General features: G+C 37.0%; 46 protein-coding genes and 2 pseudogenes (1 of these 48 only partly in view). 25 read left to right on the forward strand and 23 right to left on the reverse strand.

What is annotated here, in order from left to right; genetic code table 11:
- Positions 1-382: 382 nt before the first annotated feature.
- The 3 genes from ispE (at position 383) to DSM106972_RS08830 (ending at position 4,189) form a co-directional block, all read left to right on the forward strand.
- A complete protein-coding gene (gene ispE / locus DSM106972_RS08820) occupies positions 383-1,324 on the forward strand; it encodes a 4-(cytidine 5'-diphospho)-2-C-methyl-D-erythritol kinase (protein ID WP_127080338.1) in 942 nt (313 codons plus the stop codon).
- A 92-nt stretch (positions 1,325-1,416) separates the two neighbouring features.
- Positions 1,417-1,746: a DUF3082 domain-containing protein gene (locus tag DSM106972_RS08825; protein ID WP_127080339.1), complete on the forward strand. Its 330-nt coding sequence runs from the start codon at positions 1,417-1,419 to the stop codon at positions 1,744-1,746.
- Between the two features lie 358 nt (positions 1,747-2,104).
- Positions 2,105-4,189: a potassium channel family protein gene (locus DSM106972_RS08830; RefSeq protein WP_127080340.1), complete on the forward strand. Its 2,085-nt coding sequence runs from the start codon at positions 2,105-2,107 to the stop codon at positions 4,187-4,189.
- A gap of 257 nt (positions 4,190-4,446) precedes the next feature.
- On the opposite strand, the gene DSM106972_RS08835 is transcribed toward DSM106972_RS08830, so the two are convergent.
- The 3 genes from DSM106972_RS08835 to DSM106972_RS08845 all read right to left on the reverse strand — a co-directional run bounded on the left by DSM106972_RS08835 (position 4,447) and on the right by DSM106972_RS08845 (position 8,334).
- The gene (locus DSM106972_RS08835; RefSeq protein ID WP_127080341.1) at positions 4,447-6,024 is read right to left on the reverse strand and encodes an ammonium transporter; all 1,578 of its coding nucleotides are present in this window, start codon (positions 6,022-6,024) and stop codon (positions 4,447-4,449) included.
- A 904-nt stretch (positions 6,025-6,928) separates the two neighbouring features.
- Positions 6,929-7,153 carry a hypothetical protein gene (locus tag DSM106972_RS08840; protein WP_186538773.1) on the reverse strand — a complete coding sequence of 75 codons (225 nt, stop codon included), beginning with the start codon at positions 7,151-7,153 and terminating at the stop codon, positions 6,929-6,931.
- A gap of 236 nt (positions 7,154-7,389) precedes the next feature.
- The gene (locus DSM106972_RS08845) at positions 7,390-8,334 is read right to left on the reverse strand and encodes a fatty acid desaturase (protein ID WP_127080342.1); all 945 of its coding nucleotides are present in this window, start codon (positions 8,332-8,334) and stop codon (positions 7,390-7,392) included.
- Between the two features lie 331 nt (positions 8,335-8,665).
- Here DSM106972_RS08845 and DSM106972_RS08850 point away from each other — a divergent pair, with 331 nt between their 5' ends.
- The 4 genes from DSM106972_RS08850 (at position 8,666) to DSM106972_RS08865 (ending at position 18,840) form a co-directional block, all read left to right on the forward strand.
- On the forward strand, positions 8,666-9,094 hold the full coding sequence (locus tag DSM106972_RS08850) for a hypothetical protein (RefSeq protein ID WP_127080343.1): 429 nt from the start codon (positions 8,666-8,668) through the stop codon (positions 9,092-9,094).
- Positions 9,095-9,375: 281 nt separating this feature from the next.
- Positions 9,376-14,742, forward strand: a complete 5,367-nt coding sequence (locus tag DSM106972_RS08855) for an ATP-binding sensor histidine kinase (protein WP_127080344.1) — start codon at positions 9,376-9,378, stop codon at positions 14,740-14,742.
- Positions 14,743-14,838: 96 nt separating this feature from the next.
- Positions 14,839-17,553 (forward strand): hybrid sensor histidine kinase/response regulator, encoded by a 2,715-nt coding sequence (locus tag DSM106972_RS08860; RefSeq protein WP_127080345.1) that lies wholly within the window; start codon positions 14,839-14,841, stop codon positions 17,551-17,553.
- Positions 17,554-17,574: 21 nt separating this feature from the next.
- Complete coding sequence (locus tag DSM106972_RS08865; RefSeq protein ID WP_127080346.1) at positions 17,575-18,840, forward strand: sensor histidine kinase; 1,266 nt, start codon at positions 17,575-17,577, stop codon at positions 18,838-18,840.
- A gap of 48 nt (positions 18,841-18,888) precedes the next feature.
- On the opposite strand, the gene DSM106972_RS08870 is transcribed toward DSM106972_RS08865, so the two are convergent.
- A complete protein-coding gene (locus tag DSM106972_RS08870; protein WP_127080347.1) occupies positions 18,889-19,752 on the reverse strand; it encodes an SDR family oxidoreductase in 864 nt (287 codons plus the stop codon).
- Positions 19,753-19,785: 33 nt separating this feature from the next.
- Here DSM106972_RS08870 and hpxZ point away from each other — a divergent pair, with 33 nt between their 5' ends.
- A complete protein-coding gene (hpxZ, locus tag DSM106972_RS08875) occupies positions 19,786-20,172 on the forward strand; it encodes an oxalurate catabolism protein HpxZ (RefSeq protein WP_127080348.1) in 387 nt (128 codons plus the stop codon).
- Positions 20,173-20,266: 94 nt separating this feature from the next.
- On the opposite strand, the gene DSM106972_RS08880 is transcribed toward hpxZ, so the two are convergent.
- The 6 genes from DSM106972_RS08880 to DSM106972_RS08900 form a co-directional block, all read right to left on the reverse strand.
- Positions 20,267-20,659, reverse strand: coding sequence for a VanZ family protein (locus DSM106972_RS08880; protein ID WP_127080349.1), 393 nt, complete (start codon positions 20,657-20,659; stop codon positions 20,267-20,269).
- 91 nt (positions 20,660-20,750) lie between these two features.
- On the reverse strand, positions 20,751-21,896 hold the full coding sequence (locus tag DSM106972_RS08885; protein ID WP_127080350.1) for an ARPP-2 domain-containing protein: 1,146 nt from the start codon (positions 21,894-21,896) through the stop codon (positions 20,751-20,753).
- Between the two features lie 6 nt (positions 21,897-21,902).
- Complete coding sequence (locus DSM106972_RS08890) at positions 21,903-23,321, reverse strand: hypothetical protein (protein WP_127080351.1); 1,419 nt, start codon at positions 23,319-23,321, stop codon at positions 21,903-21,905.
- Between the two features lie 312 nt (positions 23,322-23,633).
- Positions 23,634-23,807, reverse strand: coding sequence for an Rpn/YhgA-type helix-turn-helix domain-containing protein (locus DSM106972_RS51295; protein WP_158632790.1), 174 nt, complete (start codon positions 23,805-23,807; stop codon positions 23,634-23,636).
- 322 nt (positions 23,808-24,129) lie between these two features.
- Complete coding sequence (locus DSM106972_RS08895) at positions 24,130-24,393, reverse strand: hypothetical protein (RefSeq protein ID WP_073622120.1); 264 nt, start codon at positions 24,391-24,393, stop codon at positions 24,130-24,132.
- Between the two features lie 166 nt (positions 24,394-24,559).
- Positions 24,560-25,603 carry a S1C family serine protease gene (locus DSM106972_RS08900; protein WP_127080352.1) on the reverse strand — a complete coding sequence of 348 codons (1,044 nt, stop codon included), beginning with the start codon at positions 25,601-25,603 and terminating at the stop codon, positions 24,560-24,562.
- 256 nt (positions 25,604-25,859) lie between these two features.
- Between DSM106972_RS08900 and DSM106972_RS08905 the strand changes: the two genes are divergently transcribed.
- Positions 25,860-26,255: a DUF4112 domain-containing protein gene (locus DSM106972_RS08905; RefSeq protein ID WP_127080353.1), complete on the forward strand. Its 396-nt coding sequence runs from the start codon at positions 25,860-25,862 to the stop codon at positions 26,253-26,255.
- 112 nt (positions 26,256-26,367) lie between these two features.
- Here DSM106972_RS08905 and DSM106972_RS08910 read toward each other — a convergent pair whose 3' ends face one another.
- The gene (locus DSM106972_RS08910; protein WP_127080354.1) at positions 26,368-27,075 is read right to left on the reverse strand and encodes an ROK family protein; all 708 of its coding nucleotides are present in this window, start codon (positions 27,073-27,075) and stop codon (positions 26,368-26,370) included.
- A gap of 86 nt (positions 27,076-27,161) precedes the next feature.
- Here DSM106972_RS08910 and DSM106972_RS08915 point away from each other — a divergent pair, with 86 nt between their 5' ends.
- Positions 27,162-27,965, forward strand: coding sequence for a creatininase family protein (locus DSM106972_RS08915; RefSeq protein WP_127080355.1), 804 nt, complete (start codon positions 27,162-27,164; stop codon positions 27,963-27,965).
- Positions 27,966-28,018: 53 nt separating this feature from the next.
- Here the strand turns inward: DSM106972_RS08915 and DSM106972_RS08920 are convergent, their stop codons facing one another.
- Together DSM106972_RS08920 and DSM106972_RS08925 are read right to left on the reverse strand one after the other, a co-directional pair.
- A complete protein-coding gene (locus tag DSM106972_RS08920; protein ID WP_127080356.1) occupies positions 28,019-28,762 on the reverse strand; it encodes a dienelactone hydrolase family protein in 744 nt (247 codons plus the stop codon).
- A 53-nt stretch (positions 28,763-28,815) separates the two neighbouring features.
- Complete coding sequence (locus tag DSM106972_RS08925) at positions 28,816-29,127, reverse strand: hypothetical protein (protein ID WP_127080357.1); 312 nt, start codon at positions 29,125-29,127, stop codon at positions 28,816-28,818.
- A 279-nt stretch (positions 29,128-29,406) separates the two neighbouring features.
- Between DSM106972_RS08925 and DSM106972_RS08930 the strand changes: the two genes are divergently transcribed.
- Complete coding sequence (locus DSM106972_RS08930) at positions 29,407-29,943, forward strand: hypothetical protein (protein ID WP_127080358.1); 537 nt, start codon at positions 29,407-29,409, stop codon at positions 29,941-29,943.
- A gap of 101 nt (positions 29,944-30,044) precedes the next feature.
- Here DSM106972_RS08930 and DSM106972_RS08935 read toward each other — a convergent pair whose 3' ends face one another.
- A complete protein-coding gene (locus DSM106972_RS08935; protein WP_127080359.1) occupies positions 30,045-30,284 on the reverse strand; it encodes a hypothetical protein in 240 nt (79 codons plus the stop codon).
- Between the two features lie 231 nt (positions 30,285-30,515).
- Here DSM106972_RS08935 and DSM106972_RS08940 point away from each other — a divergent pair, with 231 nt between their 5' ends.
- From DSM106972_RS08940 to DSM106972_RS08950, 3 genes are all read left to right on the forward strand, one after another.
- A complete protein-coding gene (locus DSM106972_RS08940) occupies positions 30,516-30,818 on the forward strand; it encodes a hypothetical protein (protein WP_019497357.1) in 303 nt (100 codons plus the stop codon).
- A gap of 214 nt (positions 30,819-31,032) precedes the next feature.
- A complete protein-coding gene (locus DSM106972_RS08945; RefSeq protein WP_127080421.1) occupies positions 31,033-32,079 on the forward strand; it encodes a 3-deoxy-7-phosphoheptulonate synthase in 1,047 nt (348 codons plus the stop codon).
- Between the two features lie 61 nt (positions 32,080-32,140).
- Positions 32,141-32,413 (forward strand): hypothetical protein, encoded by a 273-nt coding sequence (locus DSM106972_RS08950; RefSeq protein ID WP_127080360.1) that lies wholly within the window; start codon positions 32,141-32,143, stop codon positions 32,411-32,413.
- Positions 32,414-32,455: 42 nt separating this feature from the next.
- Here the strand turns inward: DSM106972_RS08950 and nifJ are convergent.
- A pseudogene (gene nifJ, locus DSM106972_RS08955) lies at positions 32,456-34,867 on the reverse strand (pyruvate:ferredoxin (flavodoxin) oxidoreductase); the annotation flags it as partial.
- A 28-nt stretch (positions 34,868-34,895) separates the two neighbouring features.
- On the reverse strand, positions 34,896-35,057 hold the full coding sequence (locus tag DSM106972_RS51300) for a hypothetical protein (protein ID WP_158632791.1): 162 nt from the start codon (positions 35,055-35,057) through the stop codon (positions 34,896-34,898).
- A gap of 289 nt (positions 35,058-35,346) precedes the next feature.
- Between DSM106972_RS51300 and DSM106972_RS08960 the strand changes: the two genes are divergently transcribed.
- From DSM106972_RS08960 to DSM106972_RS08975, 4 genes are all read left to right on the forward strand, one after another.
- A complete protein-coding gene (locus DSM106972_RS08960) occupies positions 35,347-35,550 on the forward strand; it encodes a hypothetical protein (RefSeq protein ID WP_127080362.1) in 204 nt (67 codons plus the stop codon).
- Positions 35,525-35,869, forward strand: coding sequence for a hypothetical protein (locus DSM106972_RS08965; protein ID WP_127080363.1), 345 nt, complete (start codon positions 35,525-35,527; stop codon positions 35,867-35,869). Before DSM106972_RS08960 ends, DSM106972_RS08965 begins: the two co-directional genes overlap by 26 nt.
- Positions 35,870-35,953: 84 nt before the next feature.
- Entirely contained in the window at positions 35,954-36,238 is a 285-nt protein-coding gene (locus DSM106972_RS08970) for a hypothetical protein (protein WP_127080364.1), read from the forward strand.
- A 109-nt stretch (positions 36,239-36,347) separates the two neighbouring features.
- Complete coding sequence (locus DSM106972_RS08975; protein WP_127080365.1) at positions 36,348-36,950, forward strand: thiamine phosphate synthase; 603 nt, start codon at positions 36,348-36,350, stop codon at positions 36,948-36,950.
- A 263-nt stretch (positions 36,951-37,213) separates the two neighbouring features.
- On the opposite strand, the gene DSM106972_RS08980 is transcribed toward DSM106972_RS08975, so the two are convergent.
- Both DSM106972_RS08980 and DSM106972_RS08990 read right to left on the reverse strand, forming a co-directional pair.
- A complete protein-coding gene (locus tag DSM106972_RS08980; RefSeq protein ID WP_233787649.1) occupies positions 37,214-37,639 on the reverse strand; it encodes an AbrB/MazE/SpoVT family DNA-binding domain-containing protein in 426 nt (141 codons plus the stop codon).
- A gap of 1,018 nt (positions 37,640-38,657) precedes the next feature.
- Positions 38,658-39,263 (reverse strand): type 1 glutamine amidotransferase domain-containing protein, encoded by a 606-nt coding sequence (locus DSM106972_RS08990; protein ID WP_127080367.1) that lies wholly within the window; start codon positions 39,261-39,263, stop codon positions 38,658-38,660.
- Here DSM106972_RS08990 and DSM106972_RS55720 point away from each other — a divergent pair.
- The gene (locus DSM106972_RS55720) at positions 39,166-39,399 is read left to right on the forward strand and encodes an alpha/beta fold hydrolase (protein WP_127080422.1); all 234 of its coding nucleotides are present in this window, start codon (positions 39,166-39,168) and stop codon (positions 39,397-39,399) included. The genes DSM106972_RS08990 and DSM106972_RS55720 overlap by 98 nt on opposite strands.
- Positions 39,400-39,581: 182 nt before the next feature.
- Here DSM106972_RS55720 and xisF read toward each other — a convergent pair whose 3' ends face one another.
- Complete coding sequence (gene xisF / locus DSM106972_RS09000) at positions 39,582-41,036, reverse strand: fdxN element excision recombinase XisF (protein WP_127080368.1); 1,455 nt, start codon at positions 41,034-41,036, stop codon at positions 39,582-39,584.
- Positions 41,037-41,063: 27 nt separating this feature from the next.
- A pseudogene (locus tag DSM106972_RS09005) lies at positions 41,064-42,194 on the reverse strand (pyruvate synthase); the annotation flags it as partial.
- Positions 42,195-42,897: 703 nt separating this feature from the next.
- Between DSM106972_RS09005 and DSM106972_RS09010 the strand changes: the two are divergent.
- Together DSM106972_RS09010 and DSM106972_RS09015 are read left to right on the forward strand one after the other, a co-directional pair.
- A complete protein-coding gene (locus DSM106972_RS09010; RefSeq protein WP_325052169.1) occupies positions 42,898-44,544 on the forward strand; it encodes an alpha/beta hydrolase in 1,647 nt (548 codons plus the stop codon).
- 241 nt (positions 44,545-44,785) lie between these two features.
- Entirely contained in the window at positions 44,786-45,025 is a 240-nt protein-coding gene (locus tag DSM106972_RS09015; protein ID WP_127080370.1) for a hypothetical protein, read from the forward strand.
- A 7-nt stretch (positions 45,026-45,032) separates the two neighbouring features.
- On the opposite strand, the gene DSM106972_RS09020 is transcribed toward DSM106972_RS09015, so the two are convergent.
- Entirely contained in the window at positions 45,033-47,768 is a 2,736-nt protein-coding gene (locus DSM106972_RS09020) for a CHASE2 domain-containing protein (RefSeq protein WP_127080371.1), read from the reverse strand.
- A 350-nt stretch (positions 47,769-48,118) separates the two neighbouring features.
- Between DSM106972_RS09020 and DSM106972_RS09025 the strand changes: the two genes are divergently transcribed.
- Complete coding sequence (locus DSM106972_RS09025) at positions 48,119-48,844, forward strand: diguanylate cyclase domain-containing protein (RefSeq protein WP_127080372.1); 726 nt, start codon at positions 48,119-48,121, stop codon at positions 48,842-48,844.
- A 17-nt stretch (positions 48,845-48,861) separates the two neighbouring features.
- Here DSM106972_RS09025 and DSM106972_RS09030 read toward each other — a convergent pair whose 3' ends face one another.
- Positions 48,862-50,718, reverse strand: coding sequence for an AAA-like domain-containing protein (locus DSM106972_RS09030; RefSeq protein WP_127080373.1), 1,857 nt, complete (start codon positions 50,716-50,718; stop codon positions 48,862-48,864).
- Positions 50,719-51,118: 400 nt separating this feature from the next.
- On the opposite strand from DSM106972_RS09030, the gene DSM106972_RS09035 reads away from it, so the two are divergent.
- Positions 51,119-52,744, forward strand: coding sequence for an AAA-like domain-containing protein (locus DSM106972_RS09035; protein ID WP_127080374.1), 1,626 nt, complete (start codon positions 51,119-51,121; stop codon positions 52,742-52,744).
- 152 nt (positions 52,745-52,896) lie between these two features.
- On the opposite strand, the gene dinB is transcribed toward DSM106972_RS09035, so the two are convergent.
- The gene (gene dinB, locus DSM106972_RS09040) at positions 52,897-53,988 is read right to left on the reverse strand and encodes a DNA polymerase IV (RefSeq protein WP_127080375.1); all 1,092 of its coding nucleotides are present in this window, start codon (positions 53,986-53,988) and stop codon (positions 52,897-52,899) included.
- A gap of 367 nt (positions 53,989-54,355) precedes the next feature.
- Here dinB and DSM106972_RS09045 point away from each other — a divergent pair, with 367 nt between their 5' ends.
- On the forward strand, positions 54,356-55,297 hold the full coding sequence (locus tag DSM106972_RS09045; protein ID WP_127080376.1) for a hypothetical protein: 942 nt from the start codon (positions 54,356-54,358) through the stop codon (positions 55,295-55,297).
- A gap of 327 nt (positions 55,298-55,624) precedes the next feature.
- Positions 55,625-57,671, forward strand: partial view of a hybrid sensor histidine kinase/response regulator gene (locus DSM106972_RS09050; RefSeq protein WP_233787578.1) — the 5' portion only. The gene runs 254 nt beyond the window's last position; only the first 2,047 of its 2,301 coding nucleotides appear in the window; its start codon is at positions 55,625-55,627; its stop codon lies off the right edge, out of view.

The raw sequence follows: 57,671 nt of genomic DNA on the forward strand, positions 1-57,671 counted from the left end.
GCAGTAACATGAGTTCAAATGCTTGTACGGGTAGTACTTGGGTTTATAAAAACTTACCTAACGGAAAGTGGTCAATTTCCCTAGATAAACAACCTATCTGGAATTCAAAGTACTAACAGTTTCACCGGAAGAAAAAATTAGCCGAGAGTCTTGATATTTGAGGAGTATCATCAGTCACAATCCAAATACTGTTGGCGCCTTCCATTAGTATCTCCTATTAAAAATACTGTTGATAATTATTACATATATATTTACCACAGAGACGCAGAGGACACGGAGAGAATAGGCACCAGATATTTCTGTAGAGACTAACCATGTAACGTCTCTACAATATGCGTCATAAACCCAGGTATATTAAAATTGATGAATATACTAAATTAATATGCAAGGTTTAAGTTTGATAGCTCCTGCCAAGATAAACTTATATTTAGAAATCATCGGCGCCCGTGATGATGGATACCATGAGTTAGCAATGGTAATGCAAAGTATAGACTTAGCAGACCAAATAGATATTAGAGCAAACGGTACAGAACATATTAATGTCCAGTGCGATAACTTAGCAGTACCAGACGATAAAACAAATCTGGCTTACCGTGCAGCAGAGTTAATGAAAAATACGTTCCCCGAAGACTTTACAAAATTTGGGGGAGTTGACATAAAAATTCACAAACATATACCAATAGCAGCAGGGTTAGCAGGAGGTTCTACAAACGCAGCAGCAGTACTAGTAGGGATAGACCTATTATGGAAGTTAGGATTAACTAAAATAGAGATAGAAGAATTAGGCGCCACTTTAGGTTCAGATATACCGTTTTGTGTAGCGGGTGGAACAGCAATAGCAACAGGACGAGGAGAACAGCTTGCAGAAATTTTAGGTTTAGACAATATATATATAGTATTGGGTAAACATCGTAGTCTGAGCGTATCAACACCTTGGGCATATAAAACCTATCGTGCCACATACGGAGACACCTATCCCCAAGATAAACATAGCTTAGAAGCGCGCGCCTCAGCTGTACACTCGGCGCCGATGATAAAAGCTATAGTCCACAAAAACGCTGTAGAAATATCTCAACAACTACACAACGACCTAGAAAAAGTGGTTTTACCAGAATTTCCCAAAGTCTTAGAACTACGTCAAGCTTTTGCCCAAGCAGGAGCATTAGGAACAATGATGTCTGGTTCAGGGCCCAGTGTCTTTGGAATATGCGAATCCTTTGAACACGCAGAAACCGTAAAACAACAAGTTCGCTCCTTAATACCCGACGAAGATTTAGAATTGTTTACAACACAAACTATATCCCAAGGAATTCATCTAAAGTAAAGTGCGTAACACCATATAATCTTCCAACGAAGCGAGTAAACCTGTAACGTAACGCACTACTCAACATAACAAACCCTATTAAAAGGCAATATATGAGCGAAGAAAAGATAGAAAAATCATCAGAAACACCAGTTAAAGAAACCTTAACACCAATAAAGTGTTTAATAGGCGCCTTTTTAGCAGGAGCAATGGCATACGGTTCATATAACTTAACAAGTGCCATAGCAACAACGTTTGCCAATAAACCCATCCACACAACAAACCAAATAGTAGCAAACATTTCCTCAGTAGTGCGTTCCCTAGTAGTAGGAGTCGTATCCCTAGGAATATGGGTTTTTGGAATAGTAGCAATAGGACTACTAGCACTGGGAGTACAGCTACTAATACAAAGCAGTTCCAAAAAACAATCTCCAGACACTTAAATTAATTATTCCGTAAGATAGGCGCCTCGCCTGTCCTACAATAATTATTTTTATCACAGAGACCTGCTTTCACGCACCGTTCTCTGGTCTACGTCATTAAACTAAATATAGTGTTTATAATGTGCCAGTTCCGAGGTAATGAATTTTTAGATGTTTAAACATCTAGATGCTTAGATGTTTAGCAATAAATTTATTGCATAAAACTAACGATGTAAGTATATTTAAGGAATATCGTAGCTTCATATACTAGAAATATTAATTAACAGAAGCTACAGTAATATAAAAATTAAAAGTAGTTTTTATACAAAATAAAGGTATTACTTTTATAGTTGAGCTTTAAAATTGATAAATATTTTATATGGAAAAATCAAGAAATAATAAATTTAACCAAGAAACAAAAATTGACATTAAGTATTTTTTGATTTGTGGCTTGGGTAGTTTAGGACAGTTTTGTGTTAAAGTTTTCTCTGAGTTTAATGTGCCGATAATTGGGATTGATATTGAACAAGAGGTTGATTGGGAAATAGATGGGGTTTCAAACTTATTAACTTATTTTATAGTAGGGGATTGTCGAAAGACTAATATATTACAAAAAGCTAAAATACAAGAGTGTCGTGCGATTTTGTTGGTAACAAATGATGAAAAAGTGAATATTGAGACTGCATTTGCTATTAGGCAAATAAATCCTTATGTACGTATAGTTGCTCGTTCTTCTAAGGAAAATTTGAATGAGCTTTTAAGTTCATCTGAATTTGGTTTAGGTAATTTTATCGCATATAATCAAGCTGAGTTTTCTGCTGAACCGTTTGCAACGCGCGCTTTGGGGTCTGAAAACAGAGGTTTTATTGAATTAGATGATTGGTTGTTACGGGTAGTTAAACATCAAGTTCAACAAGGTGATGCTTGGTGTAATCGTAGTTTATATGAATTGAATATCCCAGATAAACGTTGGTTGCTTACTTATACATCAGCTGTTGAAGCTTTACCAGTTAATTTCTACCAGTGGGAACAAAATATAAAAACTAAAGACAAAGATGAGATTGTTTATATTGAAGTTATAAAAGAAAGACTCGCTGATGTGTTAGCGAATGAGCGCGGCAAAACTTTATTACAGCAAAAAAGACGTTCTTTAACTGGTTTAAATATTTTTTCATCAGCAGATAATACTAAAAACAAGGTTTTAAGCTTTTTACAGTCACCGACTAAAGAACTAAGAATATTTTTATATCTTTTTTATAGTTGGGTCTTTTTATGGCTGGTTGGTACAATACTATTTATTATAGTACCAATACCAGATCAAAAAGCTAATCTATGGGGTGCCATATATGCCAGCGCTGTGATGTTATTAGGCGCCTATGATGGAGTTTTCAGCAATTTACAGCCAAGTAATTTCACTAGAACATTTTTATTATTCATCAATTTACTTTACATGGTGTTTGGCATTGTAGTAATTGCAGCATTAAATTCTAAACTAACTGAATATCTACTATCATCAAAATTAGATTTGAGTGTGAAACGTGAACCAATACCTAAACAAGGTCATGTAATAGTAATTGGTTTAGGCAGAGTTGGTCAGAAAATAGCAGAATTTTTAAACATGTGGAAACAACCATTAATTGGATTGACAGATGCCGACTTAAATGAGAATTTATTACCATCACAAATTCCTTTATTAGAAGGATATAGTTTAGATAGTCTTACAAAAGCGAATATTGCGACTGCGAGAGGTTTCATTGCAGCAACTAATGATGAAATACTCAATTTAGAACTTGGCATGATAGCTCATAGCCAAAATAAAAATATACCCATTGTTATTCGTACCTTTGACCCACGTTTTAGTAACTATATTCAACAGCACCTACCTTACGCAAAAGTTTTATGTGCATATCAAATCTCTGCTGAAGCGTTTGTTGCAGCATCTTTTGGTGAAAATATTAAAAGTCTTTTAAGATTAAATGAACAAACAGTTTTAGTAGTAGATTTTACTATTCAGTCAGGAGATACTTTAGCCGAATTATCATTAGCTGAAATAACTTACGGGTATGGAGTGGCGCCAATTTTTTACAGAAGTAAAAGAAATAACGAGTCTAGACGCTTGCCTAGTTTTAGTAGAACACCACGTCTCCAAAATGGAGATTGTCTAACAGTATTAGTAAATATCGAAGGTTTAAGAAAAATAGAACAAGGACAAAGATTACTCCCTAGGTATAAATTATATCTAGATTCAATTGAAGTACAAGAAGCAGCCCAAAGACAAAATATAATCGAGGATGGAAAAAATTTAATATATAGATTTACCGATTGTAAACTTGAGTTAGCATCAAAAACAATGAAAAATATTCCTTGCGAGTTAGATTTTATTTTATATAAGCATCAAGGACAAAGTTTAGTAAGAGAACTGAAAAAGTTAAATATAATAGCTAGATTAATTGCTCTGAATTAAAGACAGCATTTCAAAACCTCTCTGTGTCCTCTGCGCCTCTGTGGGAAAAATATATATCTTACACATCTGGACTTTAATTATACAATACCCCCTTAATAAAAGCTACTGTGTATACACAAGTTTATAAAAACTACTTTTCTTCTCTTTCTTTGTAGAATTTACCTAAAAAAAGATTCCCAACTTTATTAAAAAATAGGGAATCTTTGATTTATGTTGTTAAGGCTTAGTTCCTAGGAATAGGAAAAATTACCACCAGACTATGATTTCTTATCATAGTATGCAGCTTCAGCAAAGGCGCCAGATTCAGCTTCTTTAACAAATCCATGATAAGCTTCCATCCCATGTTCACTAAGGTCTAGACCTTCAATTTCTTCAGAGGGAGTAACGCGAATACCTAAAGTAGATTTGAGTGCAACCCAAAATATTGTACTTAAAAGTACTGTCATTCCACCGACAGAGACAATACCTATAAGTTGGGGAATAAGCGATGAAAGTCCACCACCCATGAATAAACCGTGAGGACCAACGGGTTTACCAGCAAGGTCAACCATCCAAGGATAACCACCAGGTCCAACCGAGAATAGTCCCACTGCTAAAGTACCCCAAATACCACATAGTAAGTGTACAGAAGTGGCGCCAACAGGGTCATCAATACCTAAACGGTCGAAGAAGGTGACGGAGAAAACGACAATTACACCAGCAACTAAACCAATGATAATCGAACTTGGGATACTAACGTAAGCACAAGCAGCTGTAACTCCTACTAAACCTGCTAGAACACCATTAATAATCATCGATAGGTCAGGTTTTTTCAGGTATAACCATGCTGTCACGGTTGCTGCAATTCCACCAACTGCACCTGCCATGTTAGTTGTGAGGGCAATGTGAGTAATTGCTTTAGGGTCTGCTGCCATTACCGAACCTGGGTTAAAACCAAACCAACCTAACCAAAGAATTAAACAACCAAGGGTAGCAATACTCATATTATGACCGGGTATCGCGACCGCTTGCTTACCTTGATATTTACCAATACGGGGTCCCAAGAAAGCAGCACCCATCAAAGCTGCCCAACCACCAACAGAGTGAACAACTGTAGAACCAGCAAAGTCAAAAAAGCCTATATCAGCTAACCAACCAGCGCCCCAAATCCAGTGTCCGGTAATTGGGTAAGCTATACCAACAAGTAAAAGGCTAAAAATTAAGAAGTCAACAAATTTTATCCTTTCAGCAACGGCGCCAGAAACAATAGTGGCAGCAGTTCCAGCAAAGACTAATTGGAATAAGAATTTGGCTTCAAGGGGTACACCAGTCCAATTTAGAGAACCAAAAACTCCTTTGTAAGCATCACCTACAGCAGGACTATTATCGGCGCCATTCAAAAAGAATCCACTCAAACCGATAAAATCGTTACCATCACCGAACATCAACCCAAAACCAATCGCCCAAAATGCAAGTGTCGCTAATGCAAATACAATCAAATTCTTTGCAAGAACGTTAACAGCATTCTTCTGACGGCAGAACCCGGTTTCTAACATACAGAATCCGGCATTCATAAAGAAGACTAGAAACGCTGCAATTGCAACCCACAATGTATCAAGTGCAACCTTTAAATCGGCAGTAGTTGGTCCAGCAGGTGTTTGCGCGACTGCGGCATAACCCCATGCCAACACAATTATTGAGGCTAGGGGAATAGTAGCCTGCCAGCTTGGAGATAAGCGTTTAATTGTACTTTGGAGACGCCATGTAATCGAATTATACTTAGAATAATTCAGAGGCGAAGTTACATGCGACCGATTTCTTCTTGTCCTTTTTTTCGTTGGCTTGGGTTTTAACATTTCTTCAAAAATACCTGACTACAACAGAACCGTAAAATGAAAATCAAACTCGACAGTCAAATGTATCGAGTTTTCAAATGCTAGGATTGTAATAAGTTTTATCCCAATGCCAGCATTAAAAAGCGTCAATATTGAAATCCGATCTAGAATTTTCACACAAAGCGAAAATCAAAACCAGTCTCACCCTGTTTTACAAAGTAAATGTAGAACAGTTTAAGTTTTTCTTAAGACTTTATTATGAGGTTATTTGGCAAACAGTCAAGACTTCTTGATAAAGTCTTTAAAAATTTAATAAATATTCAGGATATTTAAGACATATTTTTTAATTACAAGAGGGTTTGATTGAGAATTGTTAAATTTAAACAAAATTGAACTAATATATGCTTACACGCAATCTCTATTTTCAAATTCATTCTGTAGTTATTATTACTGTGAATAATTTGACACAATAATTTACGTGCATACATTATTTAGTTACAAATTGTTAAGAGTTTTACAGAACTCTAACTAGTTAATATATTGTGTCTTTTTAGACCTCAATAATTCTGTAACAGTTAATACTGTTTTTTGTGATTGCTAGCTTTAGCACAATCTGTCAGCCTTGCATTAATGCTCGTATTTGTTGCTGTGTCAGGGTTTCTTAACTTAGGGAATAGCTAAAAACAAATTTATGAATTTTTTTAAATAGCTACATGGGATATAAAAACGTAGGGTATGTGGCGCCATTAAAAAATCTGAATACAGCAATAAAACTGATGTGCCACGCACCGTAGCTTGTGACTAGTTATACTTCTGACAAGTTGTCAGGGTCGATACCTTGAGATGTTCCTAAAAATAAGCCCATTGAAGCTATTTAATGATATCCATTCTCATCTAGCATTTGTAGATAGTATACTCCAAGCGGTTAGCTTTTAGCAATAAATTGTCCGTTCAAAGTAGCACAAAGAGAAAAATTAGAGGCTATCAACATAGTAGGTAAAATATAGCCAGCTATTTCTAAAATTTCACGTAAAGCACTAGGTAATAATGGGTCAACTAGGTCATCCTTCAATCTAAAATCATCGGGCAACGCTTCCCACGTAACCACTATTTCAGCAAAGCGCTTGGGTGCAACAAGTTGAGTTACCATTTTTCACCCCATATAAGTAAATTATTTTGTCTTTATTTTATCTATGCTTAAAATATAGTGTCATTTTTAATACATAAGTATTGCATGACAATGCATTTAGATGTTTAGATGTTTAGATGTTTGAATATCTAGGTGTATGATAAAGCAAAGATTTGCAGGCGCCTGCATGATTTTGTAAAATGACAAAAAATATTACTATTGTAGAAACGTTACATGTAACGTCTCTACAATGGTTTCTATGGTAAATGTCCTAGCTTGGTTACAATATGTTGATTAACTTTGAAATAACCTGGGTCAATGTGTGTAAAATGAGTGTTTAAATAATCATGCGATTTTGGTAATGCATGAAAAGGAATAGATGGATATAAATGATGTTCTGCGTGGAATGACATGTTCCACATTAAAAATTGTGTTAGTATAAATGTTCGTGTAGTGCGGGTGTTTGTCAGAAGGTTGGCGTCGCGCGTGCAACCTGTGTGTTCTGCCAGTAAAATAAAGCGTAAGATTGGTTGACCGAGCATTAAAGGTAGTAACCAGTATATAAAAAACCAAGGCTGATTATAAAACAGTGAGATACCAAGAGCCAATATATATATTGTCAATTGTAAGCGAGTGGAGCGAATAACTTCGGCGCCTGCTGACTCTGGGATAAACGGGTAATCTTCAACTTTGCCCAGTGCGATACGAAAATGTCCCTGTATTTTACCTTTCCACCAAAGAAAACCGCTCAATATCACTAAATATTCCCTAAAATTACTTGGTGTCAAGTCGGTTAGTTCTGGGTCTTTACCAGGAACTCGTGTATATAGATGATGCCATTTATGGTAGTGACGGAAAAAAGTGCTGTTATAGAATGAAAGCACTCCAGCGAACCAAGCTACTATTTTATTGAGGTTCGGTGAAGCAAAAGCAGTGCGATGAACAGCTTCATGCATCGGTGCAAACATCGAAGCTATACTAAACCCGTAGATGAAAAGTGCTGGTATTGCTACGAATAGATTATGGTTTGTCGTCCATAGATAGCCACTGCACGCCATAATGGTAAGATGAAGAGACAATTGTACTAAGCCTGAAATATTAGAACGCGCGTTGAGTTCGTTTAATTGGTATTTAGTTAGAATTCGATGTGGGTTCTGTACTTGGGTTGCTTCGTTAGGTAGAGTAATCACATTATCGGACATAAGTTAATTTGGCGCCTCCATTGAGAAATCCTTTTCCTTATAAGTATTTTAATCGGCGCCGCTCGTATATTGTCGCAAAAAGGCGCCAGTAAATTAGTAATCACAGTTAATAATAAAAAAATCATTAGATATAATAACTTATTGTTATATCTAAATTTGTGTCAAATAGTGAATTCTTTGTTAAGGTTAATGAGTAAGTAAAACACTGCTGGAATTATCAATCCAAAATTTTTACTCTTCGTGACGAATAAAGTTGATTTATATATAGGCTGGCAGTCCAGTTGATTAAGTCGATTGTTAACTGAATTTTAAATTTTTGGAGTAGCAGATTATGATTAAGAATGAACAAGAATTGGCGATTGCAAAACAGCAAGTAGAAGTTATAGCATCAGAAAATAAGAGTTTGATGCAAAAGCTCCAAGCAGAAATAGCAGAATACGAAGCATTAGTTGCTCATAACCCAGAAAATCCTATCCTTTTAGAAGTAGAAAGTGCCGAACAAATTTCTGATTTACCAATTAAAGCGAGTATAGCTTTTAAAATTACCTCTCAAGAATTGGCGAAAATTTGCTCAGACGAAACAGAACCTCAAAATAATCTCGATTATGCATCTGAGTTGTTGAAAGTTATGAAAATTTTAGGTGTACAGTTGATTGATGATTTATTTTTTGTTGCTAAAATGAGCAATGAGTTAAAACAAAAGCTGCAATTTTTGCGAATGGGAGAAGGTTTGCACAGCGTTATCCAAGAAGCTGCTTAAAAGTGTGTATATTCAGGAGGAGAGGAAATTATCCTTTCCTCTTTGTTTTATTGAGAGCTTGGTGGTTCATATTAGTTATTATTATAGTTATAAAATTTATCTTTATGCGTGTTAGTCGCGCTTTTTACGTTGATTGCCTAAATTTTGGGATTATTATTCTCAAATATGGTTATAAAAAAATATTATATTTAAAAATTTACTATACTGCTATTAAGTGTTTCTTTATGGGAACACTAACTTCATGAAGCAAAAATTAGCTTTGTAACATGAGGTAAGTACAAATGACCACCGCAATTAACACCCCAATTATTCCCGGATATCAAATAAAAGAGCAATTATATGCTGGTTCCAAAACTATAGTATATCGAGCGATTCGAGAAGAAGACTCAAAAGCGGTGGTCATCAAGTTTCTAGCTTCAGAGTATCCCAGTTTTAATGAATTATTGCAGTTTCGTAACCAATACATAATTAGTAAAAATCTTAGCAGTCCCGGTATTATTCATCCTTTATCGTTAGAAGTCTATGGTAATAGTTATATTTTAGTTATGGAAGATACTGGGGGAGTGTCTTTACGAGAATACATCAAAGTAACTACCCTGTCACTCATCGAATTTTTAGCTCTTGCAATTCAATTAACTGACATTCTCCACAATTTACACCACAACCGTGTTATTCACAAAGACATCAAACCCGCAAACATCCTGATTCATCCAGAAACAAAGCAAATTCAACTTATTGACTTTAGTATCGCTTCTCTACTGCCCAGAGAAACCCAAGAGATTAAGAGTCCTAATGTATTGGAAGGAACCCTCGCTTATATTTCACCCGAACAAACTGGAAGGATGAACCGAGGGATTGACTACCGCAGCGATTTTTATTCTTTGGGAGTAACATTTTATGAATTATTAACAGGAGAGTTACCATTTATATCTAATGACGCAATGGAGTTGGTGCATTGTCATATTGCTCAACTACCTGAAAGTGTATCTGATGTGACAGAGATACCGCGCGTTATCAGTGAAATTATTAATAAATTAATGGCGAAAAACGCCGAAGATAGATATCAGAGTGCTTTGGGCTTAAAGCACGATTTAGAAAATTGTTTGTATCAATTAAAAGATACTGGTAAAATTACTGATTTTGAAATCGGTAAGCAGGATTTGTGTGAGCTATTTCTCATTCCTCAAAAACTCTATGGTCGCGAAGCTGAAGTACAGATGTTACTGGATGCCTTTGAGCGCGTTGGTAAGCGTTCAAATCCTGAGATGATGCTAGTGGCGGGATTTTCGGGGATTGGTAAAACTGCCGTTGTATCGTCTGTCCACAAGCCAATTACTCGTTCTCATGGGTATTTTATCAAAGGTAAGTTTGACCAATTCAATCGTAATATTCCCTTATCAGCGTTTGTGCAAGCTCTGCGTGATTTGATGGGGCAATTACTGTCAGAATCTGACGCACAACTTTTTCAGTGGCAAGCGAAGATTTTAGAAGCTGTGGGAAACAATGGACAAGTTCTAATTGATGTGATTCCAGAACTTGAGCGAGTGATTGGCAAGCAACAAGGCGCCTTAGAGCTATCGGGAATTGCAGCACAGAATCGCTTTAACTTGTTGTTTCAAAAGTTTATTGAGGTGTTCACAACAAAAGAGCATCCACTAGTAATGTTTTTGGATGACTTGCAGTGGGCAGATTCGGCATCGCTTCAATTGATTAAATTGCTGATGGGGGATAAGGGGAATTTGCTACTGTTGGGTGCTTATCGTGACAATGAAGTTTCTAAGGCGCATCCTTTTATATTGATGAGAGAGGAACTTGTAAAAATTGGGGTGACAGTTAACACAATTACTCTGGCGCCACTTGCGTTTAGTGATACAAATCAACTAGTTAGCGATACCTTACATTGTTCAGCTCTATCAGCGCGTCCCCTTACAGAATTAATCGAGCGTAAAACAATCGGCAATCCCTTTTTTATCACGCAGTTTCTCAAATTATTGTACGAAGACGAACATATTAAATTTAATCGAGAACAGGGCTACTGGGAATGTGATATTGCTCAAATCAATGCCCTATCTGTCACCGAGGATGTAGTAGATTTTATGGCACAGCAATTGCAAAAATTGCCCACCGAGACTCAAGAGATTTTGAAACTTGCAGCTTGTATTGGCAACCATTTTGATTTAAAGACGTTGGCAATTGTTTCACAACAATCAGAAGCTTTAACTGCGGCAGTTTTGTGGAAAGCCTTGCAGGAAGGAATTATTCTACCACAAAGTGATGTGTATAAATTTTATTTGAGCTTTCAGGAGGTAAATGCAAATACTAACAACATCGAAAATGCAGGTTATCGGTTTTTACACGACCGGGTACAACAAGCTGCTTATTCTTTAATACCCGACGACCAAAAACAAATTACCCATTACCACATCGGACAACTGTTACAGCAAAGGATATCGCCTGAAGGTATAGAAGACTACATTTTTGAAGTCATTAATCAATTAAATTATGGAACTTCTTTAATTACCGAACAAAACGAACGTGATGAGCTAGCTCAATTAAATCTCATTGCTTGTCGTAAAGCCAAAGCTGCTACAGCTTATCAAGCAGCGCGTGAATATAATAGTACAGGATTATCATTGCTTGGAGAAAATGCTTGGCAGCGACAATATCAAATGTGTTTAGCATTTCATAACAATTTGGCAGAATTGGCAACGCTTTGTGGTGACTTTGAGGCAATGGAGAAATTGATTGAGACAGTTATTGAACGGGCACAATGTTTACTTGAAAAGGTTTATGTTTATCGCATTAAGATTTTAGCCAATGTCTCTCAAAATAAACTGACCGAAGCCATTGCCATTGCCCAACAACTCTTACATCAGTTAGGTGTAACTTTTCCTGAATGCACACCGAACAATATTCAACAGAGTATTGCAGAAACTGAAGAACTGATTAGGGACTTGGTTATTGAAGACTTGGTTAACCTGCCTCGGATGATGGATGAGGAAAAAATCGCCATTATGCAGATAGCCAATAGTATTATGCCAGCCACTTCTATTTCTGGTTCTCCATTGTACCCATTATTGGTTTGCTTATCAGTGAAGCTATCGATTCAGTATGGAAATACTTTGGTTTCAGCCTATGCTTATGTCAACTATGGCATCATTGCTTGTAATATGAAGCAAGATGTGGATACAGGGGTAAAGTTTGGTCAGTTAGCACTACAAATCGTTTCCGAACTTGATGCTAAAGCTGTAAAACCACAAGTATTAGTAGTGTCAGGATTATTCATCTCGCACCGCAAAGCCCACATTAAAACAACGCTACCACTTTTGCAAGAGGGGTATGTGACTGCGTTAGAAGTTGGAAATCAGGAAACTGCTGGATATAACGCGCATACTTTCTGTCTCAATTCTTTTTGGTGCGGTCAACCACTTGCTAGTTTAGAACAAGAGACTGGCGCCTATTGTAATGGGTTAATACAATTAAATCAATTGACAACAGCTAATTGGTGTCGAATCTATTGGCAATCTATCTTAAATTTGCTAGGAGTTGTGGAGCATCCGAGTGTTTTGTCTGGTGAGGTTCTTACTGAAGCAGAATTTTTGCCACTACTAATCTCTTCTCATGACTTTTCTGGGTTATGTCTCTTTTACTTGTATAAGCTGATGCTTTGCTACCTGTTTGGGGAAATTGAATCAGCTCAAAACCATGCAGTTGAGGTTAGACGGTATTTAATGGCTGCCAGTGGAAGTGTTAGTGAACCAGCGTTTTATTTTTATGATTCTTTGACCACACTAGCTAGTAGTCAACAATTAGAGGAGACATCAGAAGTATTAAAGCGGGTGGAACAAAACCAAACGCAGTTATCTCACTGGGCCTACTATGCTCCTATGAATTATCAGCATAAGGTTGATTTGGTAGAAGCAGAAAAATGTCGAGTTCTAGGGCGAAAAACAGAAGCTATGGAGCTATATGATCAGGCTATTGAAGGCGCCTCATATAACGGCTACATTCCTGAAGTTGCTTTAGCGAACGAACTTGGCGCTAAATTTTATCTCGACTGTGGTAAAGAAAAGGTTGCTGCTGGCTACATGCAAGAAGCATATTACTGCTATGCGCGATGGGGAGCTAAAGCTAAAACATTGGATTTAGAAAAGCGCTATCCCCAACTTCTCAAACCCATTCTGCAACAGCGACTTAACCTAAATCCATTAGAGACTATTACGACTGTTACCCGTAGTTCTAATACAGATAGCACCAGTATTTCCAATATTCTAGATTTTACCTCCGTTCTCAAAGCCGCTCAAGCGATTTCTAGTAGTATCGAAGTAGATGTATTAATTACTACAGTAACTCAAATTATCTTAGAAAACTCTGGCGCCTTAAAAACTGCCTTAATTCTTCCCGAAGAAAATACTTGGCAAGTACGAGTAATTACTTGTATCAATCACGACAAACCACAAGGAAAAACTCAAAATATTCTAACTACAGAATCAATCGATACTTGTGAATATATACCGAAAAAAATAATTAATTACGTCAAAAATACTCAAGAAACAATAGTTATAGATAATTGTCAAACAAATATTCCTGGGTTAATTGGCAAATATATGCTCAAACACGAACCAAAAAGCGTATTATGCATACCAATCATCAACCAAGGACATCTAGTAGGTATTTTATATCTAGAAAATAAAATCACTTCTTTTGTATTTACAAAAAATAGCTTGCTTCTTATCAACTTGCTTTCCTCTCAAGCAGCAATATCCTTAGAAAATGCCAGACTTTATCAACAAGCGCAACAAGCACTACAAGATTTACAACAAGCGCAGTTAAAAATTATACAAAGCGAGAAAATGTCAGCACTAGGTAATTTAGTTGCAGGGGTAGCTCATGAAATGAACAATCCTTTAGGCTTTATTTCTGCTACTCTCAAACAAGCTAAACCTACTATTACTGATATTACCGAACACCTAAAATTATATCAAGAAACATCACTCCCCAATCAGAAAATTATCGAACATGCAGAATCAATAGATTTAGATTATACCTTAGAAGATTTACCCAAGATGGTTGATGCAATGGTAATGGCATGTGACAGATTGAAAAATATCAGCACCAGTTTAAGAACTTTTTCGCGTGCGGATAAAGATTACAAAGTACCATTTAACATTCACGAAGGTATCGATAGTACGATTCTAATTCTTAAACACCGTCTCAAAGCTAACGAACAGCGTCCAGCGATTGAAGTAATAACAGATTATAAAAATTTCCCACAAATTGAATGCTTCCCTGGACAATTAAATCAGGTATTTATGAATATTCTTGCAAATGCCATTGATGCTTTAGAAGAATCTAATACGGGGCGAAGTTTTGAAGATATTATTGCAAATCCTAACAAAATTACAATTAAAACATTTATTGAAAACAACAATGTAAAAATCAACATAGCTGATAATGGTAAGGGGATGAGCGAAGAAGTTAAGCAGAAAATATTCGACCATTTATTTACTACCAAAGTAGTGGGTAAAGGTACGGGTTTGGGGTTAGCTATAGCAAAACAAATTATAGAAGAAACCCACGCAGGTAAGTTGTATTGCAATACTGTTCTCGGTGAGGGTACAGAATTTGTAATTATGCTCCCACTGTAAGAGGATGTTTTTATAAGTATAATTTTTTATTGAAAATGTAACTTTATACACATATCTGGGAATACTAAGCGTAAAAGCCTTAAGGATGAACGCAGTATGGTTAGCACTCAAACTAATCTTTCCAGATATCGTGTCCCGTTGCGCGCGGTTTTGATAGTGCCATTTGTGCTGCAAATTTTTGCAACTGTTGGGTTAGTGGGTTATTTGTCTTTCAAAAACGGGCAAGGAGCAATAAATCGGTTAGCCAATCAGTTGATGGGTGAAATTGACGAGCGGGTTAATCAGCATTTAGATTCATACTTGGCAGTACCTCAACAACTCAACCAAATCAATACTGATGCGGCAAGTAGTAAAATCTTAGATATACAAAACCTTGAAATCACAGGACGTTACTTTTGGCAACAGATGCAGGTTTACAAAAATCTCAGCTACATTTTTAGTGTATTGCCTAACGGAGAATATACAGGCGCCGGACGCTGGATGGAAGGAGGCAAGACCACAATTGACGAAATTTCAGCACGGACTAATTATAAAAACTATACTTATGCGACAGACGAGCAAGGAAACCGAGATAAGGTAGTTTTCAAAGCAGAGTATAAACCCTTAGAAGAATACTGGTATAAAGAAGCCATACAAACAGGCAAACCAATTTGGAGCAAAATCTATAACTGGCAAGATACACCGGAATTTATTTCCATTAGCGCATCACGTCCTGTGTATAATAACCAGAAAAAATTAATTGGTGTAATGGCATCTGATATACTCCTCTCTAATATCAGCACATTTTTACAGCAGTTAAAAGTAAGTAAAACGGGAACAGTTTTCATTCTGGAAAGAGATGGTAATATTGTCGCTAGTTCTAGCAATGAAAAACCTTTTATATTAGTGAAGGGAACAGCACGGCGCCTAAGTGCTGTTCAAAGTACAAATCCTTTGATTCGAGCAACTGCCATAAATTTGCAAAAAAAATTTGGTAATTTGCAATCGATTAAAACTAAACAGTCGTTTAATATTCAATTAGAAAAAGCTAAACACTATGCTTTAGTTAATTCTTGGCAAGATGAGTATGGACTCGATTGGCTAGTAGTGGTTGTTGTTCCTGAATCAGATTTCATGGCGCAAATAAATGCTAATACTCAAATAACTATATTGCTATGTATAGCTGCATTGGTAATTGCAACCCTAATAGGATTTTACACTTCACGGTGGATTACTCGCCCTATTTTAAAACTCAGTCGTGCTTCAGAGGCAATGAAGAGCGGAAATTTAGAACAAACGGCGCCTCAAACGCAAGTCAAAGAACTTAGCGTTTTGTCACAAGCATTCAACCAGATGGCAAAGCAGTTACAAGACTCATTCACAGTTTTAGAACAAACCAATCAAAATCTTGAACTGCGAGTAGAAGAACGCACTACAGAACTAAAAGAAGCAAAACTTACTGCTGATGTTGCAAACCAAGCAAAAAGCGAATTTTTGGCTAACATGAGTCACGAGTTACGCACCCCCCTCAATGGTATTCTTGGTTACGCACAAATATTACAACGCCACGAACCACTTACCCAAAAAGGACGCAACGGTGTAGATATTATTTACCAATGCGGCGCCCATTTACTAACTTTGATTAACGATGTCCTTGACCTTTCTAAAATTGAAGCTCGTAAACTAGAACTACATCCCGTTCCCTTCCACCTCCCCTCATTTTTACAAAGTGTCGTAGAAATTAATCGCATTCGCGCGGAGCAAAAAGGAATTACGTTTGATTTTGAAACAGACCCACAACTACCAGTAGGTATTTCGGCTGACGAAAAACGCTTACGTCAAGTACTAATAAATTTACTAGGTAATGCAATTAAATTTACCGACAAGGGTAGTGTTAGCTTTAAAGTTAAATTAAGCAATGAAAAAATTCGCTTTCAAATAGAAGATACAGGTGTTGGGATGGCGCCAGAACAAATTGAAAAAATATTTTTGCCATTTGAGCAGGTAGGTGATAGTAAAAAGCAAGCAGAAGGAACCGGGCTAGGGCTAGCAATTACTAAAAAAATTATATCATTAATGCAAAGCCAAATCAATGTCGAAAGCACATTAGGAAAAGGTAGTATTTTTTGGTTTGAGATAGAATTAAAAGAAGCAGAAGATTGGGCTGTTGCATCTAGAGTAGTGCAACAAGGAACAATAACAGGGTATCAAGGCATAAAACATAAAATTTTATTAATTGATGACCGTTGGGAAAATCGTTCAGTATTGTTTAACTTACTTGAGCCTATTGGTTTTTTATTAATTGAAGCGAGTAACGGACAGGAAGGGATTGAGCTTTCGTTACAAGAATCACCAGATTTAATTATAACTGATTTAGCTATGCCAGTAATGGATGGGTTTGAGTTTTTACAGAAATTACGATTACATCCTAAATTAAAAGATAAAATAGTTATCGTTTCTTCTGCGAGTGTATTTGAAATAGACCGTCATAAAAGTATTGATGCAGGAGGCAACGACTTTTTACCCAAACCAGTACAAGCAGAAATACTTTTAGAATTAATTCAAAAATATTTACAAATTAATTGGGTATATGATAACGAAGTAAATCAGAATAAAAATTTAATAGTAGAAGAAAAGGGAATAAAACCGCCAGACATAGAAATTTTAACAGAATTAGCAGAACTAGCTCAAATTAGTGAACTTGACGGTATCACTGAGATTGCCCAACAAATAAAAGAAACTAATAGTGCTTTTGCGAATGAACTTATGCGGCTTGTCGATGCTTGTGAGATTAAACAATTACGAGCATTTATTCACAAACATTTAAATTAATTAATACAGGAGTATTGTCTCATGTCTGTCTCAAATTATCCATTTATTCTTATAGTCGATGATAACCCAACTAATTTATCTGTTCTCTCTCAAGCATTGAAGTCAGCAGGTTATAAAATTCGTATGGCAGTAGATGGTGAAGATGCCTTAGCACAAGTAGAACGCGCGCATCCCGAACTTATTTTACTCGACATTCAAATGCCTAATATGGATGGTTTTGAAACTTGTCGGCGCCTTCAGGCAAATCCAGCGACTGAGAGTATACCTATAATTTTTATGACAGCGTTAGCAGATACTGAGAATAAAGTTAAAGGTTTATCGTTAGGCGCCGTTGACTATATTATCAAACCATTTGAACAAGAAGAAGTACTAGCACGGGTAAAAATTCATTGGCGTTTAAAACGGTTGACAGATAATTTAGAACAACAAGTAGCAGAACGTACTCAAGCACTGCAAAAAACTCAAGTTCAACTAGTACAGCATGAAAAGCTCTCTGCTTTAGGAGAATTAGTTGCTGGGGTTGCTCACGAAATAAATAACCCGATTGGTTGCATTATAGGTAACGTCGATGCAGTACAAGATTATATTAATGACCTATTGATAGTAATCGACCTTTATCATGAGAAATTTCCTGTTCATGGCGCCGAAATAGAAGAGAAACTACAAGAAATTGACTTGGAGTATCTACGAGAAGATTTGCCCAAATTAATTCGAGCAATGAAAGATGGAGGCAGTCGTATAAACTCTATAAGTAATAGTCTTCGTACTTTCTCGCGCGCGGACAATAATGCCAAGCAAAAATTTAACATCCACAACGGTATAGATAGTACACTACTTATTTTGCGTCATCGACTCAAAGCTAGCGAAAAACATCCTGAAATTAAAGTTATTACAGAATATGGTGAATTACCAGAAATTGAGTGCTTTCCTGGACAATTAAACCAGGTATTTATGAATATTTTAGCAAATGCTATAGATGCTTTAGAAGAATTTAATGTTGGTTTGAGTTTCAAGGAAATTCAAGCAAACCCTAATAAAATTATAATTAATACCTTATTTGAAAATAATAACGTAAAAATATCAATTATTGATAATGGTAAAGGAATGGAGGAAGAAATAAAAAACAAAATATTTGACCATTTATTCACTACCAAAGCAGTTGGTAAAGGTACAGGTTTAGGATTAGCTATAGCAAAACAAATTATTGAAGAAACTCATGGAGGTAAGTTAAGTTGCAACTCATGTTTTGGTAAAGGTACAGAGTTTTTAATTCAAATTCCAGTGTAAATATTTTTATTGACCATTTAGTACACTCGCTCAAGATATACAGCAAACTTAACTATTTAGCCAACATTGTTGGTAGTGTTGAACATAATCACGCATAGTTAATGGAGGACGGTTAAGTAATTGCTCTGTTTCTGGTGTAATTTGACTTGCTAATCCCAAACGTGTAGTTGTATATATTGCTGCCATTATCAGAATAAAATTAATTGGTAATTTTCTAGCACGCATTGTAAGAATAAAATTTATTAGCGAAGGATTTGTGTATTTAATTGGTTTATTTAAAACTTCGGTAAATATATCGGCTACTTGATAAAATGTTAAAGCTTCGCTACCTGTAAGGGTATATGCTTTATTAATATGTTCGTTTTCTAACAGTGTACGTATTGCGACTGCGGCAATATCACGTATATCAATAAAGCTTGTTTTACCATTCCCTGCTGGCATAAATAATTCACCACGGGTTTTGATATCTTCTAAATGTACGGTGTTGAGGTTCTGCATGAAAAAACCTGCACGTAAAAATGTGGCGCCTATTTCTAGTTGATTGATGTAGCGTTCGATTTTGGAGTGCGGTACAATTCGATTACGCTCGGCGCCGACTACAGAAAGAAATACTATTTGCTCGATACCTGCTTGTTTTGCTGCTTCTAGTGCTGGAGCAATTTCGCGAATATTCGCAAGTGCAGGTGGACGTACCAAGAAAAGTTTGTTTATTTGACGAAAAGCATTTATAAACGTGCTTGGGTTTGTAAAGTCAAATTCAACGTAACTAATTTTACTCGAATCACCTAATCTTTGTTTAGCTTGTTCAGGATTTCTGACTGCTGCATAAATATGACAGTCTTGGTCAGTTAATAAGCGAACTACTTCTTTACCGACATTTCCAGTGGCGCCTGTTACCAGTATATTTAACATTGAGACTCACTATGCTGCTATCTGGAGGTTGTAATGACTATTGTAAATGATGCTGCAATTGTTGCCGAACTGACTGAGTTATATATGAAATATGAAGATGCCCTGTGTAATAATAACTTAGAAGTGATGGATGAACTGTTTTGGCAGGCGCCTGAAGTAGTGCGATTTGGGTTAGCAGAGAATTTATATGGGAGTGATGAAATACGCGCATTTCGTGCATCGCGACCCACACACAACATTAAACGAGAAATTTATAATTTAAAAGTTGTGACCTTTGATAGTAATTCTGCAAGCGTGACGTTAGAATTTCGTCGCGTTATGGATGGAGTAGAACGTCAAGGAAGGCAAAGTCAAATGTGGTACAAGTTTGACTTTGGTTGGAAGGTAGTTTCGGCACATGTTTCACTTCTACCTATCTAATAAATATAGAGACGAGGAGTATTGGAACGGGCAAGGATGCCCATTCCACAATAGAGTTTTATGTGATTAATGGTATGTTGTTAGGTTAACAGGTTTAATTATGAAATTGTGATGTCTTGCGTATGGAGGTACGTTCGGCGAGATAGGTAAATACAATAATACCGCATACGTCAGCGATAAGGTCTACAATATCTGCGCTGCGATGCGGTGTAAATTTTTGGATGATTTCGTCTAGTATACAGAATAAGAATACTATAAACGGCGCCAGGGGTAAGGCAGTACCAAGTATATGAAGTTGTCGTTTGTTTAGGGCAAGATGACTCAAGTAAGCGGCAATTCCTAGTAAAACAAAGTGTAAAACGGTATCGTAGTAAGGAAACCTTGCTATTTCTGTTGGTATCACCCTCAAGTACGCTGATATGGAGATAGCCAATAAAATACCTAAGTAGAACCAAAAGGCAATAATCCAAAAACGATGTGACTTCATAAGTTTATTTCAAAGTGATTTATTTATTCTTCACTTTTAATAAAGATTTTTATGCGAATTTTGGCGCCAATATAGTAAAGATTAGATAAATTTATTTGAAAACTTTTTTACGCGCTTTATCACGTAACTGTTGTGCAAATAAATACCCAAAGCCAAGTTCCTCCATTATCAAGATAAATTCCTCATCAGTTCGTAATAAAGCTTTGGCTGTCTGGGAAATATTCCAATTATTTTCGTCAAGTTTGCCCAGATAGTAGACTCGATTTATTTGTTGTTGGGAAAGGCGATATGTATGTAAATATTCTACCTCTCCATTATCACGTAATATAACTTCACCAATATGATTTTCATTATTTACATCTAAAGGTGAATTGACATTTGTCATAAATCGTTGTAACTCAAAACGACCTGCTGTGTATACTGTTTTTGATTTTACTGAGCGTCCAATTAATCCAGTAGACATTACTTCTTGATGAAATGTTGCCCAGTTAGAACGCATTTTAGCAACAGCACTTCTCAAATCGGCTAAGTTATTAACTTTCTTATCGTCAATAGACAAGCTCATCTCATAAGTTTTATCATATAATGATGCGTATTGATATATTAACTCGCCATAAAAATCTTCAAGCAAGTTGTAGTGTAAACAAAGGTAGTCTTCAGGTATAGAGACAACAAACGCTGATGCTAATGCGTCAGCAACATATATTAGTACTCCGACTTGGTTTGGATGAATTTCAAAAACACGCAGTGCTTCTTCTAACCCAACTATTGCACGTCCTGAATAGGAATATTCGCTACGGCAACCCAACCCATAAGTAAGTGCATACCTCGAATATTCTTCCCATGCAATTTTAGGGGCATTAAAATATAACGATAGAAAACCTTCCATTGCCAAATGTAATGGTAGAAACCGTAATGAATTTTTGGTTTCACGTTTTGCCATACGTTGCATTACTTGCACATTACGTCCACTTTTACCACTTTTACCATCTTTTTTGATGATATTGGCGCCAATATTTGCCACAGCACTACCATCATCATTCCAAGACATGACCATTCCATGAGGTATGTAGGACATATACTGCATATCATCTTCGAGTGAGACAATGCTATATTTAGCATCGTAGTTACGACGTTGTAATCGTAAATCTCCACGAATTTTACGACGAATAAGGGGCACAATACGAATACTGCCACAAATTTGAGAAGGGGCAACTTCAAGTCCTTTTAATAACATAATTATTTATTGATATATAAATTCTTGTGTTCTTAGTGCTAAATACGCTTCTAGGTCAGATAATGTAGTAGAACCTTGAGCAAATTTAGCAAAGCCTAACATTGTAGGCATATCTTCAGCATCGCGTAACCCAACTGTAGGAATATAAGGACTAAGGGTACGCAATGAGTAATCTTCGGTACTGAATACTGGGTTACAGTGAATTATCGAGGTTTTATGACAACGGTCGAGTTTTTGATATACACGCAATACTTCAGCGGCGCCGTTGGGTGGGTCATTATCGCAACCGTCAGATACTATAATAATAGTCTCGGCGCCAGAACCAAGTGCTGCGAGTAATGGTGTTGCTAAGTCGGTTTGTCCATATGGATAAACGAATAATGGGTGTTTTGGTGTAACCGTCCAAAACGCACGATAGGTTTGTGATGCAGCTTTGAGTAAATAATGTGCAGCAAGTACCACACCTAAAGGACGGCGCCTTTTTTCAGATGAACCAGAGCTAGAATAACTACAGTCCAAAACAGCAGCAACTCGTCCTAACTGCATTGGTGCTTTTTTCAAAGCGTTACGAGCAGCAGTTTCCATCGCTTGGTTAAATTTATCAAAATCTTTGGTACGCGCTTCAAGTGGAAGTGACAGAATATATAAAGCTAACTTGGTCAACGGTAAACGCTCCCAATTTACATTTATATCAACTTCACTACGCGATGCGGCGCCTTGATAGCGAAGTTTTTCTGCTGCGGTCATTTTTGGTTGAATGCGCTTGAGAAAAACTTCGCGCTTAATGTTATGCTTGGCAGCAAACCCTTCGGCAATGGTAAAAGGTAACTCATATACTGCCTCAGTACTATAATGCGCTTTACGGAATTGTTCAAATAATTTTGTACTAAAAGCTTTTTGTTCGTGAAAATTAAACAAAAACTTAGGAAGCTCACTAGATAGCTTTAAATGAGCATGTGATATAGCAGCTTTAACTTTAGTACGATACTTGATAGCATCAAAATTTATATCTCGACGCATAGCTATATAATCGCGTGCAATGGCTCTAGCGCGACGATTATTTACTCGTAGTCGCTGTAACTCTTGTAATACACCCCAACCACGCTGAGGTGGTAGCTGATTTAGGGCAGATGTAATTAAGGCAGATTCTTCAGTACGATACTGAGGTAGCGTATCACGTCCTGTAGCTAAAAGCTTAATAATAATTTGCGCTTGATTAAAGTGGTTAATACCAGCAGCTAAAGTGCGAGCATAAAGTAAACGATAATTACCTAATATATAATCATGTAAAAAATTAATAGATACTTTTTGCCCGTAAGCATTATCATAAAATTCACGCTGACCACTACAAGAAAAGCAAGCGTTAATAAACATTACCAAATCTTCCTGCGCTACTTGCTGCGCGCGAGTTTGTAAATTTATCATATATGAAACCTGGTTTCTTTGTCGATAAACTGTAATGTAAACAATGATTGGGAGTAGAAACCAGGTTTCTAGGGAAAGCAGTTCGGGGAATGTCGGTACGACTTTGTATGACAGTTTAACAAACGGGTACGGAAGTCATGCCATAGTCCCGCAAACCACCTTCTTGCATATAGAGTACCCAAATAGTATTCCCCGAAGCTAATTTGAAGAAAAATGATGAGTTAGCTTGTAAATATTAGGGTTTCAGAGTTGGGGGAAGTTATGTGTCTTAGGGGAGTGCCCTAGGTTTTGTTGTTATGTGGCGCCTATCGTTTACTCTGATGGTTGGGATGCTTGTATTTGTTGGATTTGCTCTACTGTCAAACCAGTGGCTTTTGCTACCAAGTCAATAGAAACTCCCTCTTTAAGTAAGTTGACAACAATTTGCCGCGTTTTTTGTTCGGCGCCTTCTTCTAAAATAGACTGGTAAATAACTGACTCGCGCATAACATCTCTCCTGAGTACATTTTGAACGACTGCTTCATCTAATATTAACCCAGCCAGAATAGCTGCGGATGCTGTAACGTTGTCCTGTATTTTTTTATTGCTAATGCTGTTTATTTTGGCTGCAACCTCCTGTAATGTGCTGTTTTTATTACTAGTATTGCTTAAAAAAAATATTATTTAATTATTAAGCTGATTATTTTGATAAATAAAATCATTATTAGCAGCGGATACGAAGGATGTAACGGATAGGTTTTATTAAATAATAAATTTGATTTGAAACCAACAATTCATTCGTTACATCCGTTTACCATCCGTTGCCAACTTATCCTGCTTCTAAATTAGCTTGTTCAACTAACCAAGGGTCAACAGGTTGTCCGTCTTTGCGCTGGAACTCAATTTCTACTACCATCACAGACTTAGAACCAGGAGGCGCCGGCTTTTGTTTAAAAGTAATATCATAATCATTTGGTTCATGTCCATGTTCTTTCAACCAGTCATGCACTTTTGTGGTTGCAAAGAATGATTGCCCTTGCTCGAACATGCGGGTAATCTGTAATTGTAACGAGAATGGATTTAAACGTCCCATGCTTTTCTACCTAGTGTAAGTTCCAGCTATTATTCTTATGTTATCTCTGAGACTAGATATAAATGGATTATTAATTATTGTTTAGACAATAAATGCAGAGACGTTATGTGTAACGTCTCTGCAAGGGAAGCACTAAAGTGCTTATTACGATGGTGTTTTGTGTGTGTTAGGTGAGAGTGGGTGATTCTTCGGGGATGATTTCTAGGACTAGTTTTTGGTTTTGACGTAAGATGGTGACATATTGTCGGGCGCCTACTCGTTCGTGAGTTAGAAATTTATGTAGTTCGTCAACGCTTGCTATGGGTTGGCTGTTAAATCCTACTATTACGTCTCCTTCTCTTAGTCCTGCTTTTTGTGCTGGGCTTTTGGTTTCGGTTGATATGATTAATATGCCTCGTTCTTTGTTAAGTTCATGGTATAAAACGAGGCGCCTTGGTAATTCTACGTTTTGTCCTCCTATACCTATGTAACCACGTCGAACTTTTCCGTCTTTGAGTAGTGATGGAATGATTAGTTTTGCTGTGTTTATTGGTACGGCAAAGCATAGTCCTTGGGCAGATAATATTACTGCTGTGTTTATTCCTATTACTTCTCCGTGGGATGTCACAAGTGGACCACCTGAGTTGCCTGGGTTCAGTGCTGCGTCGGTTTGTATCATGTTATCTATTAACCGACCTGAACGACTTCTGAATGAACGTCCGGTTGCACTAATTACACCACTGGTAACTGTAGCTTGGAAACCGTAGGGATTACCAATTGCGATTGCGAGTTGACCAACTTGGAGTGTTTCGGAGTCACCTAAACGTGCCGAAATTAAGTTGGGTGCATTAATTCTTATAACTGCTAGGTCTGTGTCTGGGTCATCTCCTATTAATTGGGCGCCTATTCTACGACCATCTGATAGTGTAACCTCAATTTTGGTGGCGCCGTTAACAACGTGAGAGTTGGTAAGAATATATCCATCAGGTGTGAAGATAAACCCAGAACCGTTACCTTGTACTTCCTGAGTTTGTAGAGAATTTCGGTTACGTCCTGTTACTTGCCGTTGCACATCAATGTTGACAACTGTGGGACTTACCTTTTGTACAACGCTAATTACAGCCTGCGAATATGCATCAAGTAGCTGCTCCGAGGCTTTTGACATACTTTGCCCAACTCCACTGTCGCGCGCGAAATAATCATTTGACACTTGTTGCAGATTTCCTCTCATGTCTGCCTCTCCTATCGTGGCACAGTGATTGATTGAGTTTTTGTTCACTTGACACTTTTTCAATTATCGATAATGTATCAAGAATATCAAAGACGGAGTGAACATAGATACTATCGCATGTGTTCAATTAATTGAGGGGGGTTATTACGTCAATATATATACAACGAACCGAACCTAAGTTAGATGCGTTTTAACTTTAAAATTATTTCTAATGGTACAAGACTTTATATGTTTAATAATGGAGTATTAATTTATTATGGATATTACTAAAAAACTAGAAATTCTTAATCGTATCCGCAAATTCAGCCGTCTGATGGATACTGCTTTTGGCATTCCCGGTACTAAGTTTCGCTTTGGTTTAGACCCTATTATTGGTTTAGTTCCTGGACTGGGTGATTTGATAAGTACTATTATTTCTGCTTATATTATATATTTAGCTATGCAGTTTAATCTTCCTCAAGATATGCTGGGTAAGATGATTTTTAATGTTGGTTTAGAATCTGTCATTGGTAGTGTTCCTTTTTTCGGTGATTTATTTGACGCTTTTTATAAATCTAATATCCGGAATTTAGAAATTTTAGAGCAGCATTTAAATCAAGTTGACCCACAGTTAGAAAAAGTTGAGTTTAAGGGATTTCAAAGAGTAGTGTAACTATAATTTAACAAATTACTCTCTCTCTCTTGTGGAGCGGGCATCCCTGCCCGCCCCTAATATACAACTAGATGAAGAACGGGCAAGGATGCCCATTCCACAAGATAAAGAGTTAATATTTCCAAAGGTTTATGCCACCTAGTAAACCATTAAGGTTGGAGATGATTTTGATGTTCTCCGCTAGTTTAATTTTGACTAGTTTAGCTTCTCCACCACCTATATATAGATAATCATAGTTAAATAAATGTTGTAGTGAGGCTATTGCTTTTTCTAGTCTTTCATTCCATTTTGATTCCCCGACTTTTTCTAGCGCTGCTCTTCCAAGTTGCTCTTCATAGGTTTCTCGTTTTCGGAAGCGATGGTGTCCCATTTCTAAGTTGGGTACTAATTTACCATCTAAAAATAATGCCGACCCAAATCCGGTTCCTAGGGTAATTACTAATTCTACTCCTTTACCCGCAATGGCGCCTAATCCCTGCATATCAGCGTCGTTTATAACTCGTGCAGGTTTTTGAAATTGCTTTGATAATGCGGTTCCTAAATCATATCCTACCCAGTCAGGATGTAAGTTAACGGCTGTTTCTGTTACTCCAGCACGCACTACACCTGGAAACCCCGCAGAAGTTCTATCGAACTCTCCAACTGAAGTTACTAGCTGGGCTATTGTATTCATTACTGCTTCGGGTGTTGGAGGTTGCGGAGTGTCTAAACGTACACGTTCGGTTAAAGGGTTGCCAGTTTCATCTAATACCATTACTTTGATACCACTTCCACCAATATCTATTGATAAAGTGCGAGTAGATGCATTTGTGTCAGTCATTTAAATTTGTTCTCCTTCTGTACTATGTTATTAAATTTGGCAAACCCAAGTAAAATTTGAGTTAAGGATTACATATATATACCCCTATGCATAGTTTTATCCCTCCTGAGCGTTTTTTTGCGTATTTAACCTGGACAGATATTGATTCGATGCCCGATAAAGAAAATGTGGTAATCATTCAACCTGTGGGAGCTATTGAACAACATGGTCCACATCTACCATTAATAGTGGATGCTGCAATTGGTATGGGGGTATTAGGAAAAGCGCTGGAAAAACTTGACTCTAGCGTTCCTGCTTATGCAATGCCATCCCTCTACTATGGTAAATCGAATGAGCATTGGCATTTCCCTGGAACTATTACTTTAAGTACAGAAACGCTCTCTGCTACACTAATGGAAGTCGGAGATAGCTTATACCGCGCAGGATTTAGAAAATTAGTACTCATGAATTCGCATGGTGGACAACCACAAGTGATGCAAATGGTAGCGCGAGATTTACACGTAAAATATAGTGATTTTATAGTATTCCCATTATTTACATGGCGTGTGCCACATATTTCTAAAGAACTAGTAACACCCAAAGAAGCGCAGCTAGGAATGCACGCAGGAGATTTAGAGACGAGTATAATTTTAGCACTTTTACCCGAACAAGTAAAAATGGAGCGTGCAGTTACCGAATATCCACCCGAACAACCAGAAGGCAGCTTACTTTCACCAGAAGGTAAACTACCTTTCGCATGGACAACACGCGACTTAAGTAAAAGTGGTGTAATAGGAGATGCAACGACAGCAACTAAAGAAAAAGGTATAAAAATTCTCGAATCTGTATCTGATGGTTGGGTGACAGCACTCAAAGATATTTATAGCTTTCGTCAACCTGGCAACGGATGACTCTAGGATGTAGCGGATAGGTGATTTTAAATAACTCATCCGTTACATCCGTTTTATCCGTTGCCAAATATACGCTTTAAAAATGTAATAACTTCAAACCAAGCGAGTGTTGACTGCTCCGAATCATACCTGTATCCATCATCACGCATAAACGTATGTTCAGCGTCATACAACAAAACTTTATGCTGTATACCAGCATTAAAAAGCGATTTTATAATTGTTTGACGGTCATTTTCAGGAATATGTGGGTCTTGTGCCCCAAAAACTACCAACATTTCACCTCTAATTTCATTACACCGCTCAATACTATCTGCTACAGTCGCACCCAACTTTCCACTCGGAATGCCCGTAGGATAACAACATACAGTCGCTTTAACTTCACTTTGAAAAGCCGCTCTAAAAGCAAGGTGTCCTCCTATACAAAAACCAAAGGCGCCTATTTTCTCAAAATTTACAGAAGCATCGCTTTTAATAAATTCCAAAACAGCCTTACAGTCAGCATCATATTCAGAAATAGCAGTGCGACGCGCATCATCATTTCCTCGCATTCTGCCAATATCATCGGGTTCAATAACTTGACCAACAGGTTCAACACGATGGAAAATTTCCGGCGCCGCTACAACATACCCAAACCCTGCTAAATAATTGACAGCCCGTAACATGGCGCCGCCCAATTGATAAATATCACTATAAAAAATAATACCAGGGTATCGACCTGGTGGTTTCGGAGTAGCGACATAAACACGCATCAAACTATCGTCAACTCGTAACTCAACATTGCGCTTAGTTATTTGCATTATTTTTCTCCACGTAGGTTGGGTGCTAACCCAACCCAATATTCAACTAAATTTTATCCCGCATTACCATTACCGTTTGTTCGGATTTGGCTTTCGAGATATAACCATATACGGTCAATATTTTGTTGATTAACGGATATTGCCTGTTGATTAGCCTTTAAAGCTTGCTGATGCAACCGCGCGATATCCAAAAGCTCTGCGACACTACGCTCAACTCTCGCTATAGTCTGAGAATTTGCGCGCGTTTCTCTGCGGTTAGCATTCTGGATAGTGCGTATTAAATCAATTTCGTCTCCTAATTGCTCTAACCGCTCATCCATTTGTTCCAATCTGACGTTTATATCTTCTGGTTGCGCGTTAGTCATGATTTTATCCTCATATAACGTGAAAAGTTGTTAGTTTACGCTACATTCCTTGGCTGGACACCTTAATGCTGGCGTTTACTACAATTTATATTAAAAGAATATGATTCATTTGTAAAGCATTATTTAATTAAAATTGATTACAATATGATACTTACTTTCAAGATTTGACGGCGCCTCAGAAACCAGGTTTCTAGATATTTTTTTGTATTTTTGATATTTTGAAGTCATTGGCTTTTTTTATATTAGCAGCAAAGTAGTAATTTTGAATTATATATAGTTATGTATATTGAAGACATTTTAGAAAAGGCAACTGACCCTTGTACTCATCCAGATGAGCTTTATCAAATTTATGATGAGCATAAGGTTCGCGGTTATAAGCGTCAGATATTAGAAGCAATTGGTAGTAATCCGAATACTTCTACTGAATTACTCGAATATTTATTTGCCAAAGAGCCGAATATGGCTGATATTGTGTTTGATAACCCTGTTATGCCTTTGCTCATACTTGAAGACCCTTTGCTTGTAACTAATTGGTTTATCAAATTTCATAGTTCAATTTTTAGGTATAATAAATTACTGTCACTAGAGTTACAAAACATTGCCGTTAGAACAGAGCGTATAGAAATTTTTTTACATCTTGTTGAATCGAAAACTACGGTGCCGTCTATTATCGAAGATATTGCGAAACGTATAAATATAGAAAAATATATCATTGGAAATTACGAAATTGCGAATTTGATTTTTAAACATCCGAATACACCGGAAAGTATCAAAAATTTACAGTTAAAAAAACCGCCCTTGGCTACTGTGTTGTAGTTAAGGGCGCATGAAGTGATGGGAAACTTTATAGAAACCGGGCTTCTTGCAGAGGATTTTGCGTTCTAATTGTAATTTTTATAGAAGCCCGGTTTCTTAGGTTAGGCGCCTGCTCCTAGGTAGAAGCCCATTTTTTCGACATAAGCGCTAACTTTATTCGCTCCTAGTTGAACAGGACAAGCGAAAGGTGAGGCAACAGCGACTACAGCGTGCGTACTGGCGCCAGCTATTAACTCCTCAGCATGACTTGAGTCGATAGCACGACGGATAATATTGCTGTTGCAAATCGTTTGTTTGTCATACTGGTGTGTACAGTTGTAAATCAGTTCAAATTTAGTCATGATAGATAGACAACCTTTTCAAACGTGGAAAGGGTAGCCTCGCGGCTGTATTGCTTGGCTGGACACCTTAATACAGTCGTCTGGCTACATCTTTTATAATAATCGGAAACGAGTCATTAATGAATTTTTAGTGAAATTTATTTGACTCAATATTGATGTAAAAAATATTACTGATTTGACTTTTCGCTTATGAGGTTGAATAGTAACAAAAGTACCTTAAAATTTACATCGATGAATCAGCGACGGGAAGACCGTTTAGAACGGCTACAAATTCCTGCTTTGGGGGAATATTACGATGATTTACTAGATATTGACGCTGAACTCAGTAACCGCACCAAGGTTCAGCAAGCGCAAAGTCTAATATCTGAGAGACTTCAGGAGCGGTTACTTGGCATTAAAGACAGGGTTCAATACCTCGCTGACAAGAGGGGTGTTACGTTTAATCAAATGTGGGGCGAAATTCTTGCAAAGCGAGGTAAAGTAACCGCTTTCACCGAAGGCGCCATTCAGTATAAACCTGGAGAAGAAGGATAAATAGCCTTTTTTAAGCACATCCAAACCATTATTACATAATGTTACGAAAAATTAAATTTTCAATAAAATTGTAACATTCCCCTTAATATTGATTTGGATTTCATCCCCCCAACGGGCTAGGGGGGATTATCTTTTGCTCGACAAATTAATCTATAATTGTAACGCCCCCAACATTTACGCACTACCCCAAGCGAGCATGAAAGATATGTCAAACATGCATGACAATTTAATCAATAATATTAATATTGAAAGCTCTGATGTATTATTAACGCCTGATGAGTTAAAAGCCAAAGTACCTTTAACAGAATCAGCAGAACAAAATATTTTAAAATTTAGACAAGAAATCAAAAATATCTTAGACTTTCAAGATAGAAGAAAATTTGTAGTAGTCGGGCCCTGTTCAATTCACGATACAAAAGCTGCTCTTGAATATTCAGAAAAATTAAAGGCTTTGGCAGAAAAAGTACAAGATAAGCTTTTATTAATTATGCGAGTTTACTTTGAAAAGCCTCGCACGACAGTTGGATGGAAAGGTTTAATTAATGACCCTGATATGGATGATTCTTTCCATTTGGAAAAAGGGTTATTAATAGCGCGTAGTTTACTAATTCACATTGCCGAATTAGGATTGCCGTCGGGTACAGAAGCTCTTGACCCGATTGTACCTCAATATATCAGCGAACTTGTGGCATGGTCTGCAATTGGCGCCCGCACTACCGAGTCACAAACGCACCGAGAGTTAGCGAGTGGACTTTCGATGCCAGTTGGTTTTAAAAATGGTACAGATGGGAATATCATTGTAGCTTTAAATGCAATGCAAGCTGCTAAAAGTCCGCATAATTTCTTAGGAATAAATCAGCAAGGACAAGTCAGCGTATTTAAAACAAAAGGAAATACCCACGGACATATTATTCTGCGAGGTGGCAACGGTCAACCTAACTACGATGCAGCAAATATTGCGCGTGTCGAAGCAAAGCTAAAAGAAGCTAAAGTCTCACCCTCTATTGTCATAGACTGTAGTCACGGGAATTCAAACAAAGATTATAAATTACAAGGTGTTGTCTTTGAAAATGTAGTTCAACAAATTATAGATGGGAATAACTCAATAGTGGGTATGATGCTAGAGTCACATTTATCTGAGGGTAATCAACCAATACCTAGTAATTTAAAAGACTTGAAATACGGTGTTTCTGTGACAGACCAGTGTATAAATTGGCAGGAAACAGAAGAGATTATTTTAGGCGCCTACGAAAAGCTGTAGTACCGATTCCAATTTGTCACATGTTTGATTCAATAGTAAAGGTGTTTAATTTACCTTTACAATGAATCAACGCCGAGAAGAGCGCTTACAAATCCCAGCTTTGGGAGAATTTTTTGATGACCTGTTAGATATTGATGCGGAACTAAGCAACCGTACCAGAGTCCAGCAAGCACAAAGCTTACTATCCGAAAAACTCAATGAACGAATACCAGATATTGAACAAAGGATAAAATACCTTGCTGAAAAAAGAGGTATCACCCCTGACCAACTGCGAGGGGAAATGCTTGGTAAACGCGGCAAGACAACCGCCTTTACAGCAGGCGCCGAGGAATAGTATGTAGTACGTAGGTTGGGTGGAGGCTTTGCGGAACCCAACCTACAATTGAGCTAAATATTCGTACATTTTCCAACGCGCGTTAACTTCGGCTTGAGCTTCATCGAGTAAGCGTTTGGCTAGTTCGGGTTTAGATTTAGTCAACATTTTGAAGCGGTTTTCTTGATACATTGATTGTTCTACAGGTTGTTTAGGTTTTTGGATGTCTAACAATAGAGGTTTTTTACCTTGTTTGATTAGGTCAGGATTGTAGCGATATAATAACCAGCGTCCACTATCAACGAGGCTTTTTTGATGGGTCATTGCTGTTGTCATGTTGATACCGTGGGCAATGCAGTGACTATAAGCAATTATTAATGATGGGCCATCATATGCTTCTGCTTCAATAAAAGCTTTGAGTGTATGCTCATCACGGGCACCTATTGCAACGCTGGCGACATATATATTACCGTAGGTCATAGCAATTAAACCGAGGTCTTTTTTTGCCGCAGGTTTACCACTAGCAGCAAATTTAGCAACGGCGCCTTTTGGTGTTGATTTGGATGATTGTCCACCTGTATTAGAATATACTTCTGTATCCATTACTAGGACATTTACATTGCGACCGCTAGCAAGTACATGGTCAAGTCCACCAAAGTCTATATCATACGCCCATCCATCACCACCTACTATCCAAACGCTTTTACGAACGAGATAATCAGCAAGGGATTTGAGATGACTGGCATTTTCAAGCTTTTGCTTTAATACTTCTACTCGTTGACGTTGTTCGTATATATCAGCTTCGGTGTTTTGCGAAGCGTTTAATATTGATTTTACTAACTCTTTGTCTCCTGCTTCCCCCCATTTTTTTAATAGCTCTGCTGCATATTCTGCATGTTTATCTAAAGCAAGACGAAAACCAAAGCCAAATTCCGCGTTATCTTCAAATAAGTTATTCGACCAAGCTGGGCCTCTACCTTCGGCATTTTTTGTCCAAGGAGTTGTTGGTAGGTTTCCTCCATATATAGATGAGCATCCTGTGGCGTTGGCTATCATTGCTCTATCGCCAAATAGTTGTGTTAGTAGTTTTAAGTAGGGAGTTTCACCACATCCTCCACAGGCGCCAGAAAATTCAAATAATGGTTCTTGGAATTGTTGCTGACGAATTTGGTTTAACTTGAGTTTAGTACGGTCGGGTAGAGATAAGTTTAAAAAGAAATCCCAATTTTGAGATTCTTGTGTACGCAAAGGTAACTGTGGTTCCATGTTTATGGCTTTGCGTTCGGGTTGCTCTTTGTTCCTAGCTGGACATACTTCTACACAAATACCACATCCTGTACAATCTGATGGCGCCACTTGAATGGTAAATTTATCACCAGCAAAGTCTTTATCTTTGGCATTGGTTGACTTGAAACTTGCAGGCGCCTTAACTAACTCACTCTCGTTATAAGCTTTACTACGTATTGCTGCATGAGGACAAACTATAACGCATTTACTGCATTGGATGCACAAGTTGGTGTCCCATACTGGTATATTTTCTGCTACATCACGTTTTTCCCATTTCGCTGTACCTGTGGGAAAAGTTCCATCTGCGGGTAATGCACTTACAGGTAAATTATCGCCTTCCCAAATCATCATTTTACCAAGTACATCGCGGACAAACTCAGGCGCACTCACTAAAGTTTGAATTTGTGGTTTTTGATTTTTGATTAAATTGGGAATATCTACTTTTTGAAGATTATTTAGGGTGTTATCAACTGCATCTAAATTTTTACGAACAACATCGGCGCCTTTTTTACCGTATGTTTTTTCTATAGCTTGTTTAATTTTGGCGATAGCTTCGTCTTGAGGTAACACACCCGCTAAAGCAAAGAAGCAAACCTGCATAATAGTGTTGATACGTCCACCCATACCGCTATTACGGGCAACTTTATTCGCATCAATAATATACAGTTTGAGTTGCTTATCAATAATTTGCTGTTGAACTGAGAAAGGGATGTGTTCCCATACAGAATTACTATCGTAAGGACTGTTAACTAAAAAAGTGGCGCCTTCTTTAGCGTCTTTAAGAATATTAACCCGCTCCAAAAATACCCATTGATGACACCCAATAAAATTAGCTTTATCTATAAGATACGTTGAACGAATAGGTGTACTACCAAACCGTAAGTGCGATACTGTCATTGAACCAGATTTTTTAGAGTCATAGACAAAGTAACCCTGAGCATAATTATCTGTTTCTTCGCCAATAATTTTAATAGAGTTTTTATTGGCGCCGACAGTACCATCCGAACCGAGACCGTAGAACATTGCGCGGACTACTTTATCTGACTCGATAGAAAAGTTTGTATTTAATGGTAGTGAAGTATAACTAACATCATCATTAATACCGACAGTAAAGTGATTTTTGGGCTTTTCGCTCGCTAAGTTATCAAAAACAGCTTTTACCATTGCGGGTGTGAACTCTTTTGAAGACTTTACAATACAGAGTTACAGCAAAATATTAATTGTTTACTAGTTGTTTATCTATCATTGTTAGATTTTCTACATCGACTGTATCGATATTTTCTATGTAGAATTTTACTTGCTCACGCGGTAGGTGCTTTATTTTGGCGTAAAGAATTGCGGTTTCAAGTAATATCGAGCGTGCTGTTTTATTTTTCATGTTTTTGTAATTTTTATGTAGCGCTATTATTCAAAATTAAACTTTTATTTAAAATTTTCTGTTAGTCTCTAACAATAAGTCGGTTAACGGCTTTTTAACTATATATTGGCGCCGTTTTTGTGCAAACGTTAAAATTCAATTAAATTCTGATAATGTGCGTTTATTTCGTATGATGGAAGTACTCAACATACATGTTAATTTTTAAATAAATAGTAAAATTTTTATAGGAATATACGTAAAAGGATAGAATCTTGGTGTATATAAAATATACTTCTAAAATTGGGATAATATGAGTATTACAAGAAAAGTTTCCTCTTCGATATTACTTTTCGCGGTTGTTATCTTAGTTCCTGCCCTCTCCTCATGTGGACAAGGAGGTAAGGAGGTTGGAAAGGCAGTAGTTGGTTCAGTTGTAGGATATGCTGTCAAGGAAGGACTCAATTGTGCAGTTAAAGGCGAGTGTCCGAATGCGGAAGCTGCATCGCTCCTCTGAACCGGATAAGGCGATTAAAGATTATTATCAACTTATTAATCAGCGGCAGTATTCAGATGCTTGGGCAAATTTAAGTAGTAGATTTCAGAATCTAAAACCAGAGAATAATTACAATAATTATGAAGAATGGTGGAATAAGGTTAATTCAGTAACAATCGATTCTATACAGTTAGTCGAAAAGGATAATCATACGGCTATTGTAGACGCTAAGTTAAGTTATTCAATGAAAGATGGTCGCAAAATAAATGACCCATCCAGAATTACACTAATTCTTCATTCAAATGGAAAATGGCTAATTGACGACAAAATCAAAAGCTAAGTATTTTTGAGCTAGTTTAAAGTAATTCAGTGGAGAGAGGCGCCACATAACACGAACTGGCGCCTGCCGCAGCAATTTCTGTTTATGAACGACCAGCCTATCAACTTTAACATGACAGATACTGAGTATGCTGCATTATTAGAAAAAGGTTATGACCCACTCCTTGAGCAGCGGCTAATTGCGCTTGGTCAAAATCCTGAAGATGCGCGCGACTTTACCCGGTTTCTGGGTATGGTAACGAAAAAACCGCCAACTAATGATGTAGAGTGGGAAGAAGTGTGCTGCGCGCATGGATGTGAAGCATTGCAACTTGACCGGGAAGGTTTGATGGTAGCGTGGAGCGAAGCAGAAAACGAAGATTTATCATAATCTGTAAATCTTCATCACTGATGAAGTAACAACTTCAACTGGAATAAGTTTGACAAGGCTAATAACTTCAGGTTCTACAATCATTACTGCTACAAGAAATAGGGTTTATATGACACTAACAGTAAAACATTTCAAAAAAATCGCAATATTTGATTCCACATCAGTAATTGCCGAAGAGCTACTTTCTCTTGACTTGTTAAAGCTTGGTAAAAAAGTTACAGAGTGGGCAAAAATAGCTACCAATAATGGTGCAGATTCTTGCTATGTGCGTTTATATAATGCGAACAAAGAAACTGTAGATATAATTTTGGAGAATTTGTCTTATAAGGAATTACCAATTATAGTACCATTTTCTCTTAATTATAAATCTTCTTTGATTAGTGCTTTTCATTTTCGAGAGAATGACAAAATTAAAACTCATCAGACTCTAGACAGTAATGTGCTGTTTGGGAAGTCATGCCACTCGTTGAAATCTATTTTAGAAGCGGAACAGTGCGGAATAGACTATGTATTTTTTTCACCGATTTTTGAGACAAAAACTCATCCTTTATCTAAAGGAATTGGTCTAAGTATGCTCCGTTCAGCTTGTGAATCAACGCAAATGAGGGTTTTTGCCCTTGGAGGAATCAACGAAAATAATTATAGGCAATGTCTTGATGTAGGTGCGTCTGGTATTGCGGCAATTAGTATGTTCACAAAGTCCTGTAACTAGACCCTGACAAGTAATATAAATTACCAAATCTATAACCATGCTCGTTCATGTCATAAGTTTTGGATTGAAACTGTCTGCTAGACGTTAAAGCTAGAGTCGATATATATCAAGCTTTTTAACCAAACGGTTTTAATTTTAGCCAAGATTCATGCGGCTCAAAAATATTTGCAAACGTGTACTTTGAGGATTTGTCAGGACATGACTTTTAGGCGCCTTGGAATACATGACTCTTAGGCGCCGAAACTATTGATTGACAAAAGCTATTAAGCAGCGATTTCGTCTTGATTTTCTTCTGATGAAATTGCTACCAACTTGATATGCTTTCTACCTATATTGAGGGAAAATTCATCCCCTGGCTTTAAACCCAATTGTTTTGTATAAGCAGAACCTATTAGCAAGGCGCCGTTAGACTGCACTGAAATTCGGTAGCTAGCGCTACGTCCACGACTATGCTTGTCCGTAGGGGTATCAAATGATATATCTTCTGCATCAAGTAGAGCGTTGAGAAATTTCATCATATTAACTCGCTCTACGCCATCTTTGGTGACGCTATAGTAGCCACAGGCTTTAGCTTTTTCTTCTTTACTGCTATTGGGCATTTCTTTAACTTTATCAGTTAATGCCTTACCTTCTAGAGCCTCGATTTGTTTAGCTTTTTTACCTGATGTCTCCTCAACTTTGGGCTTAATTTGTTTTACTTCCTGGGCTGGCGCCTCACTAACAGAGGGTTCACTTGTGAGTGCTTTTTTAGCTGATGCCTTGGGTTCTGAGGACTTCGTTATTTTATTTTTCGCCATGTTGACACAGTTGAGTTACGAAATTAATTTACATTTTCATGGAATTTCTTTATTGTATAGAAATATTTGCTTTATGACAATAATTATTCACTCTGAGAGAATGTTTGAAAAGTGCTATTTTGTGTCATGAGTCGCGAACGTTAACGCAGTTTTCCCGCTTCTTAGCATCTCAGTATACGTCCCAAAACCTAGATTCTAGCAGTAAGGGCAAATGCTCCGCATTACGTTTTGTGTAGCGGAACTCGCTTGGGACAATTTATATCTTGTCTGACTTTTCAAACAACCTCTGAGTGGCACCTGTTTTTTGTTGATGCAATCAGGAATACCAATAATTTCATAGTTGGCAAACTTTTTATAGTAATTCGGGGCACTACAATCCTATATAGTATAAAATAACTATAATAAATAGCTTTATCCCAAATAGTAGTTCGATTTTCCTTTACTGCACTTAAAGATTTGTAGGTATTGGCGCTCCCGCAAGCAATGCATCGTTTTACAAAAGCAATTACCAGTTTTCTTGTTATAACCGCTTGTTCAATTCTCAATGCAGTCCACCAGCCGTATACAGAGTTTTTAATGCAACGAGCAGGATAAAAAGAAGGAATGCGCGTAGCCGATATTTGGTTGCGGCACAGGGAATGTTTCTTTTATGATGGCTTCTATTGTTGGACTTAGTGGTTCAGTGATACGCCAGCTATTCGAGATGCTTTATTTGCTCGCGTAATTGCAGAAACAGGAGAAGATGATACTAGTGCTGAAATTCGTGGAGAAGCATTACTCGGTTTAGCAATTAGGAAAGATGAACGGGTAATTAATCCGTTAATTGTAGAACTTAAAAGCGGGCGCGTCGGTATACTTCCTGTTGAAGCAGCAAAAGAAATAGGAGATACAAAACTTTATCCAGCTTTGATTAATTTACAACTACATGTGATTGAAAATTAGGAGCTTTGGCGTGTTTAGCTCCACGAGCAATTAATTTTGACTCCAGCAGGAACGGCATTACTTTCGTCAATCCGACTGCTTCTTCTTCTTCATTAGTGAATGCAGCTACAGTTTTTCCTTTCACCAAATATTCACCATTCGATAACTTTACATTCACAAGCGCTGCTGGACCATGACATACGGCGCCAACCAATGCTCCCCGTTCGTACATTGATGCGGTAAGTTGCTGCAATGGTTTGTTATCGGGTAAATCCCACATTACTCCATGTCCACCAGCGAAGAAAATTGCTTGATAGTCGTTGGGTTTAACTTCTGCAGGTGCGAGGGTGTCTTGGATTTTTGCCATCACTGCTTTATTTTGCAATAATTGCAGATTTTTCGGGTCGCTTTTATCGTTGCTTTTAGGGTCGATGGGAGCAGCCTTCCCTGTGGGACTAACAAAATCAACTTCGTAACCAGCCTGGGTAAAGGCAGGCCTGACCGCGCAGTCAGTAAGCGCCTTCGGGACTAAGACAACCCGGGCGGCATGGCAGGGCAGACCTTCGACGTATCTCGTCTGCGTCGATGACCGCAGTACATCAGAAGCCCTGCAACGTTTCCATGCCGACCGGGCGAAGCGCTCTCACGACCTGCATACCGGTCACCACCCGTTCCTGTCACGACCCGACCTCGTCACCGAACAGATCATCAAAATACTCCGCACCGACTGAAGGCGCAACGTCTAAGGGACTTCCAAAAAACAATACCCAAAAATTTCTTGTGGGGTGGGCAGGAAAGCCCGCCTACAGTTTGAACGGGCAAGGATGCCCATTCCACAACATGGAGAATTAAATTTTTGGAAGTTCCTTAGTTTACTGAAACTTTTCAATAACTCTGGAGGCGCCTCTACTAGCTACACGTTTAGTTCAATCGAAACAGGCTTCCCGTCGCGAATGAGTATTTTGTTAATTAAAGCCCGGTATATTGGAATTTTTTGTTCATCTGTTAAGAATTGCCAGTATTCAGCGTCGCCGAAAGTATCACGTAGGATTTGATACTTGTATCGGTCGAGCGTGCTTGAACTCTTGTCCTGAGCAAGTAATACCCGCAATTGGCTATTGAGTTCAGCAATGGCGCCTTTAACAGTTGGGTTGTTACTGCCTAGTGCTTCGAGATTACTAATCTCAGAGCGTAAGTCGCGAATGTTTTCGGGTTCAATTAATTCGTCCGTCTTGTCTAACGAATAGCTGGCAACCTGTTCTGCTCTTTGCGCTAATGCTTCAACTACAGCTTTCTCAGTAAGAGAAGCTGGCGCCATTTTTTGTTGACTACAGCTGCGAGTAGCCCAATTCTTGCATTGATAGTATGGTTTTTTTGATGAACCAGAACCTTTGTAACACGTACTGTTACACTCAGCGCAAATCACTAGTCCTGAGAGTGGGTGTGACTGGCGTGTTGAACCGAAACCGCGCGTGTTTCTATTCCACTCTAATATTTGCTTAATCTCTAAATATTCACTTTCAGTAATAATTATTTCTTCAGGGTGGGTGTTGTAAATTATTTGCTCTTCGTACTGCCCCGAAGCTTGTCTGTAGCGAGTGTGCCCACGTAACACGGGTGAGTTGAGCCAATAGCGAAGACCAGGTGCCGAAAATCTAAACATATCAAGCGCAATACGTCCAGCCCATTTATTATGATGCGACTTTACCCAAATGCCATATTTTTGATTAATCCCTTGTAAACATCGCCTGATACTTCGTTGTTCAAGAAATGTTGATTTAATATCAATTGCTATTTGGTAGCGCGTTAACGAAGTTTGTCCGCAGGACGATAATTCAGATTTTTGATGTATCAAACACAAGAACGGGCGCCTATCTCTCTCAAACTTCTCTCCCACTTTTATTAAGCCAAACGGCGCCTTGGTCGCAGCTCCTTTATTCCGTAAATGTTCCCACCCGTGACGTATCGATTCACTTTTTTGGTCGCTATGATGTTGAGCAAGTATAGCGACAATACCCGCTTGCATTTTACCTGCTGCTGTTGTTAAGTCGATTGGTTCGTCCAACACCACAAGCTGAACTTCACTTTTGATAAAATCTTCGACCAAAGTAAACCACTGCTTACCACGCCGCGACAATCGGTCAACCCGCGTTACTACAACTTTAGTTACTCGCCTCGCTCTAACGTCCTCAAGTAAGCGCTCTAGTTCTTCGCGGCGATTACCTTTGTAACCTGACTCAATATCTATATATAACTTTTCGGCGCCTGCATGTTTCAGACGCTCGACTTGCTGTTCTAATGCATTTGTATCAGCTTGATGTTTTGAGCTAACACGCGCGTATCCTACAATCATTGTTTTTCGCGACATTTAGAATGTACTCTGGATTGTACAACATTCTTTTGAAGACAACCCATAACGACCACCAATTATTTTAGGAGTGCTGAGTGATGAGTGCTGAGTGCTGAGTGACCAAGTTTCGTGAATAGCGGTGACTACATCTAGATAAAGTGGTTCTCCTGCGCTTCCAGGTTCTTTGGTACGGTCGAGAACAGCTATTGATTTTACGGTACTGGGCAATACGTCTATAAATTTTTGTACGTCGAAGGGACGATATAACCGCACTTTTATAACACCAACTTTTTCACCGTGTGCGTTCAAATAATCTACTGTTTCGTGTACTGTTTCACATCCCGACCCCATAATAACGATGACTGAAGTAGCATCACTGGCGCCGTAATATTCATATATTTTGTAATATCTACCTGTACGCTTTCCAAAATCATCCATGACTTGCTGAACAATATCTGGACAAGCTTGATAATAAAGATTGCCGCCTTCTCTAGATTGAAAATATACATCGGGGTTTTGGGCTGTACCACGTAACACAGGACGGTCAGGAGTTAAAGCGCGCGCACGGTGTGCCAAAATTAAATCTTCATCTATTACACTTTTTAAATCATCATCTTGTAATAATTCTACTTTCTGCACTTCGTGAGAAGTACGGAAACCATCAAAAAAATGCATAAAACTAACTCGTGCTTTGAGGGTAGCAGCTTGAGCTATCAAAGCAAAATCATGTGCTTCTTGTACCGAAGCAGAACATAACATTACAAACCCAGTTGCGCGCGCTGCCATGACATCACTATGGTCGCCAAATATTGATAGTGCATGGGTAGCAAGTGCGCGTGCCGCAACGTGAACAACAATACTCGTAAGTTCACCAGCAATTTTATATAAGTTGGGAATCATTAACAACAACCCTTGTGATGAAGTGAAAGTTGTTGTTAGTGAACCAGCTTGCAAGGCGCCATGTGCAGCAGCAACGGCGCCTCCTTCACTTTGCATTTCAATAACACTAGGAACGGTACCCCATAAGTTTGTACGGTTATCAGCAGACCAAGCATCTGCCCATTCTCCAATTGCCGAAGAAGGTGTTATTGGATAAATAGCAATTACTTCGTTCAAACGGTAAGCTACACGAGCAACCGCTTCGTTTCCATCTATAGTGGCAAATTTTTTACCCATGATATGCGCTCAAGCAACAGCAAATACTTAACATTGTTAGTTTTTAAGTATTAATTTTCTGTTACTCTCAGACAAACGTTACACCCATAAATGTCTACTAGATGCACATTTTGATCCCCCCAACCCCCCTTAATAAGGGGGGCTAAAATTTGTTCTTTTTCCTGTCCCCCCCTTATCAAGGGGGGCTAGGGGGGATTAAAATCATATACAACAACTTTTAAAATTGTCTCCAAACTTTAATATATGTATCTTCTCCCCTACATATATTATCTCTAGTAGCATAAACAAGTGTCTGTTGATTCTGGCTGAGAATAATATCTTCGTTTAAAACACTATCATTACTAATCTTTTGAGTTCTGCCCTCATTGAAAATTTCTCTAATTACAATACCCTCGTTTTTTCTCGAAAAGTGAGGACTAAAGCTAATAAAAGATTGGCAGCTAGGACTAATTAATATAGAACGATGTTTATATGAATGCCAAACGTACCATTTAAGTCTACATAAAAAGGAATACTACTAGTAGAGTAGATTAATTTTGTCTAAATAGTACTATTGATAGAGATATAATTAGTTATAAGATTATATTATTGTTTGTTAAATTGAGAATTATATTTTGGTGCGTGGCGCTTGAGGTCTTATAACTACGTTTGGATTTTTTCATGGCGCCATGCATCCTACGATATTATCAAATTATATTAAATTATGTTAAATAAATTATTTTTGAAGTCGTCATTATCGTTGTCGGTAGCTTTGATGACTATCGGCGCCAATTTTATACCAACTGTACGTCCTGCGTTTGGCGCCGAGCGGATAAATATTTCTTATGGGATTTTCCAAAGGTCTATTCCAATTAAGTCTTTGGAGTTGTTCGCTAGAACTGGTGAAATAGATGAAGATTTTTCTGCTTATGCTCGGTATGTTGATAAAAAGGAGTTAGCGCAGTTAAGACGACTTTTACTTACTCCTATTCCTCTTGGTGCTGTTGAGGTTTCACAATTTTTATATACGGCTATTGGTCAGACTTTGTTAGAACGTTTGGGGGATGTTATTCAGTTGGAGTCGGGGCTAAATGGTTTTTATGCTATTCGCTCTGCTTTGATTGTTTCGGCGGCACAAAAACAAGGGTTTACGCTACTTGATGTTTTTCGGAATTATTCTTCTAACGCTATTTCGATTAATTTATCTCGTACTCAGGAGATTGCCCAATCTGTTCAGATTTTAATTAATCAGACTAAAAATGCGATTGCTTTGATTAATCAAGAGTCGAGGGAAGAGATGGGAAGCACTGAAGTGCTTACGACGGGGGTTACTACGAGACGTTTTCAAGTGCAGAAGGCAATTTTTAATTTTAATGATGTGTCTCGTAATCGGGTAATTAATACTGATGTTTATGTGCCTGTAGCGTCTGGTCGGCGCCCTATTGTTGTTATTTCTCATGGTCTTGGGTCTGACCGCACGAGTTTTGCGTATCTGGCTCAATATTTAGCTCGGTCTGGTTTTGTTGTTGTGGTTCCTGAACATCCTGGTAGTAATGCTGCACAGTTGCAAGCTTTGTTGTCTGGTAGAGCGGATACTGTTACTGACCCTAGAGAGTTTGTTGACCGTCCTTTGGATATTAAGTTTGTACTTGATGAATTGACACAGTTACAAGATTCTAATGCTACTTTGCGCGGGCGCCTCAATTTACAGCAGGTTGGTGTGGTTGGACAGTCGTTTGGTGGTTACACTGCTTTGGCTTTGGCTGGCGCCAAAATCAATTTTGAGCAGTTAAATAAAGATTGCCCTCCTTTGAGGAGTTCTTTAAATGTTTCACAGTTACTTCAGTGTTTAGCAGTACGTTTACCAAGGACTGAGTATAATTTGTCTGATTCAAGGGTGAAGGCTGTAATTGCTATTAACCCTGTAGGTAGCAGTATATTAGGACAAACTGGATTGAGCCAAATTAATATACCTGTAATGATTGTTGCTGGTAGTGCCGATACTGTTACTCCTGCGCTTCCTGAACAAATTCAACCTTTTACTTGGCTGACTACTCCCAATAAATATTTAGCGTTGATTAATGGTGGAACTCACTTTTCTACTATCGCTGAATCTCCTAATAATGCTCTCCCTATTCCACAAGAAGCTGTAGGTGCCAGTCCGGAAGTTTCACGTTCCTATATCGAATCTTTAAGTTTTCCCTTCTTTCAAACTTATGTTGCTCAACAACCAAGTTATATAAATTACCTAAATGCAGGCTACGCAAAAGTTATTAGTCAAGCACAGTTGCCTCTAAGTTTGGTGCGAAATATCACTCCTAATGAGTTGCAACAAGCGCTGAATGGTTCTCCTTTATCTTCTAATCAATAATAAATTTATATTGTTTATGTGAAGTTTTTGTTAAGCAAATGGATGTACAATTAAAAGTTATAAAAGTAAGCGTAATAGAGATGTAGCAGTTGTGCTAAATGTAGGTTAGGCTCCTGTGTTTATAGCGAACATAAGTAATATAAGTAAGTAAAAAAAGATTTGTGCGATTTCTTCCGTGATTTGCTGTAGTTAGTTCGTATAAAGATTCTAGCCCAGTCAATTACGGAGATATTTACCCAGCATGTCTAACTTTCGTAGCATTATGCTCTTAATTGTTGCATTAACTATCACGCAAATTCTAATGGTATTTTTTGTTCATTCTCTTAAACAAGAAAAAGTAGGTGATGCTCAGAAACATTCACCTGAGTTAATAAGTCAGAGTAAATTTAAACCACCAAGTACTAGTAAACCTAAAGGTTCTTCCGGCGCCGGTTCTCGTCGTATATCTAATAATCATAGATATAAGGGTGTGAATAGCTAGTGTAAGGTTAGTAATTGTTATTTTTCAGAATTTTATCTATCAGTACTTGATTTTCTTGACTTTCAGATTGTTTCAAATATTCAATTGCAATTTGTCCAGCTACAGGTTGTTCTTGAGTAAATTTAATTAGCTGTTGTACTATTTGACTTAATTGAATTTTATCGGAATGTTTGGTAATAATTATTATCTGCGTAATTACGCCAGCTAAAAATGCAATTATTGCGGGTATAATTGGAATCCACCATCCTAGTAAAAAGGCAATGTAGGTAACTAATGTTAGTATCAATATTAAAAATAAAATTGAAACTAGCAAATATTTCAATGGCTTAAAAAACCAACTAAGAAGTGTTCCCATTCCAGACCACAGTAAAATCCAAAACCATTCAATTTGATGCAACCATACTTTTAATAGTGGGCGCCCATCGAGTGCTGCACTTAAAATGGAACTTGCAATATTAGCGTGAATAACAACTCCAGGCATTCGAGCCGGGTTATCGAAACTGCTGTTACTATAAGGAGTATGATACAAATCGTTCACACTCTCTGCTGTCGCACCAATTAAAACAATGCGATGGCGTATTAAATCAGCAGGTATCTGATTTTTTAGTACATCTTGAATGGAAATAACTTGAAACTGTTTCTGGGTACCGTGAAAGTTAAGCAAAATCTGATATCCCCCCGCATCTGCTCTCACATATCCCCCATCATTCGAGTGAAAGGGAGTAAGAAGTGCTTTCCCTATTTTGATTTGGTGATTTGGTAAATCTGAAGCGTAGATATTATGAGTTTCTAAGTAGCGTAATGCTAACTTTAAACCCAAGTTTAAAGTTATTTTATTATCTTCTTCAATCGATAATAAAGCACGACGAATTTTTCCATCTCCGTCTAGCACTTGGTCGGCAAGACCTACTTGTTTGAGTTCAGCTAAAACTGGTGAAGGGGCAATTTTATTATCAATTGCCTTCTTTACACCAATTAAATTTGGTGTTGTTCTGTATATTTGTATTAGTTTATCGGCGCCGGGTTCTACTGGTAAGTCTCGATACAAGTCTAATCCAATAGCTTTTGGGTTGTAATTTTTTAATGTTTGCAATACCTGTGCGAGAATGGCATCTGACATTGGATATTGACCATATTGTTGAATGTGCAATTCATCAAGAGCAACAATCACAATTCTAGGGTCAACTGTTGTAACAGGACGCGCTTGAAATAATTTATCTAAGCTCGTCAACTCTATTTCTTCTAATACGCCACTAAAACGTAAAATAATTACTGCAATGGCAACAATAAAGGTAATCGAAATAATATGAATTCTAGCTAATCGTAGTTTCTGTATATTCTTTTTGGCAGTTTTGCGTGCATTCGCTAAAATCTGCTGGGCAAGTCTATGCATTTCAAGGACAAACTGTGATTTTTCTTGTTCAAGATATCTTGCTTGTTTTTCTGCTAATAAATCTTTTTGAATTTCTCGCTTTGCTGCTTCTTGACTTGCAGTTAAAAAGCGATAGTCTTGGTCACTAAGTCTTTTACTGTATGACCACGTAAGTGCTTGTTCTAAAGTTTCTCCACGCAGCAAATACTCAGTACCTTTTTGCCCTGAAGCTATCCATGCTTTAAATTTTTGCGCGTAAGGACGCAATTTCTCCATTTGTTTGGAAGTCCATTGTAAATCAAAAACTGCTTCGTAAATCAAATTTTTAACTTTTAATTTACCTTGTGAGTGAATTACTAATCCTGATAGTAGTAACTCTATTTGCTCTCGACTATCATCAACTAAAACTTCTTCTCCTAAAAGAATTCGCTGATAAACCTCTAAATGGCGCCCTGCAATATGTTCGTTTCTGATAATTCGGTCTGAGATTGTTCGTAAATGCTGCGGCTCATCTTGAAATTCCCAGTTGTTGATGATATAATTTATTACGACATCTTTTACTATTGTTTCCACTGATTGAGTAGCATTTATTTTTGGAGTTAAATCAAATAGTAATTGACAGAGTTTATGAGTCAAGAAAGGTTGTCCGTTCGTCCATATCAAGATATGACGCATTATTTCAAAAGCATTATGTCCTGGAATATTTAGTCCGTCAGCTAATGGCTGAATATTATCTATAGCAAAACCATCTAATTGTATCGACTTACCAATATTGAACGGTGTACGTTGCTTATCTTGAATTAAGTCTGATGGTTTGGCAACTCCAAAAATAGCAAACGTTAAACGATTATATTCTGGATTGACAGCACGCTGATTATAACAGAACCGAATGAACGCAAAAAAATCATCTACCGGGAAGTCAAGTGCCAGAACGTTATCAATTTCGTCTATGAAAATAATAATTTGTTCGTTTTTAAACTCGACTAACAGCACTTCTAAAATAAATCGGCTTAATTTTTGGAGTAAAGATATTTCTTCTTGTTCTTGCCACCAAGTTTTTAAATTAATTTTATGAAATAAATTAAATCCTGACAATAAATCTGTAACTAGTCCTTTATACCATTGCAATGGGGTTATATTTTCGCTGCCTATATTCGTCAAGTCCACTACACTACATTTATAATTCTCTTGTTCTAAACGGCAACTCGTTTTCACTAAAAGTGATGATTTTCCCATCTGTCTAGAGTTAAGAACATAGCAAAATTCACCCCTCTTTAATGCTTGGTAAAGTTCGCTATCACACGCACGCTCTACATAACTAAGAGCATTACTTCTTAAACTGCCTCCAACTTGATATCTGTAACGGGTCATATTTAACGTTTACTTTCCTTAATTAATAGTGGCTATTCTATATAACTTCAGTTAAATTAACGATAATTACGTCAATTTTACAAACCTTGATTACCTTTTTTAAAAATCTTAACAAATTTAACTTACTTTTATAACTAATATAACTTTTTTTTAGTAACTTATTAAAAGTTATGTTTATTTTATTTGTATAGCGCCATCATGTAGTTAGTGGGAAAATTATATATTTTTATTGAGAGAAAATAATCTTGATAAAGTTTGAATAAAAGTGTAGCCAATCCATATTTATAGATTATAATTATCAGCTAGTATTAAATTGTTTTCGATTTTAATTATAGAGACTATTTATTAAGATGAATCAAAACTACGTTAATGTATTTGCCCTGCCTGTCATTGATGCGATGTTAGCATCAAAGCTCAATCATTCTGAAAGCAATGAGCTAGCTTTTAAAAAAGTTGATGATATCAACGAAAACCAACATAAACATTTTTATCAATTTTGGCTTCTTATGTATATCAATCAACACTTAGATATAAAGCACCTCGAAAATATATGTTATACCGATGATTTAACACAACTTCGTAACAAACGCTACTTTGATTTTTACCTAAAAAATTGCTGGGAAGACTTAGCCAACGAGAAGGCGCCGCTGTCGGTTATATTTTTAGATATCGATAATCTCAAGGTCTATAATTTAATGCGGGGACAAGAAATGGGTGATAAGTGTGTATATGAAATTGCGAATGCGATTCCTAAATGCTTAAATAAACATGGCACTTTGGTTGCACGCTATCAAGATGACGCATTTGCAATAGTTCTTCCCAACACTACAGCGAGTAATGCAGTAGAAATAGCTGAGGTGATTCGCGAAGAAGTAAAAAATTTGAATATTCAACACGCTGTTGCTCAACTTGGTGGACTGCGTTTTCCTATTGTCACAGTTAGTTTAGGAGTTGCAACCACAATTCCCAATTTAGAACAATCTCCAAATGTTTTGTGTGATGCAGCTTTAAATGCATTACATCGCGCGAAAAAGTTAGAGGGAAATTGCACTTGTGTTAGCAAAACTCTGAAATAATCTTATATATATAGAGATTATTTGCTAACTCGATTTCTTCCAAGTTTTTTGGATTGCATCATTGCTTGTTGAGCAGCAGCAATTAATGTATCTGGATATAACTCCGAATTTGGTTCGATAGTCGCTACCCCTAAACTCATAGTTAAAACTTCTGACGGTTCACGAGTTATTGATAAATCTTCAACACACGCACGAATTTGTTCTGCAAGTGAAATTGCTGTGTCAGTAGTTGTTTGAGGTAATACTACAATAAATTCTTCCCCTTTATGACGCGCTATTAAAGTTGCTTGCTGCTTTACACAGTCACACAAAGCTGTACTAATTTGTTGTAACGCCGCATTACTGGCGCCTAAACCATAAGATTGATTGTATGATTTAAAGTAGTCGATATCACACCAAATCATCGATAACGGTAATGCTTCGGAATTCCACTGGCGCCATTCGGTTTCTAAATAATGCTTGAAATAACCGTATTGTGTATCAAATTCGAGTAATTCATCTGCACTACTTTGCCTTCGCACGCTAAATATACTTGGATTTAAACCTTCTAACTGTTGGCGAAAATATAAACGATACAATTCACAACTGATGAAAGCTAAGTTACCATCTAAATGTATCAACCCCATACTCTCTAGCTTATACGCTGCCATTGCATCAAGAAAAGCACCTTCATTCGTAGTTAAAACTTGCTCTAACGAAAGTGCTAATTCTGGTTGCTGTTGTAGAATTACTAAAAGACCTCGTAAATGGTCACTATAAATACCTGCTAGCGTAGGAGCGTTCTGCAACAACTCTTCTAAAATCATCTCTCCTCTATAAAGATGATAAAAAGCTAGGTTAATTAAATAAGGATGTCCCCCAACCATTGACATTAACTGTTGAATTTGCTGTTCTTGAATCGATTCTAATTTGTAGCGAGCAGCTAATAATTTAACTTGTTCGCTAGAAAACTCAGGTAACTTAACCGCTAAACCCACATTAAACGGAGATTGATGCAACTTTAAAGGTATATATACTTCGGTTGAATGGGCAATTACTAAGCGTAATTTTTGCCAAACCTGTTGCGAACGAGCAATTTCGTGCCAATACCGCAGCATTGGTAAAAATTCTGAGGCAATACTTGAATGCTCAAAAATGCAGTTGACTTCATTTAACACCAAAACTAATGGATGTTTAATTTTAGTAAGCAAATATTCTTGAAAATAAACTTTAGAACTCACCTTGCTACCAATATCCTCATCCCAATAATCATCTAGTTGAGGATTGATCTGCAACTGCCTGCTAATCGTACTACAAAACCAGCGTAAAAATTTATCAATATTCGTAAATATTGCTTTGTCCGGTTCCTGAAAATCTATATAAGCTGATGCGTAATCCTCCTCTTTCACACTGCTAATTATTTGATTAATTAAAGAATTTTTGCCCATTTTTTTTGAAGCTCTAATTCTAACTACACTACCTGGTTTTCTCACTTCTGCAAAAACAAGCTCTTCAATTGGAGAACGGTGAATGTAAAAAGGAGAATCATATGGTAGAGGACTACTAAGTAGTTCTATTTCAAAGTTTGCTGTTATACTTGGTATCGTCTTATTATCACTATTAAATTTATTTGAAACTTTCTCAATATTTGATAAATACTTGGGTAAAATTAAATGTATATTTTTCTTTGTTACTCTTTGGCCAAGGACATTGGAAATGTTATTCCACAAATCAAAGCCAATTACTTTTAGGTAATTACTAGAATAATTCGTATTTTGTGCCATTTCTTCATAACTTTTACCTGCCCACGATTGACGTAATATTAATTGTTCAATCGGGGTCAGTTGTCGAAACAGCACTCTTTCCACTACTTCTAAAGCATTCTCGCTATCCATAACGCAAATTGCAAGATTTGTATAAACTTGGACTTTTATCAACAAAAGGGAACATCTATTTATTATTTACTACATATGCTAATTTTACAACAAAATGCTTTCACAACATCTATTTAATGATAAAGATGATACATTTATTTGTGGGAACGGCAAATTTATAGTTGTTTTCGAGAAATACTACACCAGTACTCGGTCGTATGTATCAGGCACTCCGGCTACAGACCCAAGAATCGGAAGACATGACCCCATTGTGGAAAGATTATTTTTTTTAATGATTGTTGAGAAATGTTGCATACCTATCTATACCTAATTTATAGACAAATGTTACATTAATATGGTACTTTTGCCTGCTGTAGTGCATTTCAGTTAGTCCAAAACAGTTACAAACAAGGCTAATATAGTGAGAAGTATAGCTAAAGAGCCTCCAGATGAGGCACTACACCAAAGTTCTATTTTTTACATAGAGCGTCCACCAATCGAAGCAACAGTTTGCCAAGAAATTACTAAAGAAGGTTGTATTATCCGTATCAAGTCACCTCAAAAAATGGGAAAGACTTCTTTAGTTTTGCGATTAATGAAATACGCAAAAAAAGTATTGTATGCTACAGTTTACATCGATTTCCAGCAAGCAGATAAAGATATTCTTTGCAGTGAGGATAAATTTTTTCGTTGGTTGTGCGCTAATATTAGTAAGCAATTGCAGTTAAATATACTCGTAAATCAATATTGGGATTCGGAAATTGGTAATAAAGTTAACTGTACACTATATTTAAAGAATTATATACTCCAGCAGCTAAATGTACCTTTAGTATTAGTTTTAAATAAATTAGATTACATTTTTGAATATCCTATTGCTACTAGCTTTTTGACCCTACTCCGTTCTTGGCACGATGCTAAATATGATGTCGATTTGAAGCAAATTCGACTAGTACTAGTTCACTCGACTGAAATTTACATTAGTTTAAATATAAATCAATCTCCTTTTAATGTGGGACTTTTAGTTGAACTACCTGAGTTCACAACCAAACAAATACAAGAGCTAGCTTTACGCTATGGATTAAATTGGTCTAGCACAATTAACAATAGATACGCTTTTCAGCTAAAGTCCTTGCTCGGAGGACATCCTTATTTAGTTCGGATGTTCATTCATAACCTAGTAAACAATCCCAATAGTACATTTGATGAACTTTTAGAGCAAAGTCATACATATCAAGGTATTTACAATAGTTATCTTAGAGGTATATTAGCAACCGTTATCCAGCATCCAGAATTAGTAACCGCACTTAAAGATTTAATGTATCATGGTGAAATATTCTTAAATAATATCGTTGCTTATAAATTAGAGAGTTTAGGATTAATTAAAGTTAATAGTCAGTGTACTTTTTCGTGTGAATTATATAAAAAGTATTTTGCCACTCAAAATTTTGAAGAGCTTAATGTTTGGCGATACATGAAAAAGTTACAAAAAGATAACAAAACTTTAAGAAGTTTATCAAATACAGATGAACTGACTCAACTTAATAACCGACGTTATTTTGACACAATGCTCCATCAGTTATGGTTTATGCTTGTCGAGAAAGAGGCGCCAATGTCAATGATTATACTAGACATTGACCATCTCAAAATTTATAATCAAAGCTATGACCGTATAAAAGGAGACGATTGTATAAAAAAAATTGCTAATGTTATCCAAGAAGTTGTGAGTGATTTTTCTAAAGTAGGTTTATATCAAATACAAGCCGTTCGATATAGCGGTGGAGAATTTGCTATACTATTACCTGGTAAAACTCTTGATATTGCTATACAAGTAGCGGAAATTATTCGTACAAAAGTTAAAGACTTAAATATTCTACAAACACAAAAATATTTTGGTCTTACTGCGCCTATTGTTACAATTAGTTTAGGTGTTATTTGTGCAGTAACAAACGCAGATAAATCCCCAATCAAATTAATGGAAATGGCTCGTCAAGCCTTATATCAATCTAAAAATGATGGACGCGATTGTATTTCAGTTGACATTTATTAAATATTGAAGAATAAAATAATGAATGAAAATAATGAACCATCTGAAGCATTGATTTTGCTTTGGTTAACTCTATTTATTATTTCTGTAATTCTGATAAAAATTATTTTTTTTGCAACAGATACACCAAAGGAGTTATTATTTATAAATTAACTTTAATTAAATAAATGTAATTGAATAAATTGATAGTTATTTTTATTATCATGAGCATTGATTTTATTATCAAGGTTAGATAGTGAAATACCGAGCAGTCTGATACTTTGCTCGTTTAAGTCAACGCTTTCTAATAATTCTACAGCTTTGGCGCCAATTGTTTCTAAGTCGTTAATAGGGACAAGTAAAGTTTTGCTGCGAGTAATTTGCCGATAGTTAGAGAATTTGATTTTTAAAGTAATGGTGCGACCAGAAGCTTGGTGTTTGTCTATACGTTGTTTAAGTACTGTTGCAATTTCTTGAAGTTCTGATATAATAGATTGTTTATCGCTTAAATCTTGAGCAAATGAAGTTTCAGCGCCAATAGATTTACGTATACGGTTAGCTTCAACAGGGCGGTCATCTTGTGCCCTAGCTATTTTATAATAGTATTCTCCAGCTTTGCCAAAACAATCTGTTAACTCTTTTTGTGAACGCAGCTTTAAATCGGCGCCGTTTTGAATTCCTAGTGAATGCATCTTAGCGGCAGTGACTTTACCAATACCATGAAACTTCTCAATCGGTAAAGCCTTCACAAAAGCCTCAGCATTTTCTGGTAAAATAACAGTCATACCATTTGGCTTGTTCATACCCGAAGCCATTTTGGCTAAAAACTTGTTCATCGATACACCCGCAGATGCCGTTAAACCAGTCTGTTTAAAAATATCTGCCCGTATTAACTTAGCAATAGTAGAAGCATATTTAATATTTTGCTTATTTTGCGTAACATCTAAATAAGCCTCATCAAGGGCAACAGGTTCAATTAAGTCAGTGTAACACGCGAAAATATCATGAATTTGTTCTGAGACTTCGCGGTACACATCAAACCGAGGACGCACAAAAATCAAATTTGGACACTTCTTTATAGCAATACGCGAAGACATCGCAGAATAAATTCCAAACTTACGCGCTTCGTAGCTAGCAGCAGCAACCACTCCCCGTTGAGTTGGAGAACCACCCACAACTAAAGGTAGCGAACGGTAACTTGGGTTATCCCGCTGTTCCACCGAAGCATAAAAAGCATCCATATCTATATGAATAATTTTTCTAGTCATAATCAATTAGAAACCGGGTTTCTACGCCAAATTTTCTTTTGATTACAATATTTCGATAAAGAAACCCGGTTTCTTCATTAACCATGTATTGTAACGAATTGTTAAAAATACTGTGAAAATTCCGGGTGGATAACATAGAACGGAATAACGGCTAAAGAAAAGAGCCTTTGGTTCATAAATAATCAATACATTTTACAGGGATTGCATCTACTCAACGTCGCTTCTTGCTTTACATCAATTCTAAAGCAAGGCGCCACTTCCGAGAGCGTTCAGTAATAATATCGCTCATTCAAAAAAATTTGTCTTTTATTCTTTGGATGTAGAAAAATATACATCAATCCTTCATTATAAACAAGGAATTTTTCAGATGTCTAATCGTTCTTTAATGGCGCCATTTGACCTTCAAGATGGTTACTCTGTTGCATTTAATGATACGCACGAAATTGAGAATCATGTTCAAAAAAATAATTTTACAGAGGAGAGTAACCTTCGCGAAGCGACTCAGAGATTTTTGGAAGAAAAACAGCGACTGACTGAAGCTGAAAGAGAAGAAAATTCTCAAAACTGGTTATGGTATCAGATGTCAAAAATAGAAACGAGCATGGGTGACTATAATGGTTCTGTATCGGTGGAAGCAATTCAGGAACTTGCTATAATTAAGGCGCCTGTTCTAGAACAGTTGTTATCAGAACGGAGTGAAGCAGTAGAAAAGGCATCACAATTTGTATTAAAAGTAGCGCTAAAAGCATTAGAGCAAGATGGAAGAGAAGTAATACCAGGTGTGATAACAGTAATAGTCATGGGTTACACAATAATTTACAACTCGGTAACACATGACTTATTAATTGACAAAGTAAGTCAAGCTTACATGCGTCATGAGACAGGAAAAATCGAGAGAAGTTACCGTCCAGATGGTATTTTGAAAGCACAAGGTCAAAAAATCAGCTTAAACAGGCTATTAACAAAAGATTTGGCAAATTTTGACTATATAGAGTGCAGACAACTAACAAAAGAATGTTTACCCTTGCTGCGTGACATAGTTGAGAGGTATGCAAAAGAAGATAAAGTCTTGATTGAAATTTGGGCAGGAGGCAAAAGCGAAGAAGCCAAAATCGAAAAAACGTTAGGTAAAATCTTTGTTTCCTCCAAAGCGGGTATGCAAATAATCGAATCTGGTAAGCACTTACAGGTTAGAGACTTAGAAGGTAAATTAATCGTAAAAGCATATGGAGACAAAGTAGAAAAACCAATGACACGAGCAATATGTTCAGACTTTAAAGCACGCTACGCACTAATCCAAAAAAATTAAAAACACCCAAATGTAGAGACGTGACATATCGCGTCTCTACAGACGACAGATGTAACAGATGAATCGTTAACGAATCAAATTTGTCAGAAAAGATTAATAAAATAAACAAATGAATATAAGAGGAGTTACAAAATATTAAGCAACTTCAACCGTAAGCCACTTCATATCCTAAAATAAGGAAAAATATGGGACAATTGTAGGAAAAGCTCTATTTTACGCTTCATTTACTCAATCTAGGTATGGTAAGTTTGATTAATTAATCTATATAAGATAGATAATATAAATAAACACTAACTGTAAATGTAAGCTGATATTAGGAGTTGCGACATGAGTATGCCGCTACGTGTTTTAATTGTAGAAGACTCAGACAATGATGAGTTGATGATTGTACGTACATTACAGTCGAATGGTTATGATGTTACTTATACAAGGGTAGAAACAGCCGTAGAAATGGATGCGGCACTAGACTTAAATATATGGGATTTAGTTCTTTGTGATTATTGTCTGCCAGATTTTGATGGTTTAGAAGCTTTAAAAATAATGCAAAACAAAGGTATAGACTTACCTTTTATTATAGTTTCCGGCGCCATAAATGAGGAAATAGCAGTAAGTGCAATGAAAGCGGGAGCTTCTGATTTTGTCACAAAAAGCCGTTTAATGCGACTCGTTCCAGCAATACGACGTGAACTCAAAGAAGCAGAAAACCGACGAGCGCGATTAAAGAGCGAACTAGCGTTAAAAAAAACCCAAGAGCAACTGCGATTTGTTTTGGAAACAAACCGAATGGGAACTTGGGAATGGAATATTGCCACAAATGAAATTGCCTGTTCAAGCAGTTGCGAATATTTATTTGATATTACTCCGGGGACTGGGAGCAATTTAGATATATTTATAGACCGCATCCACCCTCAAGACCGTGACGCAATGTTAGAAGCACTTAAAACTGCTCAACAGTCACATCAGACTTATCAACATGAATACCGAGTTATTCAGCAGGATGGTAGTATTCACTGGATTCAGGCGATAGGCGATTTTTATCAACCAGCCTACGCAAAAGATAATTTATCATCTAAAAATTATAATAGAATGTTGGGGATAGTGATAGATGTCACCAAGCAAAAGTTAGCAGAACAAAAAATCTACGAACAAGCTGCATTATTAGACGTTGCCACAAACGCGATTTTATTACAACATTTAAATGGTATAGTTACTTATTGGAATAAAGGCGCCGAACGTCTTTATGGTTGGATAGCAGAAGAAGTTATAGGTAAAAATGCTTATGACATTTTGTATGGTGATTATTTGCCACCAGAAACAGCTTTAGAAAGCGTTATTAAATATGGAGAATGGCAAGGTGAGTTAAATAAAATTACAAAAGATGAGCAAGATATAATTGTAGATAGTCACTGGACTTTAATACGAGGCGAAGATAATCAACCTAAATATATTTTAACAGTTGATACCGATATAACAGCAAAAAAACAATTAGAATCGAGATTCATGCGTACCCAGAGACTAGAAAATATAGGTATTTTAGCAGGAGGTATAGCTCACGACTTAAATAATATTTTAACTCCAATTTTAGCAGTAGCTCAACTTTTACCTTTAACCCTTCCTAATTTGAACACGCGAAATCAAGACATGCTTCATATTTTAGAAGCAAGTGCAAAAAGAGGTGCAGATTTAGTCAAACAAATTTTATGTTTTGCGCGTGGAAATAATGACGAAAAACGTTTAATATTACAAGTTAAGCATTTACTATTAGATATTGAGCAAATAATTCAAGGTACATTTCCAAAGTCTATCGAAATTAAAAAACATATTCATGATGACTTGTGGACGGTAAGCGCAGATTCTACGCAGTTGCATCAAGTATTTATGAATTTAGCGATTAACGCACGTGATGCAATGCCAGAAGGAGGAACTTTAACGATTACAGCAGAAAATCAGATCATCGATACTAATTATACTAAAATGAATATCGATGCACAAGAAGGTAATTATATTTTAATAACTTTTAAAGACACAGGTAGTGGTATTCCTAAAAATATTATAGACAAAATATTTGACCCATTTTTCACAACTAAAGATGTAGGAAAGGGCACAGGATTAGGTTTATCAACAGTGTTTAATATTATTAAAAACCATAATGGTTTTATTGAAGTTGACAGTACTAGTAAAGGCTCAACTTTTAAAATATTTCTACCAGCAAGTACACAAACAGACACTACAGTAAAAGAAGATACAAGTATAGTACATGGAAATGGCGAGTTAATATTATTTGTAGATGATGAGATAGCTATTTCAGAAGTTAGTAAAACCACGTTAGAAACCCATAAATATCAAGTATTAGTGGCAAATAATGGAATTGAAG

Source organism: Dulcicalothrix desertica PCC 7102 (genome assembly GCF_003991905.1).
GTDB lineage: Bacteria > Cyanobacteriota > Cyanobacteriia > Cyanobacteriales > Nostocaceae > Dulcicalothrix > Dulcicalothrix desertica.

Bases quoted from the DNA above. Each gene is read 5' to 3' on its own strand.
- ispE (WP_127080338.1), top strand. From the start codon at position 383: ATGCAAGGTTTAAGTTTGATAGCTCCTGCCAAGATAAACTTATATTTA.
- DSM106972_RS08825 (WP_127080339.1), top strand. From the start codon at position 1,417: ATGAGCGAAGAAAAGATAGAAAAATCATCAGAAACACCAGTTAAAGAA.
- DSM106972_RS08830 (WP_127080340.1), top strand. From the start codon at position 2,105: ATGGAAAAATCAAGAAATAATAAATTTAACCAAGAAACAAAAATTGAC.
- DSM106972_RS08835 (WP_127080341.1), bottom strand. From the start codon at position 6,024: ATGTTAAAACCCAAGCCAACGAAAAAAAGGACAAGAAGAAATCGGTCG.
- DSM106972_RS08840 (WP_186538773.1), bottom strand. From the start codon at position 7,153: ATGGTAACTCAACTTGTTGCACCCAAGCGCTTTGCTGAAATAGTGGTT.
- DSM106972_RS08845 (WP_127080342.1), bottom strand. From the start codon at position 8,334: ATGTCCGATAATGTGATTACTCTACCTAACGAAGCAACCCAAGTACAG.
- DSM106972_RS08850 (WP_127080343.1), top strand. From the start codon at position 8,666: ATGATTAAGAATGAACAAGAATTGGCGATTGCAAAACAGCAAGTAGAA.
- DSM106972_RS08855 (WP_127080344.1), top strand. From the start codon at position 9,376: ATGACCACCGCAATTAACACCCCAATTATTCCCGGATATCAAATAAAA.
- DSM106972_RS08860 (WP_127080345.1), top strand. From the start codon at position 14,839: ATGGTTAGCACTCAAACTAATCTTTCCAGATATCGTGTCCCGTTGCGC.
- DSM106972_RS08865 (WP_127080346.1), top strand. From the start codon at position 17,575: ATGTCTGTCTCAAATTATCCATTTATTCTTATAGTCGATGATAACCCA.
- DSM106972_RS08870 (WP_127080347.1), bottom strand. From the start codon at position 19,752: ATGTTAAATATACTGGTAACAGGCGCCACTGGAAATGTCGGTAAAGAA.
- hpxZ (WP_127080348.1), top strand. From the start codon at position 19,786: ATGACTATTGTAAATGATGCTGCAATTGTTGCCGAACTGACTGAGTTA.
- DSM106972_RS08880 (WP_127080349.1), bottom strand. From the start codon at position 20,659: ATGAAGTCACATCGTTTTTGGATTATTGCCTTTTGGTTCTACTTAGGT.
- DSM106972_RS08885 (WP_127080350.1), bottom strand. From the start codon at position 21,896: ATGTTATTAAAAGGACTTGAAGTTGCCCCTTCTCAAATTTGTGGCAGT.
- DSM106972_RS08890 (WP_127080351.1), bottom strand. From the start codon at position 23,321: ATGATAAATTTACAAACTCGCGCGCAGCAAGTAGCGCAGGAAGATTTG.
- DSM106972_RS51295 (WP_158632790.1), bottom strand. From the start codon at position 23,807: ATGCGCGAGTCAGTTATTTACCAGTCTATTTTAGAAGAAGGCGCCGAA.
- DSM106972_RS08895 (WP_073622120.1), bottom strand. From the start codon at position 24,393: ATGGGACGTTTAAATCCATTCTCGTTACAATTACAGATTACCCGCATG.
- DSM106972_RS08900 (WP_127080352.1), bottom strand. From the start codon at position 25,603: ATGAGAGGAAATCTGCAACAAGTGTCAAATGATTATTTCGCGCGCGAC.
- DSM106972_RS08905 (WP_127080353.1), top strand. From the start codon at position 25,860: ATGGATATTACTAAAAAACTAGAAATTCTTAATCGTATCCGCAAATTC.
- DSM106972_RS08910 (WP_127080354.1), bottom strand. From the start codon at position 27,075: ATGACTGACACAAATGCATCTACTCGCACTTTATCAATAGATATTGGT.
- DSM106972_RS08915 (WP_127080355.1), top strand. From the start codon at position 27,162: ATGCATAGTTTTATCCCTCCTGAGCGTTTTTTTGCGTATTTAACCTGG.
- DSM106972_RS08920 (WP_127080356.1), bottom strand. From the start codon at position 28,762: ATGCAAATAACTAAGCGCAATGTTGAGTTACGAGTTGACGATAGTTTG.
- DSM106972_RS08925 (WP_127080357.1), bottom strand. From the start codon at position 29,127: ATGACTAACGCGCAACCAGAAGATATAAACGTCAGATTGGAACAAATG.
- DSM106972_RS08930 (WP_127080358.1), top strand. From the start codon at position 29,407: ATGTATATTGAAGACATTTTAGAAAAGGCAACTGACCCTTGTACTCAT.
- DSM106972_RS08935 (WP_127080359.1), bottom strand. From the start codon at position 30,284: ATGACTAAATTTGAACTGATTTACAACTGTACACACCAGTATGACAAA.
- DSM106972_RS08940 (WP_019497357.1), top strand. From the start codon at position 30,516: ATGAATCAGCGACGGGAAGACCGTTTAGAACGGCTACAAATTCCTGCT.
- DSM106972_RS08945 (WP_127080421.1), top strand. From the start codon at position 31,033: ATGCATGACAATTTAATCAATAATATTAATATTGAAAGCTCTGATGTA.
- DSM106972_RS08950 (WP_127080360.1), top strand. From the start codon at position 32,141: ATGAATCAACGCCGAGAAGAGCGCTTACAAATCCCAGCTTTGGGAGAA.
- DSM106972_RS51300 (WP_158632791.1), bottom strand. From the start codon at position 35,057: ATGAAAAATAAAACAGCACGCTCGATATTACTTGAAACCGCAATTCTT.
- DSM106972_RS08960 (WP_127080362.1), top strand. From the start codon at position 35,347: ATGAGTATTACAAGAAAAGTTTCCTCTTCGATATTACTTTTCGCGGTT.
- DSM106972_RS08965 (WP_127080363.1), top strand. From the start codon at position 35,525: ATGCGGAAGCTGCATCGCTCCTCTGAACCGGATAAGGCGATTAAAGAT.
- DSM106972_RS08970 (WP_127080364.1), top strand. From the start codon at position 35,954: ATGAACGACCAGCCTATCAACTTTAACATGACAGATACTGAGTATGCT.
- DSM106972_RS08975 (WP_127080365.1), top strand. From the start codon at position 36,348: ATGACACTAACAGTAAAACATTTCAAAAAAATCGCAATATTTGATTCC.
- xisF (WP_127080368.1), bottom strand. From the start codon at position 41,036: ATGTCGCGAAAAACAATGATTGTAGGATACGCGCGTGTTAGCTCAAAA.
- DSM106972_RS09010 (WP_325052169.1), top strand. From the start codon at position 42,898: ATGTTAAATAAATTATTTTTGAAGTCGTCATTATCGTTGTCGGTAGCT.
- DSM106972_RS09015 (WP_127080370.1), top strand. From the start codon at position 44,786: ATGTCTAACTTTCGTAGCATTATGCTCTTAATTGTTGCATTAACTATC.
- DSM106972_RS09020 (WP_127080371.1), bottom strand. From the start codon at position 47,768: ATGACCCGTTACAGATATCAAGTTGGAGGCAGTTTAAGAAGTAATGCT.
- DSM106972_RS09025 (WP_127080372.1), top strand. From the start codon at position 48,119: ATGAATCAAAACTACGTTAATGTATTTGCCCTGCCTGTCATTGATGCG.
- DSM106972_RS09030 (WP_127080373.1), bottom strand. From the start codon at position 50,718: ATGGATAGCGAGAATGCTTTAGAAGTAGTGGAAAGAGTGCTGTTTCGA.
- dinB (WP_127080375.1), bottom strand. From the start codon at position 53,988: ATGACTAGAAAAATTATTCATATAGATATGGATGCTTTTTATGCTTCG.
- DSM106972_RS09045 (WP_127080376.1), top strand. From the start codon at position 54,356: ATGTCTAATCGTTCTTTAATGGCGCCATTTGACCTTCAAGATGGTTAC.